Origin of the sequence: Actinoallomurus sp. NPDC050550, from assembly GCF_040655075.1 — a bacterium.
Lineage (GTDB): Bacteria > Actinomycetota > Actinomycetes > Streptosporangiales > Streptosporangiaceae > Actinoallomurus.
On record NZ_JBFAJC010000022.1, the window covers coordinates 57,170 to 114,599 of the forward strand.

At 71.0% G+C, this 57,430-nt stretch carries 51 protein-coding genes (2 of these 51 cut by a window edge); 34 read left to right on the plus strand and 17 right to left on the minus strand.

The features are described 5' to 3' along the window. The 3 genes in view from AB0I04_RS28100 to AB0I04_RS28110 are tightly spaced (at most 55 nt apart) and all read left to right on the plus strand, a layout consistent with a single transcriptional unit that may run on beyond the window. Positions 1–1,339 carry the 3' portion of an APC family permease gene (locus AB0I04_RS28100; protein ID WP_360890574.1) on the plus strand. The gene continues 650 nt to the left of window position 1, outside the view, so the window shows 1,339 of its 1,989 coding nt (coding positions 651–1,989); its start codon lies off the left edge, out of view; the stop codon is at positions 1,337–1,339. A 55-nt stretch (positions 1,340–1,394) separates the two neighbouring features. Next, positions 1,395–1,802, plus strand: a complete 408-nt coding sequence (locus AB0I04_RS28105; RefSeq protein WP_360890577.1) for an OB-fold nucleic acid binding domain-containing protein — start codon at positions 1,395–1,397, stop codon at positions 1,800–1,802. Next, positions 1,799–2,578, plus strand: coding sequence for a DUF3159 domain-containing protein (locus tag AB0I04_RS28110; protein WP_360890580.1), 780 nt, complete (start codon positions 1,799–1,801; stop codon positions 2,576–2,578). Before AB0I04_RS28105 ends, AB0I04_RS28110 begins: the two co-directional genes overlap by 4 nt. Before the next feature lie 289 nt (positions 2,579–2,867). Here AB0I04_RS28110 and AB0I04_RS28115 read toward each other — a convergent pair whose 3' ends face one another. Both AB0I04_RS28115 and AB0I04_RS28120 read right to left on the minus strand, forming a co-directional pair. After that, positions 2,868–3,527, minus strand: a complete 660-nt coding sequence (locus tag AB0I04_RS28115) for a TrkA family potassium uptake protein (protein ID WP_252778446.1) — start codon at positions 3,525–3,527, stop codon at positions 2,868–2,870. Continuing rightward, positions 3,527–4,195, minus strand: a complete 669-nt coding sequence (locus AB0I04_RS28120) for a TrkA family potassium uptake protein (RefSeq protein ID WP_360890583.1) — start codon at positions 4,193–4,195, stop codon at positions 3,527–3,529. Before AB0I04_RS28120 ends, AB0I04_RS28115 begins: the two co-directional genes overlap by 1 nt. Positions 4,196–4,366: 171 nt before the next feature. Between AB0I04_RS28120 and AB0I04_RS28125 the strand changes: the two genes are divergently transcribed. Both AB0I04_RS28125 and AB0I04_RS28130 read left to right on the plus strand, forming a co-directional pair. After that, on the plus strand, positions 4,367–6,406 hold the full coding sequence (locus AB0I04_RS28125) for an APC family permease (RefSeq protein ID WP_360890586.1): 2,040 nt from the start codon (positions 4,367–4,369) through the stop codon (positions 6,404–6,406). Continuing rightward, on the plus strand, positions 6,393–7,679 hold the full coding sequence (locus tag AB0I04_RS28130) for a class I SAM-dependent RNA methyltransferase (RefSeq protein ID WP_360890589.1): 1,287 nt from the start codon (positions 6,393–6,395) through the stop codon (positions 7,677–7,679). Before AB0I04_RS28125 ends, AB0I04_RS28130 begins: the two co-directional genes overlap by 14 nt. Positions 7,680–7,761: 82 nt before the next feature. On the opposite strand, the gene AB0I04_RS28135 is transcribed toward AB0I04_RS28130, so the two are convergent. Both AB0I04_RS28135 and AB0I04_RS28140 read right to left on the minus strand, forming a co-directional pair. After that, positions 7,762–7,875: a DUF397 domain-containing protein gene (locus tag AB0I04_RS28135; protein WP_360890592.1), complete on the minus strand. Its 114-nt coding sequence runs from the start codon at positions 7,873–7,875 to the stop codon at positions 7,762–7,764. Positions 7,876–7,901: 26 nt separating this feature from the next. Then, a complete protein-coding gene (locus AB0I04_RS28140) occupies positions 7,902–8,747 on the minus strand; it encodes a helix-turn-helix transcriptional regulator (RefSeq protein WP_360890595.1) in 846 nt (281 codons plus the stop codon). 209 nt (positions 8,748–8,956) lie between these two features. On the opposite strand from AB0I04_RS28140, the gene AB0I04_RS28145 reads away from it, so the two are divergent. The 7 genes from AB0I04_RS28145 to AB0I04_RS28175 all read left to right on the plus strand — a co-directional run bounded on the left by AB0I04_RS28145 (position 8,957) and on the right by AB0I04_RS28175 (position 11,727). Next, complete coding sequence (locus AB0I04_RS28145) at positions 8,957–9,448, plus strand: ATP-binding protein (RefSeq protein WP_360890598.1); 492 nt, start codon at positions 8,957–8,959, stop codon at positions 9,446–9,448. Further along, positions 9,445–9,609, plus strand: coding sequence for a hypothetical protein (locus AB0I04_RS28150; protein WP_360890601.1), 165 nt, complete (start codon positions 9,445–9,447; stop codon positions 9,607–9,609). Before AB0I04_RS28145 ends, AB0I04_RS28150 begins: the two co-directional genes overlap by 4 nt. A gap of 127 nt (positions 9,610–9,736) precedes the next feature. Continuing rightward, positions 9,737–9,892 carry a hypothetical protein gene (locus AB0I04_RS28155; RefSeq protein WP_360890604.1) on the plus strand — a complete coding sequence of 52 codons (156 nt, stop codon included), beginning with the start codon at positions 9,737–9,739 and terminating at the stop codon, positions 9,890–9,892. 1 nt (position 9,893) lies between these two features. Further along, positions 9,894–10,259, plus strand: a complete 366-nt coding sequence (locus AB0I04_RS28160; RefSeq protein ID WP_360890607.1) for a hypothetical protein — start codon at positions 9,894–9,896, stop codon at positions 10,257–10,259. A 194-nt stretch (positions 10,260–10,453) separates the two neighbouring features. Continuing rightward, the gene (locus AB0I04_RS28165) at positions 10,454–10,732 is read left to right on the plus strand and encodes a hypothetical protein (protein WP_360890610.1); all 279 of its coding nucleotides are present in this window, start codon (positions 10,454–10,456) and stop codon (positions 10,730–10,732) included. Continuing rightward, on the plus strand, positions 10,729–11,139 hold the full coding sequence (locus tag AB0I04_RS28170) for a PaaI family thioesterase (protein ID WP_360890613.1): 411 nt from the start codon (positions 10,729–10,731) through the stop codon (positions 11,137–11,139). Before AB0I04_RS28165 ends, AB0I04_RS28170 begins: the two co-directional genes overlap by 4 nt. Positions 11,140–11,355: 216 nt before the next feature. Then, a complete protein-coding gene (locus tag AB0I04_RS28175) occupies positions 11,356–11,727 on the plus strand; it encodes a hypothetical protein (protein WP_360890616.1) in 372 nt (123 codons plus the stop codon). A gap of 55 nt (positions 11,728–11,782) precedes the next feature. On the opposite strand, the gene AB0I04_RS28180 is transcribed toward AB0I04_RS28175, so the two are convergent. Next, entirely contained in the window at positions 11,783–12,001 is a 219-nt protein-coding gene (locus tag AB0I04_RS28180; protein ID WP_360890618.1) for a hypothetical protein, read from the minus strand. A gap of 194 nt (positions 12,002–12,195) precedes the next feature. Here AB0I04_RS28180 and AB0I04_RS28185 point away from each other — a divergent pair, with 194 nt between their 5' ends. The 6 genes from AB0I04_RS28185 to AB0I04_RS28210 all read left to right on the plus strand — a co-directional run bounded on the left by AB0I04_RS28185 (position 12,196) and on the right by AB0I04_RS28210 (position 22,358). Further along, positions 12,196–14,079, plus strand: coding sequence for a hypothetical protein (locus AB0I04_RS28185; protein WP_360890621.1), 1,884 nt, complete (start codon positions 12,196–12,198; stop codon positions 14,077–14,079). Positions 14,080–14,115: 36 nt separating this feature from the next. Continuing rightward, the gene (locus AB0I04_RS28190) at positions 14,116–15,045 is read left to right on the plus strand and encodes an LLM class F420-dependent oxidoreductase (RefSeq protein WP_360890840.1); all 930 of its coding nucleotides are present in this window, start codon (positions 14,116–14,118) and stop codon (positions 15,043–15,045) included. A 70-nt stretch (positions 15,046–15,115) separates the two neighbouring features. Further along, on the plus strand, positions 15,116–16,672 hold the full coding sequence (locus AB0I04_RS28195) for a serine/threonine-protein kinase (protein ID WP_360890624.1): 1,557 nt from the start codon (positions 15,116–15,118) through the stop codon (positions 16,670–16,672). Positions 16,673–16,777: 105 nt separating this feature from the next. Next, positions 16,778–18,211: a 3' terminal RNA ribose 2'-O-methyltransferase Hen1 gene (locus AB0I04_RS28200; RefSeq protein ID WP_360890627.1), complete on the plus strand. Its 1,434-nt coding sequence runs from the start codon at positions 16,778–16,780 to the stop codon at positions 18,209–18,211. Next, the gene (locus AB0I04_RS28205; protein ID WP_360890630.1) at positions 18,208–20,814 is read left to right on the plus strand and encodes a polynucleotide kinase-phosphatase; all 2,607 of its coding nucleotides are present in this window, start codon (positions 18,208–18,210) and stop codon (positions 20,812–20,814) included. The genes AB0I04_RS28200 and AB0I04_RS28205 overlap by 4 nt, the downstream gene beginning before the upstream one ends. 383 nt (positions 20,815–21,197) lie before the next feature. Next, positions 21,198–22,358, plus strand: coding sequence for a GDSL-type esterase/lipase family protein (locus AB0I04_RS28210; protein ID WP_360890633.1), 1,161 nt, complete (start codon positions 21,198–21,200; stop codon positions 22,356–22,358). Positions 22,359–22,410: 52 nt separating this feature from the next. Here the strand turns inward: AB0I04_RS28210 and gndA are convergent, their stop codons facing one another. Continuing rightward, the gene (gndA, locus tag AB0I04_RS28215; RefSeq protein ID WP_360890636.1) at positions 22,411–23,835 is read right to left on the minus strand and encodes an NADP-dependent phosphogluconate dehydrogenase; all 1,425 of its coding nucleotides are present in this window, start codon (positions 23,833–23,835) and stop codon (positions 22,411–22,413) included. 876 nt (positions 23,836–24,711) lie between these two features. On the opposite strand from gndA, the gene AB0I04_RS28220 reads away from it, so the two are divergent. The 5 genes from AB0I04_RS28220 to AB0I04_RS28240 all read left to right on the plus strand — a co-directional run bounded on the left by AB0I04_RS28220 (position 24,712) and on the right by AB0I04_RS28240 (position 31,408). Then, positions 24,712–25,803 carry a substrate-binding domain-containing protein gene (locus AB0I04_RS28220; protein WP_360890639.1) on the plus strand — a complete coding sequence of 364 codons (1,092 nt, stop codon included), beginning with the start codon at positions 24,712–24,714 and terminating at the stop codon, positions 25,801–25,803. A gap of 63 nt (positions 25,804–25,866) precedes the next feature. Then, complete coding sequence (locus tag AB0I04_RS28225; RefSeq protein WP_360890642.1) at positions 25,867–26,652, plus strand: ATP-binding cassette domain-containing protein; 786 nt, start codon at positions 25,867–25,869, stop codon at positions 26,650–26,652. Positions 26,653–26,661: 9 nt separating this feature from the next. Continuing rightward, a complete protein-coding gene (locus tag AB0I04_RS28230) occupies positions 26,662–27,981 on the plus strand; it encodes an ABC transporter permease (RefSeq protein WP_360890645.1) in 1,320 nt (439 codons plus the stop codon). A 16-nt stretch (positions 27,982–27,997) separates the two neighbouring features. Continuing rightward, entirely contained in the window at positions 27,998–29,203 is a 1,206-nt protein-coding gene (locus tag AB0I04_RS28235) for an ROK family transcriptional regulator (RefSeq protein ID WP_360890648.1), read from the plus strand. 210 nt (positions 29,204–29,413) lie between these two features. Then, positions 29,414–31,408, plus strand: a complete 1,995-nt coding sequence (locus tag AB0I04_RS28240; protein WP_360890651.1) for a LamG-like jellyroll fold domain-containing protein — start codon at positions 29,414–29,416, stop codon at positions 31,406–31,408. A gap of 130 nt (positions 31,409–31,538) precedes the next feature. Here the strand turns inward: AB0I04_RS28240 and AB0I04_RS28245 are convergent, their stop codons facing one another. Both AB0I04_RS28245 and AB0I04_RS28250 read right to left on the minus strand, forming a co-directional pair. Beyond that, positions 31,539–32,051 (minus strand): DUF1707 domain-containing protein, encoded by a 513-nt coding sequence (locus AB0I04_RS28245; protein WP_360890654.1) that lies wholly within the window; start codon positions 32,049–32,051, stop codon positions 31,539–31,541. 25 nt (positions 32,052–32,076) lie between these two features. Beyond that, entirely contained in the window at positions 32,077–32,676 is a 600-nt protein-coding gene (locus AB0I04_RS28250; RefSeq protein WP_360890657.1) for a PadR family transcriptional regulator, read from the minus strand. Between the two features lie 275 nt (positions 32,677–32,951). Here AB0I04_RS28250 and acnA point away from each other — a divergent pair, with 275 nt between their 5' ends. Further along, entirely contained in the window at positions 32,952–35,666 is a 2,715-nt protein-coding gene (acnA, locus tag AB0I04_RS28255; protein WP_360890660.1) for an aconitate hydratase AcnA, read from the plus strand. A gap of 82 nt (positions 35,667–35,748) precedes the next feature. Beyond that, the gene (gene mug / locus AB0I04_RS28260) at positions 35,749–36,282 is read left to right on the plus strand and encodes a G/U mismatch-specific DNA glycosylase (protein WP_360890843.1); all 534 of its coding nucleotides are present in this window, start codon (positions 35,749–35,751) and stop codon (positions 36,280–36,282) included. A gap of 289 nt (positions 36,283–36,571) precedes the next feature. On the opposite strand, the gene AB0I04_RS28265 is transcribed toward mug, so the two are convergent. Continuing rightward, positions 36,572–36,934: an SDR family NAD(P)-dependent oxidoreductase gene (locus AB0I04_RS28265; protein ID WP_360890663.1), complete on the minus strand. Its 363-nt coding sequence runs from the start codon at positions 36,932–36,934 to the stop codon at positions 36,572–36,574. Positions 36,935–37,020: 86 nt separating this feature from the next. On the opposite strand from AB0I04_RS28265, the gene AB0I04_RS28270 reads away from it, so the two are divergent. Beyond that, positions 37,021–37,407, plus strand: coding sequence for a MerR family transcriptional regulator (locus tag AB0I04_RS28270; RefSeq protein WP_360890667.1), 387 nt, complete (start codon positions 37,021–37,023; stop codon positions 37,405–37,407). 10 nt (positions 37,408–37,417) lie between these two features. On the opposite strand, the gene idi is transcribed toward AB0I04_RS28270, so the two are convergent. Next, positions 37,418–37,990, minus strand: a complete 573-nt coding sequence (idi, locus tag AB0I04_RS28275; protein ID WP_360890670.1) for an isopentenyl-diphosphate Delta-isomerase — start codon at positions 37,988–37,990, stop codon at positions 37,418–37,420. 121 nt (positions 37,991–38,111) lie between these two features. On the opposite strand from idi, the gene dxs reads away from it, so the two are divergent. The 4 genes from dxs to AB0I04_RS28295 all read left to right on the plus strand — a co-directional run bounded on the left by dxs (position 38,112) and on the right by AB0I04_RS28295 (position 44,022). Continuing rightward, entirely contained in the window at positions 38,112–40,013 is a 1,902-nt protein-coding gene (gene dxs / locus AB0I04_RS28280) for a 1-deoxy-D-xylulose-5-phosphate synthase (protein ID WP_360890674.1), read from the plus strand. A 66-nt stretch (positions 40,014–40,079) separates the two neighbouring features. Beyond that, the gene (locus tag AB0I04_RS28285) at positions 40,080–41,561 is read left to right on the plus strand and encodes an amino acid permease (RefSeq protein WP_360890677.1); all 1,482 of its coding nucleotides are present in this window, start codon (positions 40,080–40,082) and stop codon (positions 41,559–41,561) included. A gap of 51 nt (positions 41,562–41,612) precedes the next feature. Next, entirely contained in the window at positions 41,613–42,968 is a 1,356-nt protein-coding gene (locus tag AB0I04_RS28290; RefSeq protein ID WP_360890680.1) for an FAD-dependent oxidoreductase, read from the plus strand. A 238-nt stretch (positions 42,969–43,206) separates the two neighbouring features. Continuing rightward, complete coding sequence (locus tag AB0I04_RS28295; RefSeq protein WP_360890683.1) at positions 43,207–44,022, plus strand: glycoside hydrolase family 16 protein; 816 nt, start codon at positions 43,207–43,209, stop codon at positions 44,020–44,022. 53 nt (positions 44,023–44,075) lie between these two features. On the opposite strand, the gene AB0I04_RS28300 is transcribed toward AB0I04_RS28295, so the two are convergent. From AB0I04_RS28300 to efeU, 4 genes are all read right to left on the minus strand, one after another. After that, positions 44,076–46,166: a 3-hydroxyacyl-CoA dehydrogenase NAD-binding domain-containing protein gene (locus AB0I04_RS28300; RefSeq protein WP_360890686.1), complete on the minus strand. Its 2,091-nt coding sequence runs from the start codon at positions 46,164–46,166 to the stop codon at positions 44,076–44,078. Then, complete coding sequence (locus AB0I04_RS28305) at positions 46,163–47,365, minus strand: thiolase family protein (protein WP_360890689.1); 1,203 nt, start codon at positions 47,363–47,365, stop codon at positions 46,163–46,165. Before AB0I04_RS28305 ends, AB0I04_RS28300 begins: the two co-directional genes overlap by 4 nt. A 281-nt stretch (positions 47,366–47,646) precedes the next feature. Beyond that, positions 47,647–48,849, minus strand: a complete 1,203-nt coding sequence (locus AB0I04_RS28310) for an NAD(P)/FAD-dependent oxidoreductase (protein ID WP_360890692.1) — start codon at positions 48,847–48,849, stop codon at positions 47,647–47,649. A 154-nt stretch (positions 48,850–49,003) separates the two neighbouring features. Then, positions 49,004–49,861 (minus strand): iron uptake transporter permease EfeU, encoded by an 858-nt coding sequence (gene efeU, locus AB0I04_RS28315; RefSeq protein ID WP_360890695.1) that lies wholly within the window; start codon positions 49,859–49,861, stop codon positions 49,004–49,006. Positions 49,862–50,063: 202 nt separating this feature from the next. Here efeU and AB0I04_RS28320 point away from each other — a divergent pair, with 202 nt between their 5' ends. Further along, the gene (locus AB0I04_RS28320) at positions 50,064–50,885 is read left to right on the plus strand and encodes a polysaccharide deacetylase family protein (RefSeq protein ID WP_360890698.1); all 822 of its coding nucleotides are present in this window, start codon (positions 50,064–50,066) and stop codon (positions 50,883–50,885) included. Here AB0I04_RS28320 and AB0I04_RS28325 read toward each other — a convergent pair. After that, complete coding sequence (locus AB0I04_RS28325) at positions 50,834–51,442, minus strand: hypothetical protein (protein WP_360890701.1); 609 nt, start codon at positions 51,440–51,442, stop codon at positions 50,834–50,836. The two genes, AB0I04_RS28320 and AB0I04_RS28325, sit on opposite strands and share 52 nt — an antisense overlap. A gap of 322 nt (positions 51,443–51,764) precedes the next feature. On the opposite strand from AB0I04_RS28325, the gene AB0I04_RS28330 reads away from it, so the two are divergent. From AB0I04_RS28330 to AB0I04_RS28340, 3 genes are read left to right on the plus strand one after another with little or no spacing between them, the layout of a single operon-like run. Then, positions 51,765–54,032 (plus strand): protease pro-enzyme activation domain-containing protein, encoded by a 2,268-nt coding sequence (locus tag AB0I04_RS28330; RefSeq protein WP_360890704.1) that lies wholly within the window; start codon positions 51,765–51,767, stop codon positions 54,030–54,032. Then, positions 54,017–55,396: a sensor domain-containing protein gene (locus tag AB0I04_RS28335; protein WP_360890707.1), complete on the plus strand. Its 1,380-nt coding sequence runs from the start codon at positions 54,017–54,019 to the stop codon at positions 55,394–55,396. Before AB0I04_RS28330 ends, AB0I04_RS28335 begins: the two co-directional genes overlap by 16 nt. Before the next feature lie 40 nt (positions 55,397–55,436). Then, positions 55,437–56,081 (plus strand): response regulator transcription factor, encoded by a 645-nt coding sequence (locus tag AB0I04_RS28340; RefSeq protein WP_360890710.1) that lies wholly within the window; start codon positions 55,437–55,439, stop codon positions 56,079–56,081. A 107-nt stretch (positions 56,082–56,188) separates the two neighbouring features. Here AB0I04_RS28340 and AB0I04_RS28345 read toward each other — a convergent pair whose 3' ends face one another. Beyond that, a complete protein-coding gene (locus AB0I04_RS28345; protein WP_360890713.1) occupies positions 56,189–56,677 on the minus strand; it encodes a GNAT family N-acetyltransferase in 489 nt (162 codons plus the stop codon). Then, on the minus strand, positions 56,667–57,430 hold the 3' portion of the coding sequence (locus AB0I04_RS28350) for a ribonuclease D (RefSeq protein ID WP_360890846.1). Its footprint extends 460 nt past the window's final position; 764 of the gene's 1,224 nt are visible here — the last part of the coding sequence; its start codon lies off the right edge, out of view; it ends in the stop codon at positions 56,667–56,669. Before AB0I04_RS28350 ends, AB0I04_RS28345 begins: the two co-directional genes overlap by 11 nt.

Sequence of the window (57,430 nt, forward strand, 5' to 3'; positions counted from 1 at the left end):
GGTGGGGGCGGCGGCCGTCCTGCTCGCCCTGCGCGCCTTCGCCCAGGGATGTACGGCGCTGACCGGAGTCGAGGCCGTGAGCAACGGCGTGCCGAACTTCAAGCCGCCGAAGAGCCGGAACGCCGCCGCCACGCTGACGATCATGGGCCTGCTCGCCGTGACCATGTTCGGCGGCATCACGGTCCTCGCGCTCGCGACCCACGTGCACATCGCCGACAATCCGGCGCAACTGGTCGGCGCGCCGTCGGGCTACGAGCAGAAGACGGTCATCGCCCAGCTCAGCGCGGCGGTGTTCGGGCACGGTTCGGTCTTCTTCTTCCTGGTGCAGGCGTTCACCGCCGCGATCCTCGTGCTGGCGGCCAACACCGCGTTCAACGGCTTCCCGATCCTCGCCTCGATCCTCGGCGGCGACGGGTACCTGCCCCGGCAGTTCGCCCGGCGCGGCGACCGGCTCGTCTTCAGCAACGGCATTGTGATCCTGTCCCTGCTGGCGGGCGCGCTGATCTGGGCGTTCGACGCCAGCACCACCCGCCTCATCCAGCTCTACATCATCGGCGTCTTCGTCTCCTTCACCCTCAGCCAGTCCGGCATGGTCAAACACTGGGGCGACGTACTGCGCGGGCTCGCCGATTCGGCGGCCCGGCGTTCCGTCCACCGGGCTCGGGCGATCAACCTCGTGGGGGCGCTCCTCACCGGACTGGTCCTGGTGATCGTGCTGCTGACCAAGTTCATGCACGGCGCCTGGATCGTCGTGGTGACGATGCCCTTGGTGTTCCTGATGATGAAGGGGATCCACCGGCACTACCGGCGGGTCGCCGCCGAGCTCGAACCGGGCGACAAGGACATGCCGCTGCCCAGCCGCATCCACGCCGTCGTGCTCGTCTCCAGGGTGCACACCCCCACGCTGCGGGCGCTGGCCTTCGCCCGCGCGACCCGGCCGAACACGCTGACCGCGCTGAGCGTGGCGACGAGCCAGGAGGAGGCCGACCGGCTCGAGCGCTCCTGGGCCGAGCATGACATCCCCGTGCCGCTGACCATCCTCGACTCGCCGTACCGTGACATCACCGGGCCGGTGCTGGACTACGTGACCAGGATCCGCCTCAAGAGCCCGCGTGACGTCGTCTGCGTCTTCATCCCCGAGTACGTCGTGGGCCGCTGGTGGGAGCACCTCCTGCACAACCAGAGCGCCTTCCGGCTCAAGGCGCGTCTGCTGTTCCGGCCGGACGTGATGGTCACCAGCGTGCCGTGGCAGCTCGGATCGGCCGAGGCGGCCCTCGCGCGGCACCCCGATGAGACGGAATTCGCGGCCCGTAAGAGGGTTCGCCCCGGTGCAGCGTGATTTAACCCTTGCGTGGTGGTCTGTTCCGTAGGGCGATGGCATACGCTTGCGAATCATGGACGAAGTGCCGGCCGGTACGGCGCAGGAGAGCCCTCAGGGCCCTCGAGGTCTGCGCGGCTTTCTGCGCCGCCTGACATCGAGCAAGGCGGAGCTCGAGGCCGAGGAACTGCAGAAGACCACCGGCGAGGAGGGCGCCACCCCGATCAAGGAGTGCGCCGCGCGGCGACGCGCCTGCGTGGCGGGTACGCTACGTACCGTGACACTCCGACCGCGCGGCGGGGCCCCGTCCCTGGAGGCCGAGCTCTACGACGGATCCGACGTGATCAGCCTGGTCTGGCTCGGCAGGCGGCGCATCGCCGGGATCGAGCCCGGCCGCCTCGTACGCGCCGAGGGTCTGGTGAGCGTCCAGGACGGCCGGAAGGTGATGTTCAACCCGCGGTACGAACTGCGGGGAGGATCATGACCGAGCAGCGCCGCCCGGAGGCTACGGACGGCGAGGCCTCGGCGGCAGCCTCCGAGACCCGGCCGGACGAGGACGACGCCGCGACACGGCGGGGTGAGGACGACGCCGCGGGCCCGGCCGAGGCCGAGCGCGCCGCGTACGACACCGTCGAGGAGGCGGTGCGCAAGCAGCTGACCAAGGCGCTCGGCGGCCCGCGCGGCGTGGTCGAGGCGGCGATCCCGACGATCGGCTTCACCGTCTCCTGGATCGTCAGCCACAAGCTCCAGCTGTCCCTGGGCATCGGGGCCGGCCTCGCCGTCGTGCTGCTGGCCGTCCGGCTCGCGCAGCGCTCGACCGTCCAGTTCGTGCTCAACAGCATCTTCGGCATAGCGATCGCGGCGTTCTTCGCCCTCCGCTCGGGCAAGGCCGCGGACGCCTTCCTGCCCGGCATCCTCTACAACGCCGGCTACGCCGCGGCGATGCTCCTGTCCATCGTCGTGCGCTGGCCCGTCGTCGGGTTCCTCATCGGGTCGGTCACCGGCGATCCGACCGCCTGGCACCGTGACCGCGACACCGTCCGGCTCTGCTCCCGCCTCACCTGGCTGCTGCTGATCCCCTGCCTGGTGCGGGTCGCCGTGCAGTACCCCCTCTACCTCGCGGGGCACGTGGGCTGGCTCGGGGCGTCCAAGGTCGTGCTGGGCTGGCCGCTGCAGGTCGCGGCGCTGGCCGCCATGGTCTGGGTGCTCGCCCGGGGCCGTACGCCCATGGAGCCGGCCACGGGCGCGCCGAAGTCCTGACGCGGCGCGGCCGCCGGAGCCCGCCCGGCGGGCGGTCGGGCCGCCCCCAGGAAGCGTCCGGCGGCGTACGGCCTGCGGTGTGACCCAAGGAGCGTTCGGCGGCGCACGTGCCCGCGGTGCCCCCTCAGAGAGCGTCGGGCGGCGTACGGCCTGCGGTGTGACCCAAGGAGCGTTCGGCGGCGCACGTGCCCGCGGTGCCCCCTCAGAGAGCGTCCGGCGGCGTAACGCGCCGACGGTGCGCCGCAGGAGAGTGTCCGGCGGCGCGCGCGTCAGTGCGGCGACGGCGAGGTCAGTGCGCCGACAGCAGATCGCCGAGTTCGTCCTCGACGTCCTGGCTGGCGACGAACATCAGCTCGTCCCCGGCCTCCAGGGTGTCGTCCGGGCTCGGCACCAGCACCCGGCCCTCCCGCAGGATCGCCACCAGCGCCGTGTCGCGCGGCCAGGTCACCGAGCCGACCAGCTGACCGGCCAGCGGCGCGTCCTCGGGCAGGGTCAGCTCGACGAGGTTCGCCTCGCCCTGCCGGAAGGTCATCAGCCGGACCAGGTCACCGACGCTGACCGCCTCCTCGACCAGCGCGGACAGCAGACGCGGCGTGGAGACCGCGACGTCGACGCCCCAGGACTCGTTGAAGAGCCATTCGTTCTTGGGGTGGTTGATCCGCGCGACGACGCGGGGCACGCCGTACTCGGTCTTGGCCAGCAGCGACACGACGAGGTTGACCTTGTCGTCGCCGCTCGCCGCGACGACGACGTGGCAGCGCTCCAGCCCGGCGTCGTCGAGCGAGGCGATCTCGCAGGCGTCCGCGAGCAGCCACTCGGCGCGCGGCACCGCCTCGACCTTGATCGACCGGGGGTTCTTGTCGATGAGCAGGACCTCGTGGCCGTTCTCCAGGAGCTCCTGGGCGATGGAGCGGCCCACGGCACCCGCTCCGGCGATGGCGACCCGCATTACTCCACCCTCTGGTCGGGCCGCTGGGACACGGCGTCGTTGATCCGTTCGATGTCGCCGGAGGCCGCCATCACGTGGACGACGTCGCCGTCCTGGATGACGGTGTCACCGGTGGGCACCAGCGCCTCGCCCATGCGGGACAGGTACGCCACGCGGGTCTTCGCGGCCTCCTCCAGCGCCGAGACCTTGGCGCCGATCCACTTGGGATCCGTCTGCACCTCGGCGAGCACGACCTCGCCGGTCGGGTCGCGCCACAGCGACGACACGCCCTCGGGCAGCAGCCGCCGGATCATCTGGTCGGCGGTCCAGCGGACGGTCGCCACGGTCGGGATGCCGAGCCGCTGGTAGACCTCTGCCCGCCGGGGGTCGTAGATGCGCGCGACGACGTTCTCCACGCCGAAGGTCTCGCGGGCGACCCGGGCCGAGATGATGTTGGAGTTGTCGCCGCTGCTGACGGCGACGAAAGCGGAGGCCTGCTCGATCCCGGCCTCGACGAGCACGTCGCGGTCGAACCCGAACCCGGTGATCCGGCGCCCCTTGAAACCCCCGCGCAGGCGGCGGAAGGCCTCGGGGCTCTGATCGATGATGGCCACGGTATGGCCTTTGTCCTCCAGGATGTGGGCGAGGGTCGAGCCCACTCGCCCGCAGCCCATGATCACGATATGCACGGTCGTCCTTCCCAGCGCCGGTGCCGTCCGCTTGGCTCCCCTTGACCTGATGAAACCTACACAGGCCAGGGTGTCCAGAGCACTTCCTGACCCGTCTTAAGGGCGGCACTTGCATTCATCCCCCGGGCGAGGTGGATCTCACGGTTCCGGGAGCGACTAGCCTTACGTGTCGTGTCGAAGGCTCCCGACCTCGTCAAGAGGCTCCTGCTCGGCCGGGCGCTGCGCAGCGCCCAGGCCCACGAGCAGACACTCCCTAAGACGATCGCCCTCCCGGTGTTCGCCAGTGACGCGTTGTCGTCCGTGGCCTACGCGCCGCAGGAGATCCTGATCGCCCTCGGCCTCGCGGGGCTGGCGACGTACCACTTCACGCCCTGGGTGGCGGGGGCGGTCATCGTCATCCTGCTCACCGTCGTGGCCTCCTACCGGCAGAACGTCCGGGCCTACACCAGCGGCGGCGGCGACTTCGAGGTCGCCACCACCAACCTCGGCAGCAACTCCGGCATCGTGGTGGCCAGCGCGCTGCTGGTCGACTACGTGCTGACCGTCGCGGTCTCCGTCTCCTCCGGGATCGAGAACCTCGGTGCGCTGATCCACTTCATCCAGCCGCACCAGGTCCTCGCGGCCATCACGGTCGTCGCCATCTTGACGATCATGAACCTGCGGGGCATCCGGGAGTCCGGCGTCGCCTTCGCGATCCCGACGTACCTGTTCATGCTCGGCGTCTTCGGCATGCTGATCTGGGGCTTCACGCGGTTGGCGTTCGGCGCGCACCTGGAGGCCGAGACCGCCCATCTGACGGTCAAGGGGCCCGATCTCGGCGTCAGCGGCTTCGCGCTCGTCTTCCTGCTGCTGCGCGCGTTCTCCTCCGGCTGTGCCGCGCTGACCGGCGTCGAGGCGATCAGCAACGGCGTGCCCGCGTTCCGGCCGCCCAAGGGCAAGAACGCCGCGACCACGCTGCTGCTCCTCGGCACCGTCGCGGCCTCGATGTTCGGCGGCATCGTCGCGCTCGCCTACATCACCAAGGCCAAGTTCGCCGATCCCGGGGTGAACACCCACCTGATCAACGCCGCGGGCAAGGACGTCTCCGACCAGGACCCGGTGATCGCGCAGGTCGCCCACACGGTGTTCAGCAACTTCACGCCCGGGTTCGCCTACGTGACCGTGATGACCGCGCTCATCCTGGTCCTCGCGGCCAACACCGCGTTCAACGGCTTCCCGGTGCTCGGCTCGGTCCTCGCCCAGAACCGTTACCTGCCGCGTCAGCTGCACACCCGCGGCGACCGGCTCGCCTTCAGCAACGGCATCATCATCCTCGGCGCGATGGCGGGCCTGCTGATCTACGCGTACGACGCCTCGGTGACGTCGCTGATCCAGCTCTACATCGTCGGCGTGTTCGTGTCCTTCACGGTCAGCCAGACCGGCATGGTGCGTCACTGGAACCGCCTGCTGCGGACCGAGACCGACCCCGCCGCGCGCCGCCGGATGAAGACCTCCCGCGCCATCAACACCTTCGGCGGGTGCGTCACGGGCATCGTCCTCGTCGTGGTGCTCGTCACGAAGTTCCTGCTCGGCGCGTGGATCGCCTGTGTCGCGATGGGCGTCCTGTTCGTCATGATGCGGGGCATCCGGCGGCACTACGACCGGGTCGCCGCCGAGCTCGAGATCACCGGCGAGGACGTCGCCCTGCCCTCCCGCAACCACGCCATCGTCCTCGTGTCCAAGATCCACCGCCCGACGATGCGGGCGCTGGCGTACGCGCGGGCCACCCGCCCCTCGACCCTCGAGGCGATCACCGTCGCGGTCGACCCCGAGGAGTCGCAGAAGCTCCAGGAGGAGTGGGACCTGCGCGCGGTCCCCGTGCCGCTGAAGATCCTCGACTCGCCCTACCGCGAGATCACCCGGCCCATCCTGGAGTACGTCAAGAGCGTCCGCCGGCGCAGCCCGCGCGACGTCGTGACCGTATTCCTGCCGGAGTACGTCGTCGGCCGCTGGTGGGAGCACCTGCTGCACAACCAGAGTGCGCTGCGGCTCAAGACGCGTCTGCTGTTCCAGCCCGGCGTGATGGTCGTGAGCGTGCCCTGGCAGCTCGCCTCGTCCGACCGCCTCAAGGGCCGGAAGGAGCCGCCGGCTCCCGGTTCCGTGCGCCGCCCGTACGGTCCAGAGCAAGAAGTCGAATCGGAGGGGACCCGTGCCGCCGGTGGAATCGTCTGAGTTGATCGAACTCCAGATCGGAGCGGTCGCCAACGGCGGCTGGTGCGTGGCCCGGCACGAAGGGCGCGTCGTGTTCGTCCGGCACACCCTGCCGGGCGAGCGCGTCCTGGCCCGCGTGACCCAGGAGACCAAGAACTTCCTGCGCGCCGACGCCGTGGAGATCCTCGAGGCGTCTCCCGACCGGGTGCAGGCGCCCTGCCCGTTCGCCGGCCCCGGCCGCTGCGGGGGCTGCGACTGGCAGCACGCCTCCCTGCCCGCCCAGCGCCTCCTCAAGGCCGAGGTCGTCAAGGAGCAGCTCCGCCGGCTGGCCGGCGTCGAGCGCGACGTCGTCGTCGAGGAGGTGCCCGGCGCCCCCGACGGGCTCGGCTGGCGCACGCGCGTGCAGTTCGCGGTCCGAAGGGACGGCGTCGTCGGCCTGCGCAAGCACCGCTCGCACCAGATCGAGCCGATCGACGAGTGCCTGATCGCGCACCCGCAGGTCGAGGCGCTCGGCATCGAGCGCAAGCGCTGGCCCGGCGCGACCGGAGTCGAGGCCGTCGCCTCCGCCGGCACCGGCGACCGCCTCGCGGTCCTGTCCTCCAAGGGCCGGGTCCGCGTTCCCCGCATGGACGCGCCGGTACGCCTCGTCGGCGGCAGGCCGGACCGGCACGACCGGAGGGACCGGTCGAACAGGCCGGAGCGGCCGCCCTTCGTCCGGGAGGACGTCGCCGGACGGCTGTGGCAGGTCAGCGGCAGCGGATTCTGGCAGGTCCATCCCGGCGCCGCCGCGACCCTCGCCGAGGCGGTCGTCGACGCCCTGGAGCCCCGGAAGACCGACATCGCCGTCGACCTGTACTGCGGCGCGGGCCTGTTCGCGGGCGTGCTCGGAGAGGCCATCGGCCCGAGCGGCCTCGTGGTCGGGATCGAGTCGGACGCCCAGGCCGTGCGCGACGCCCGGTTCAACCTCCGCGACCTCCCGCACGTCTCCGTGGAGCGGGGCGACGTCGAGACCGTCCTGCAGGAGATCCGGTTCGGCAACGGCGAATCCACCCTGAACCGCGCCGACCTCGTCGTCCTCGACCCGCCGCGCACCGGCGCCGGCCGCGACGTCGTCAAGCGCGTCGCCGAACTCGCCGGCCGCCGGATCGCCTACGTCTCGTGCGACCCCGCCACGCTGGCCCGTGACCTGGCCTTCTTCTCCGAACACGGCTGGACGCTGTCCGGACTCCGAGCCTTCGACGCCTTCCCCATGACCCACCACGTGGAGTGCGTCGCGACCCTGGTCAGAGGCTGAGAAATTCCGCTGCCGCGCACTGCGGCTGAGGTACGGAAAGGGGCCGTCGGCGAGCGCCGGGGCCCCTTCTTCCTTCTCTGGACTACTCCTCGTCGGAGCGGACGGACAGCGTCGCAACTTCGACGCATGAGCCGTTCGCGCTGCTGCGAATGCTCTTCCTCCAGGCAGCATCGGACAGGTCTTGGGGCGTTGGCATCGGTACGGCTTCCTATTCGGTAGACCTCACCGATCGGTGAGTATGTCCAGCGTATTCGCTGGGCTCGCGGCAGCGCCGACCAGATTCAGGAACGCCGCGTGGTACCGCTTCACCTCGGCCGATTCCTCGATGAACATCTCCCCGGCGACCAGGTCGGTGAACACGGCGTCGAGATCGCCCGGCTCCGGGAACTGCAGAATGTTGAACGAGGAGGACATGCCCGGGTGAGCGCCAGCGTCGAACGGGATCACCTGGACGGTGACGTTCGACAGCTCGGCGACCCGGCGCAGGTGCTCCCGCTGGGCGCGCATCACCTCGGGCCCGCCGACCTGGCGGCGCAGCACCCCCTCATCGAGAACCGCGAAGACCTCCAGCGGCGGATCCTCATACAGGGCCTTCTGCCGTCGCATGCGGACGTCGATGCGCGTCTGAATCTGTTCCTCGGACAGGTTCGCCGCACTGGCACGCATGACCGCGTGGGCGTAGTCCTCGGTCTGGAGCAGGCCAGGGACGGTCAGCGGTTCGAAGACCAGCACGCTCGCGGCCTCCGCCTCCAGGCCGATGAACGTGGTTGTCGCCTCGGACAGCATCTTGTCGTACGGGTCCCACCACCCGCGCTTACGGCCGTCACGGGCGAGCTGCATGAGGTGGTCCCGGAGCCGATCGTCGGTGCCGTAGATCTCGCAGAGCAGGGCGATGTCGTTGACGTCGTAGCGCTTGCCCTCGTTGCGCTCCATGCGTGTGAGCTTGCTCGGCGCCCACTCCAGCCGGGCGGCGACCTCGGCGCTCTTCATGTCGGCTTGGTCGCGCAGGGTGCGTAGCTGCTGTGCGAGGCGTCGGCGGCGCAGTGTGGGGCTCTCCCTGGTCGGCATGGGTGTCTCCGCTGCTTCGAAGTGGCTAGGTGAGGCGATGGTAATGCGCTCCGTAATCGCTTTCATGGAAACCTGACATTCGTCACTATACTCGCGCGACCTAATTTAGGTATTGCGAGTTAGGTCTAACGAGCGCATGATAACCCCGTACCTAGTCACCAAGCCCGGCCTCACCAACCGGGTATCTCTACCTGCGGAGATGATCTCCCGTGTCGTCCGACCCGGCAGCCCTTGCCAACCGCACCCCATCTGCGGCGCCCCCAAGGCCGTCTTTCCTGGCGCTCCGCGACCGGCCCGATGCCATCCACCGCCTTCGCGTGTTCGTGGGTGCCGCCGTCTTCGGTCTGCCGTACACCGCCGACGAGATCGAGCTGATCGCCGTCGAGCTCGTCACAAACGCGATCCTCCACACCCGAAAGCTCACGCTCCCCGAGGAGGCGTGGCCGATCGGCGTCGAGATGACCGCCACGTCCCGGTACATGCATTTGGCCATCACCGATCCCGATCACCGGCCCATCGCCGGCATCGACAAGGGGGGCCAGCTCGCCGAGCACGGGCGTGGCCTTGGAATCATCGACCACCTCGCCGCCGCCCGCTGGGTCGTCTACGCCGAGCACGGCAAGACCATGCACGTCGTCGTGGCCGCATCCGGCGTCGTCTTAGCGTCCGAGGAACTGCGGCAGATCGGGGTGCCGACGTGACGGACCTGCAGCGGCAGATCGCCGCGTTCCAGCTGGTGCTGAGCAGTGTCAGCGTCGTCGGCAACCCGCCGCGCGTCCGAGACGAGGAGATGCGCCGCCTCGAAGCTCTCGACCAGGCTGCCGCCGAGCGCATCCGCGACGAGGTCGAGCAGGCCCGATAGACCCCGCGCGGCCGTCCTGCCAGACCGACCCGGCTGGCGGCCGTGCGGGCCAGACCTCCCGGAACTCCAAACCGTCGCGGTGCTTGACGGCCCGTCGCGTGAGCGTGACCCTCAGGAGGGAAAGCCAATGCGCAAGAAGATCATCGGTCGTAACGAACGGCCGAAGTGCGCCGGATGTAACGGGCAAGGCGGCTGGTGGGAACATAGCAACGGCCAGCCAGGCAAGGCCAAGCCGAAGAAGTGGATCAAGTGCAACGCCTGCAACGGCACCGGACATAAATGAGATGACCGACCCGATCACCTGCCCCGAGTGCGAAGGCCGAGGAGAGACCCTCCTCGGCCCGGTCAGGCTGCAGTGCCAGTTCTGCCAGGGCAGGGGGAAAGTCGGCGGCGACTACGAGCCGGCGGAGGGCGGCCACCAGCGCACCGATGGCTACCGGCTACCGGAAGAGGACGAAGAGTACGACCCAGGGGTGCACGGCCCATTGCCGGCCGCATGGGAGCATCCGGTCGTCAAGGGCATGCCGGGCTGCCCGCAGTGCTTCGGCACGGGGAAGGTCATCAACCTTGGCCGGAACATGGTCGGCGGCGACGTACACGGCAAGCTGGTCGAGCTGCCGTGCCCAGCATGCCTCCGCCGCAGCGCCTGATAGACGATGTCGGCCGCCACTACGGAGACGCAGGCTGGAGTGTGTCGCGACGCTGGTCAGAGGCTGATCCGGCCGGCGGCCCGAGATGCCACGACCCCAGCGCGGATGTCCGGGGCCGTGGCCACAGCCGGACACCCAGAACTCACCGTCCGGCGACCCCGCGCAGCACCGACCCGGCAGAGGGAGGTGTGACAATGTGGACCATGGAGCGCATCCGGCTGGACGACGGTGTGGTCGTCCACAAATGCCTGATCTGCCAGGGCGAAGACGGCTCGTGGTGGGCGCTCCACGACAGATCGATCATGTGCTCCGACGACCGTGACGAGCTACTTCTCCAGGTGGCCGCCGCGACCGGATGGTCGCCGAATCTCGATGACCTGCGGGGTCGTCTGGACCGGGCTGTCGCGCGCGCCTTGCGTGAGCGTGCGGAGGATGAGGTGCTGAACGTCCGCCGGGAGATGATGGCGCCATGACGCTGAGCGCCGCTGACGGCAACGCGATCCTCAAGGACAATTTCGCCCCGTGGGTGCAGGACCTCGGCCTGGTCGTCGAGGAGATCGGCGACCGGCAGGCGGTGCTGCGCCTGCCCTGGTCGCCGCGGCTGGCGCGGGAGGGCGGCTCGCTGTCGGGCCAGGCGCTGATGGCCGCGGCCGACACGGCGACCGTGATCGCGGTGTCGGCGGCGCGCGGGGAGTGCGTACCCATGACCACGGTGCAGCAGTCCAGCACCTTCCAGCGCCCGGTGGTGGACACGGACGTGCTCGTCACGGCGCGGATCACCAAGATCGGTCGCACGATGGCCTTCGCGGACATCGAGATGACCGCGGACGGAGCCGTCGCCGCCCGCGCGAGCACCGTCTACGCCCTCCTCGGCCGATGACCTCTCGGCGCGTCGACCGCCGAGGATCATGAAATTCCGCGACCCGTTTCGCCGCTTATTGCCGAGTTATAGCTGTTCGGAAGTGCGGCGAGGTCAGAGAAAGGCCAGTGCGAGCGCCCCGGTTGGAGGAAGCTGGCAGAGGGAGACCTGGCCGGTCACCGCCCGTCTCAGACCGGTGGCGGCCGGGGGACCGGGTGGTGCCGAAGGGGGGATCCGGTGAACGACGAGACCGTCGGCGACGGGGCGTTCCAGGGCATCGTGATGCCCTGTCAGATGTGCCTCGGCAGCGGCGAGCTGGTCACCCTGCAGAAGGACCCCGCCCTGCTTCGGAGAGGCGACTGCCCGCAGTGCGACGGGACCGGGCACATCCGCATCCGCTGCACCCGCGACGAGGTCGACGAGGTCATCAGCAGCCTGCCGCCCAGCCGCCTGCTGGTCGCCGTCCGGCAGGCCCTCACCGGCGTCGGACTGTGCCCCGTGTGCTTCGGGTGCGGGGTCCTCGCGTCGGTCGAGTGGGACGAGGACCAGGTCCCCGTGCGCTACCTCGAGGCCGCCTGCCCGGCCTGCGAGGACCGCATGGGGCTGTGAGCCCGGACGCGACGCCGGGCTCTCCGTCCGCCGCGCTGGGCGGGCCGTCGGCGTCTCAGGAAGCGGCGGGCGGGTTCTGCGCGGTCGTCGCCGGGGGCGCCAGATCCGGGCGGTGAGTGTGCGGGGCGAAGTAGCCGGCGACGGCGGACAGGAGCGTGGTCGCCGCCGCGACGACCTCCGGGGGGACGTCGACGTGGGAGAGGTGCAGGATCCAGACGACGATCGTCACGAGGGCGCCAGCGATCGCGGCCGCGGTCACCTTCTTCTCAAACACGGTCGGCTCCTTCACGTGGGGGCTGATCGAAAAGTATCTCCGTGTGTCCCGGCCGTTCAGGATCTCTGCGTGATCGCCCAGGTTTTTACCATCACGCTTTGTGACGACACGCCGACACGCTGCTAGGAGCCCTCCCGGGGGTCGGTTACAACGGGTCGTTGTCAAATCATCCGAGCACGTCACGGGGGACAACGATGATCGACTTCTCTGGCCGCGCCACGCGTGCCGGAACCCGGGGCATCGCGGCGGCGGCGGTCGTTTCGTGCTTTACGGTCATGCCGCAGCTCGCGTCCCACGAAACCGCGAACGCAGATGGGCCGGGGGGCTCGGCGTCGCGTACGCACGACCACCGGCCGGCGGGCCGGGAGCACGACGCCCGGCAGGGCGGGCGGGAGGACGTCCGGCCCGGCGCGCGGGAGCACGACGTGCGCACCGGCGGAAAAGAGAACGACGGCCGGACCGGCGCGGGGAACCAGGCCGACCACCAGGCGGCGCCGGAACGGGATCACGGCACCTCGGGCCGGGAACAGCAACACCGGCCGGCGGGCGCGGAGCGCGACCGCAGGGGGCGGCGCCTCCCGCCGCGCACGCGGATCATCTTCGACACGCAGGCTCCGCAGGGACCCGTCGTGCCCGGCCGGACCTACAGCTGGCCGTACTCCGTCACCAACACCGGATCCGAGCCGGCGAAGAACGTCACGTTCACCACGAGGCCGAACCGCCACCTCAAGGTGCTCGCCACGCCCGAGAAGTGCCACTGGCGAGGCGGCCGGGACCTGATCTGCGACATCGGAGTCGTCCCCGGCGGGGGGACGAAGCGCGGCACGCTGACCGCGACGGTCGACCCGAACGCGCCGAATGGGCGGCCGCTGTCCAGCCCGGCCAAGATCTCGTGGCAGGGGCGTCCCGGGTCCACGGCGCGAGAGGCGGCGTTTCCGCCCGTGAAGGCGTCGCGGCCCACCGATCTGGCGGTCACCGACAGCGCTCTTCCCGAGGTCGTACGGCCTGGGAGCGAGGTGCCGTACGAGATCTCGGTGACCAATGAAGGCCCGGTGACCGCCGAGGCCGTCGTGGTCCGGAGCTCCGTGGGGGGCGACCTGCTCGGTTCGCCCTGCGGTTCCCCGCTCGGTCCCGTGCAGACGCTCGCGGGGAAGATCGCGCCGCTGAAGCCCGCCGTCCCGGCGTGCGGGATCACGCAGGACAAGCCGCAGCGGACCGCGGAGGAGACGCCTGCGGACTCGCCGTGCGCGGCCCGGGCGACGCAGGCCGCACCTCCCTGTGCCGCGCCGAACTCCGCGGCCGGGCATGCCTGCGGCGCGTGCGCGGGCGCACAGGCTCCGCCGGCCGGGCAGGCCTGTCACGCGTGCGGGGGCGTGCAGCCTCCGGCGGCGGGGCAGGCCTGTGGTGCGTGCGCGGGTGCGCGGCCTCCGGCGACAGGGCAGGCCTGTGGCGCCTGCGCGGCGCAGCACGAGACCACCGCGCCGGCATGCGGCGCCGCCGGCCAGGGTGCGCCGTGCGGTTCGTCGCCGGCACGGGTCGCGGTCGCGCCCGGCAAGGCCGACGCGGTCGGGGCCGAGAACGGGATCCACGGCGGCGCTCCGGAGTCGCCGGTCGGCCCCGGGACCAAGGTCGACTCACCGACCCGTTCTGAAGGCAACGCGGAGGCCCCGGGCGGCGACACGCCCATCGTCATCGGCAAGGACCGGCACCACTGCGTCACACAGGGCGCCGGCTTCATCTGCCCGCTCGGTTCGATCCCGCCGGGGAAGACCCGCACGCTCCGGCTGGCCGTCCGCGGCCGGCCGCACGCCCACCCCGGCAGGTTCCGCTGCGTCAGCACGGTGGGCTCCGGAACGCCCGACGAGAACCCGGGGAACAACAGCGTGGCGTGCCACACGCGCAACGCCAGGCCGATCCCCGCACGACCCGTGAGCGGCCGGCCCGTGGGCAGCCACAGGCTGCCCCACACCGGCTTCCCCTACGGAACGGTCGCGCTGGGCGGTCTCGGACTGGCCGGCGCGGGGCTGCTCCTCCTCCGGATCGGTCGCCGGCGGAGCGAAGAAGGTCAGATCCGGTAGTGCGCGGGGCGGCGGCGGAGTAGCAGGATGGAAGACATGCTTTTGCGGATCTTCACAGAGCCCCAGCAGGGGGCGAGCTACGACACCCTGCTCCGCGTCGCCAAGGCCACGGAGGAGTACGGCTTCGACGCGTTCTTCCGCTCGGACCACTACGTGAAGATGGGGGACGTCAGCGGTCTTCCGGGCCCGTCGGACGCCTGGATCACCCTGGCCGGGCTGGCCCGGGAGACCCGGCGGATCCGTCTCGGCACGCTCGTGACCGCCGCGACCTTCCGGCTGCCCGGTCCACTGGCCATCTCCGTCGCGAACGTCGACCAGATGAGCGGAGGACGCGTCGAGCTGGGTTTGGGCACGGGGTGGTTCGAGGAGGAGCACACCGCGTACGGCATCCCGTTCCCCAGCCTGGCCGAGCGGTTCGACCGGCTGGAGGAGCAGCTGCGGATCGTGACGGGGCTGTGGGAGACCCCCACCGGCAAGACCTTCTCGTTCGAGGGGAATCACTACCGGCTGGCCGAGTCTCCCGCGCTGCCGAAGCCGGCGCAGCAGCCCCACCCACCGGTGATCATCGGCGGGGCCGGCGCCAAGCGCACGCCGCGGCTGGCCGCGCACTACGCCGACGAGTACAACGTGCCGTTCCACCCGCTGGAGGAGACCCGCTCCGCGTACGAGCGCGTGCGCGCGGCGTGTGAGCACGGCGGCCGGTCCTGCCAGTCGATGACCTTCTCGGCCGCACAGGTCGTGTGCTGCGGCCGGGACGAGGCGGAGCTCGCGCGGCGGGCCGAAGCGATCGGCCGGAAGGTCGACGAGCTGCGGGAGAACGGCCTGGCGGGCACGCCCGCCGAGCTGGTCGACAAGATCGGGAAGTTCGGGGAGATCGGCGCCGAGCGGATGTACCTCCAGGTGCTGGACCTCGACGACCTGGATCACCTCGAGCTCATCGCGAACGAGGTCCTCCCACAGGTCTGATGCCGTCGCGCCTCGGCCGTCCAGTCCGCGGACGCCGGACGGCCGAGGCGATCCTGGTAAAAAATCCGATATGCCGTCGTTGCAGCCGCTAACGCCTCATGACCCGCCCGCCGTGGGCGGGTTCCGTCTGCTCGGCCGCCTGGGCGAGGGCGGTCAGGGAGTGGTCTACCTCGGTGAGCCGTCGCCGGGTGAGCGGGTGGCGGTCAAACTCCTGCGATTCGGCGGCGACGCACGCGCTCGCCGCTACCTCGCCAAGGAGGTGGACGCCGCGCGGAAGGTCGATCCCTTCTGCACCGCGCGCATCCTCGCGGCCGACGTCGAGGGCGACCTGCCGTACATCGTCAGCGAGTTCATCGACGGTCCACCGCTGCGGCAGGTCGTTGGGGAGAAGGGGCCGCTGCGCGGGTCGGTGCTGGACCGGCTGGCGATCGGCACGGCGACCGCTCTCGTCGCCATCCATCAGGCCGGGGTGGTCCACCGGGATTTCAAACCCGCCAACGTCCTGTTGGGGCCCGACGGGCCCCGGGTGATCGACTTCGGGGTCGCGCACGTCGTCGACGCGACGCTCAGTGGCCGCATCACCGGCACACCGGCCTTCATGGCCCCCGAGCAGCTGCGCAATGAGCCGCCGGGCCCTCCGGCGGACATGTTCGCCTGGGGCGCGACGATCGTGTACGCCGCGACGGGCCGGGCCCCGTTCGGCGAAGGCCATATCGGTGCCGTCGTCAATCGCATCCAGAACACCCCTCCGGACCTCGGCGGTCTCGACGGTCCCCTGCGTGAGCTCGTGGCGGACTGCCTGGAGAAGGATCTGGCCCGCCGGCCGTCGGCCCGGCAGGCGCTGCTTCGGCTGCTGGGGCATGAGGAAGCGATGCCGACCGACGCCGATGCCCTCCGGCACGGAGCCGGCGTTGCGGCTCCGCTGGAGCCGGACGGCCGCTGGGGCATGCAGGAGGTGCCGGGTGCAATCCGCACCAGACAGGACGTCACGCCTCGGCGGCGGTGGGTCCGGGCGGCTGCCGCTGTCGCCGTCGGTCTGATGATCGCCTCCGCCGCGATCGTGGCCATCCTCGATCGGTACACGAAGAGCAGCGATGCGAAGAGCCGCTCCGCCCCGCCGACATCTCCGGTGAACATCACTTGGTTCGGTAACCTCGGACTCGTGCTTCGACCCGGCTGGGTCGCCAGCGTGACCGAGTCGGGCACCCATGTGCTGACCCAGCCCCAGTCCTGCCGCCAACCCCGAGCGATATTCTCCGAGAGCGACTGCGCAGGTTTCTGGATCATGGGCCCGGACGAGATCAGCATCGGTGCGCACGGCCAGGGCAGCTACCAACCGGGCTACATGTACTACACCAGCGGCGGGGTCTTGCCGTGCCCCGGCCTCCCCCACACCATGCTCGTCGTGCCGCAAAAGGCGGCGGCGACCGAGGCACGCCCGGTCGGCTCGTACATCGCGACCTACAGCGCCCACGCCTTCACCTGCCGCGAGGATTCGGGTGGCCATCGGGACATCGCATTCCCCACTCAACGCGAGTGGTACCTCCCGGAGCGGCAGGTCCTGATCATCGACAAAGACTCGATACCGGAGCTGTCCGGCGTGTTGCAGGGCGCGAGATGGCGATGACGCGGCCACGTGCCGTCGCGGCGGTGATGCGTCGCCCAGACCCACATCTCGGTGCCCGGGAAAACCGGTGGGGGATATGCCGCGACATCCGGAACACTGTGCCGTGTGCTGCTGACGATCACGACGACCGCGCAACCGGCCACCGACCTCGGGTACCTGCTGGTCAAGCACCCCGAGCGGGTGCAGGCGTTCGAGCAGTCCTTCGGCACGGCGCACGTGTTCTACCCCGACGCGTCGCCGGACACGTGCACGGCGGCGCTGCTTCTGGACGTCGACCCGATCAAGCTGGCCAAGGCCCGCAAGACGCCGGACCTTTCGCTCGGTCAGTACGTCAACGACCGGCCATACGCCGCGTCCTCCCTCCTGGCCTCGGCGATGGCGAACGTCTTCCGGACCGCGATGCGCGGCGCGAGCCGGGACCGCGCGGAGCTGGCGGCCACGCCGATCCCCCTGACGATCACCCTGCCGGCGCTGCCGTGCCGCGGCGGCCCGGACGCCGCCCGCCGGCTGTTCGAGCCGCTCGGCTGGCGGGTGGAGGCCCGGCCGGTCCCGCTCGACGCGGAGTTCCCGCAGTGGGGTGACTCGCGCTACGTGACGCTGACGCTCGAGGGCGAGCTGCGGCTCTGCGACGCGCTCAACCAGGTGTACGTCCTGCTGCCCGTCCTCGACGACGCGAAGCACTACTGGATCGCCTCCGACGAGGTCGACAAGCTGATCCGGGCGGGAGAGGGCTGGCTGGCGGCCCACCCGGAGCGCGGCCGCATCACCCGCCGCTACCTGGCGAACCGGCGAAACCTCGTCCGTACGGCCCTGGCCCGGCTCGCCGACGCCGACGACGCGCCGGACGACGCGCTCGACCGCGACCCGATCGACGAGGAGCCGCCCCCGGCCGATCCGACGGCCGCCGAGCCCGGCGATGCCGAGCCCGAGCGCGCGGCGGCCGTTCCGCCGGTGCCGCTCGCCGAGCGCCGGATCCAGGCGGTGCTCGACGTCCTGCGGGCCGAGGGGGCGCACACGGTCATCGACCTCGGCTGCGGCTCCGGAAAGCTGCTGTCCCGCCTGCTGCAGGACCCGTACTTCCACTTCGTGACCGGAACGGACGTCTCACCACGGGCGATCATGATGGCGCAGCGACGGCTCGCCCGCCTGCCGCGTCAGCAGGAGGAGCGCCTCAACCTGTTCACGGGCGCGCTGACGTACGCCGACGACCGATTCCACGGCCACGACGCGGGCGTGCTGATGGAGGTCATCGAGCACGTGGACGTGCCGCGGCTGCCCGCCGTCGAACGCGTCGTGTTCGGCGACGCGCGGCTCCGCGTCGTGGTCGTCACGACCCCGAACGCCGAGTACAACGTGCGCTACGAGGGGCTCACCGGCTTCCGGCACCCGGACCACCGGTTCGAGTGGACCCGGGCGGAGTTCCGGGAGTGGGCGGAGAAGGTCGCCCGGACGTACGGCTACCAGGTCCGGTACGTCCCGGTCGGCGACGAGGATGGTGAGGTCGGCCCGCCGACCCAGATGGGGGTGTTCATCCGATGACGGAGCTCAAGATCCCGGAGATGGCGCTCGTCGTGCTGGTCGGCGTGTCGGGCTCCGGCAAGTCGTACTTCGCGCGCCGCCACTTCGCCCCGACGCAGGTCGTCTCGTCCGACTACTGCCGGGCGGTCGTCTCCGACGACGAGAACGACCAGTCGGCCACCGCCGACGCCTTCGACCTGCTGCACCACATCGTGCGGACCCGCCTGCGGCGCGGCCTGCTCACGGTCGTCGACGCGACGAACGTCCAGCCGCGCTCCCGCGAGCAGCTCGTGCGGATCGCCAAGGAGCACGACGTGCTCGCCGTCGCGATCGTGCTGGACGTCCCCGAGCCCGTCGCGATCGAGCGCAACGCCGCCCGGGCCGACCGTGACCTGCCCGACCACGTCGTTCCCCGGCAGCGCCGGGAGCTGCGGCGTGGCATGCGCTCGCTGGACCGGGAGTTCAAGCGCGCGTACGTGCTGAGCGGCGAGGAGATCGACCAGGCGGTCGTCACGCACGAGAAGCCGTGGTCGGACCGGCGGCACCTGACCGGGCCGTTCGACCTGATCGGTGACGTGCACGGCTGCCGGGCCGAGCTGGAGGACCTCCTCACCGCGCTCGGCTACGCCGTCGAGCGCGACCCGCTCGGCCGCCCCGTGGGCGCCGCGCACCCCGAGGGCCGTACCGCCGTGTTCCTCGGCGACCTCGTCGACCGGGGGCCGGACACCCCCGGCGTGCTCCGCCTGGCGATGGGCATGGTCGCCGCCGGGACCGCGCTGTGCGTCCCCGGCAACCACGAGAACAAGCTCGTACGCGCCCTCAAGGGCCGGCGGGTCACGGTCGGCCACGGCCTCGCGGAGTCGCTCGACCAGCTCGCGAACGAGCCGGAGGAGTTCCGCGCGGAGGCGCTGGCGTTCATGGACGGCCTGGTCAGCCACCTCGTCCTCGACGGAGGGCGCCTCGTCGTCGCGCACGCGGGGCTGAAGGAGGCCTACCACGGGCGGGCATCGGGCCGCGTACGGTCGTTCGCCCTGTACGGGGAGACGACGGGGGAGACCGACGAGTACGGGCTGCCGGTGCGCTACCCGTGGGCGAACGACTACCGGGGCGCGGCCATGGTCGTGTACGGGCACACGCCCGTGCCCGAGCCGGAGTGGATCAACAACACGCTCTGCGTCGACACCGGCTGCGTCTTCGGCGGCCGGCTGACCGCGCTGCGCTACCCGGCGAAGGAGCTCGTCGCGGTCCCGGCCCGTCAGGTCTGGTACGAGCCGGTCCGCCCGCTCGTGGACGAGGCCACGCCCCCCGGGGCGCACCGGGAGTCCGGCGTGCTGCGGGTCACCGACGTCCAGGAGGCGGTCGAGACCCGGCTGATGGGACGCGTCAACGTCCGGGACGACAACGTCTGGCCGGCGTTGGAGGTCATGAGCCGGTTCGGGGTCGACCCCCGCTGGCTGGTGTACCTGCCGCCGACGATGGCGCCCACGCCCACCTCCGCGCTCGACGGCTTCCTCGAGCACCCGGCCGAGGCGTTCGAGGCCTACCGGAGGCAGGGCGTCGCGCGGGTGGTGTGCGAGGAGAAGCACATGGGCTCGCGGGCCGTCGTGGTCGTCGCCCGCGACGCCGCGACCGCCGCCGGCCGCTTCGGTGTCGACGACGGCACCACGGGAGCGGTCTACACGCGGACCGGCCGGCCCTTCTTCCCGGATCCGGCGACGACGGAGGAGTTCCTGGAGCGGGTCCGGACGGCCGCCGGGGGCCTGTTCGAGGAGCTCGAGACCGGGTGGCTCGTGCTCGACTGCGAGCTCATGCCGTGGTCGGCCAAGGCCGTCGAACTGCTGCGCACGCAGTACGCCGCGACCGGGGCCGCCGCCCGGGCCGCCCTGCCGATGGCCGCGGACGTCCTGGACCGGGCCGTCGCGCGCGGCCTGGACGTGGGGGCGCTGCGCGACCGCGTCGCGCGCCGCTCCGTGAACGCGGAGCTGTTCCGGGACGCGTACGCGCGCTACTGCTGGCCCACGGAGGGGCTGAAGGGGCTGCGCCTGGCGCCGTTCCAAGTGCTGGCCGCGGAGGGCCGCTCCCACGCCGAACGCGACCACCTCTGGCACCTGACGATCGCCGACCGGCTGGCCGCCGCCGACGGGGAACTGTTCGCGGCGACGCGGTCGTACGTCCTCGACCTGTCCGGTGACGAGTCCGCCGCGATCGCCTGGTGGACGGAGCTGACCGCGGCCGGCGGCGAGGGCATGGTCGTCAAGCCGCTGTCGCCGGACGGGGACGGCGAACCAGGGCCGACCAGCCGGGGCGTGGGCAGCGGCTCGGCACCGACCGGCTCGGCACCGGCCGTCCCGGACGGGCAGCGCCGGCTCGTACAGCCCGGCCTGAAGTGCCGCGGGCCGGAGTACCTGCGGATCATCTACGGGCCGGACTACACCGAGCCGGAGCACCTGGACCGGCTGCGGCAGCGGTCACTGGGCCGCAAGCGGTCGCTAGCCATGCGGGAGTACGCCCTCGGCCTGGAGGCCCTCGACCGCCTGGCCGCCGGCGAGCCCCTGTGGCGGGTGCACCAGGCGGTGTTCGGCGTGCTCGCCCTGGAGTCCGAGCCCGTGGACCCGCGCCTGTGACCAGGCCCCGATGAGCGCCGTGCCGCTCGCGGACCGGCGGGATCCGGTCTGCGGGCGGCGAGGAGATCGGCGCTCGCACGGTCCGGCGGGGGTGATCCGGCGCCGGGGAGTGGCGTGCCGCCCGCGGAGCGGCCGGGATTCTGGTTCGAAGGTCAGCGCTCGGCCGGACGGTCCGGCAGCGATGATCCGGCACCGGAGAGTGACGTGCCGTCCGTCGAGCGACCGGGACCCGGTCCGTGGACGACCCAGCGCTCGGGCGGCCCGGCAGGGGTGATCCGGCGGCACGCCGTGCGGCGGGCCCGTCGGCGATCTTCCGCAGGGCGCGCCGAGGTCGTACGTTCGACGGGACCGCTTCCCGCGGCCCGGAGACGAAAGGTGGATCCATGGCACCTGCCGACGTCCCTTTGCTCGACGGCCCCGTTGACATCCGAGGCGCGCTCGACCTGGAACGCACCAAGGCCGGGCTGCGGCCCTGGCGGCTGCCGAGCTGGACGAGGCCGCAGTTCCCGACCCCGTTCTGCGAGATGGTGGTGGCCCAGCCGTCCGGCGTGCGCATGGTCTTCGGCACCGAGGCGACGGCACTGGAACTCGACGTGCTCATCACCAAGACGATGGACGTGGCCGCCGGCGAGGTGCGGCCCGGCGGCGTGTTCGAGCTCGTCGTCGACGGCACGCCGGCCCAGCGGGTCGCCACCCCGGACGGCAACGTCCTGGTGCTCGACCCGGCCGGGGTGAAGCCGCCCGAGATCCAGCCGGGAGAGCCCGCCACCGTACGGTTCGGACCGCTGCCGCCCGGGCGCAAGCAGGTGGAGATCTGGCTGCCCCAGAGCGCCCAGGTCGAGCTGATCGCGATACGCGCCGACGGGCCGGTGGGCCCGCCGGAGCCGGACCCCCGGCCGCGCTGGGTGCACCACGGGAGCTCGATCAGCCACTGCGGGGAGGCCGACAGCCCGCTGGGCACCTGGCCCGTCGTGGCCGCGCGCGCCGCGGACGTGAACGTCCTGAACCTCGGGTTCAGCGGGAACGCGATGCTCGACCCGTTCACCGCCCGGACGATCCGTGACCTGCCCGCCGACTGGATCAGCCTCAAGCTCGGCATCAACGTCGTCAACGCCGACGCGATGCGGCTGCGGGCCTTCGAACCGGCGGTCCACGGTTTCCTCGACACCGTACGGGAGGGTCACCCGGACACCCCGCTGCTGGTGATCTCGCCGATCCTGTGCCCGATGGTCGAGGACCGGCCGGGCCCGACTCTCCCCGTCATGGAGGACGGCGTCCTGCGCTTCGACACGGCGGGCGACCCGGCGCAGCTGGCCGGGGGCGCGCTGAGCCTCTCGGTGATCCGGGACGCCCTGCACCGGATCGTCGCCCAGCGCTCGGCCACGGACCCGAACCTGCACTACCTGGACGGCCGGGAGCTGTTCGGTGAGTCGGACCTCGCCGACCTGCCGGACGCGCTGCATCCCAACGCCGCCGGGTACCGCCGGATGGGGGAGCGCTTCGCCAAGCTGGCCTTCGTCGACAACGGCCCGTTCGCCCGCTGACGCGCGACCGCCGCCGGCGTCCGTACGGAACGCCGGCGGCCGGTCGATCCGCTCAGTCGGCGGACACCTCGCGGCCGTCCTCCGACCAGAGGGTGTGGAAGACGCCGTCCCGGTCGGTGCGCCGGTAGGTGTGCGCGCCGAAGTAGTCGCGCAGACCCTGGATCAGCGAGGCCGGGCCGCTCTCGCGGCGGAAGCCGTCGTAGTAGGCCAGCGCCGAGGAGAACGCGGGCGTGGGCACGCCGAGTTCCACCGCCGTGCGCACGACCCGGCGCCAGGCGTCTTGGGCGCCCGCGACGGCGTCCCGGAAGTAGTCGTCGAGCAGAAGGTTCGACAGCTCCGGGTCGCGGTCGTACGCGTCCTTGATCCGGTTCAGGAACTGCGCCCGGATGATGCAGCCGCCCCGCCAGATCGTCGCGAGCGTGCCCGGCTCGACGTCCCAGCCGTACTCGTTCGAGGCGGCGCGGATCTGCTCGAAGCCCTGGGCGTAGGCGACGACCTTCGAGGCGTACAGCGCGTCGCGCACCGCGTCGACGAAGTCCGAGTCGACCTGCCCGCCGGCCGGGCCCGGCAGGATCTTCGACGCCTTGGTCCGCTCGTCCTTGCGCGCGGACAGCGCCCGCGCGAACACCGCCTCGGTGATCGCGGTGACGGGAACGCCGAGCTCCAGTGCCGACTGGGCGGTCCAGCGGCCGGTGCCCTTCTGCTCTGCCTGGTCGAGGATGACGTCCACGAGCGGCTTGCCGGTCGCCGCGTCGGTCTGCGCGAGCACCTTCGCGGTGATCTCGATGAGGAACGACTCCAGGTCGCCTTCGTTCCACTGGTCGAAGACCTGCGCGATCTCCGGGGCGCTCAGCCCGGCGGCGTGCGTGAGCAGGTCGTACGCCTCGGCGATCAGCTGCATGTCGGCGTACTCGATGCCGTTGTGCGCCATCTTGACGTAGTGGCCGGCGCCGTCCGGGCCGATGTAGGCGCAGCACGGCGTGCCGTCCACCTGCGCCGCGATCGCGGTGAGGATCTGCTCGACCGGCTCGTACGCCTCGCGCGGGCCGCCCGGCATGATGCTGGGCCCGAGCAGGGCGCCCTCCTCACCGCCGGAGATCCCGGCACCGACGAAGTGGAGGTCGTGCTCGGCGAGCTCGGCGACGCGCCGCCGGGTGTCCGCGTAGTGCGAGTTGCCGCCGTCGATGATGATGTCACCGGCGTCGAGCAGCGGGATGAGGTCCTTGATCACGGCGTCGACGGGCGCGCCCGCCTTGACCATGATGATGATCCGGCGGGGCCGGTCGAGTGCGGCGACGAACTCCTCGAGGGAGTAGGCGGGCGTGAAGTCGCCCTCGCCTCCGTGGTGTTCGATGAGCTGCTTGGTGCGGCTCTCGGTCCGATTGTGCACGGCCACCGGGAACCCGTGGCGCGCGATGTTGCGTGCGAGGTTCTGGCCCATGACGGCGAGCCCGGTGACACCGATCTGGCTACCCATGAAGACGACACTAGCCAGCGCGGCCGTCCCGGGGTCCCGCAGGGCTCGGCCGCGCGTCGGCGGTGGGTGCGGCCACCGGTGATCGGGCGGGACGTCTCCCGCATCTCGATGTGCGGTCGTTTTCCGGGCGATGCTTTGATTCGGCGTTCGCTTATTCGGATGAATCGGCCGCCCGCATTGCCAGGTGTGATCCGCCTTCGCGTGGAGAGGCCGGCTGATTCGGAACGTTTTCAATGGTCGTTCCCGATTGCCGCGGCCATGGTTCGCCGCGTTTTCTCTGCAATCCTTTTCCCGGCGTAGTGTCGGCTCGACCTTCTTGACCGATAAAGCCCTTGGTAGTGGCCGTGGAGGCGCCGCTCCCCTTGGCTGCGTCCGCCTGTCGATTCCGGACGTGACAATTTTTGTTTCGGTCATTTTCGGCGCTGCGGGCACCGTCCGCGATCATGAAACACCTTTCGGTATCCGAGTGGCGGCCGGGTGGTCGCTCCATGAACGGCTCGTGACGGCCCCGGGCGAGCACATTCGTGCCGCGTTCGGTAGGGGCTGGATGCTCAATTTCGACCGCATGATCAGGGACTATGGGCCCATCGCCCCGCCGGGTCGCCGCCGCCCCTCCGGTGATCGCGCGCCGAGGCGATGACCGCCGCGCGAGAGTCAAGATCATCTTTTCGGGAGCTGTCGGGGCTTGTGGGAGCTCGAGGTGATCAAGATGCCTATGTGTAGCTTTGTGACTTCTTAGCGTTATGTGACGACTAGATTTCGATGTCGTAACCGTCAGATTTCTCCGGCTTCCTTCCTCTATACGAACTGCTGAGCGCGGAATACGTTGTGCGGCCAAACAAACGTTCCTGGGGACCCACCGAAGAAGGTGTCGACGTGATCTTGAAGCGCACGGCATGTATCGCTGCGATCGCGGCCATGGCGACCGCCGGCCTCGCTGCCTGCGGTAGCAACAGCGACAACGGCAAGAAGTCCGGCGGCACGAGCAAGTCGAAGGTCGGCAAGATCGGCGTGATCCTGCCGGACACGAAGTCCTCCGTCCGCTGGGAGAGCTTCGACAAGCCGCTGCTGGACCAGGCGTTCACGCAGGCCGGCATTCCTCACATCATTCAGAACGCCCAGGGCGACAAGCAGCAGATGCAGTCCATCGCGGACCAGATGCTGACGCAGGGCGTGACGATGCTCGCGATCGTCAACCTCGACTCCAACTCCGGCGCGGCGATCGAGAGCAAGGCCAAGCAGCAGGGCGTCCAGACGATCGACTACGACCGTCTCACGCTCGGCGGCTCCGCCGACTACTACGTGTCCTTCGACGGCGTCGAGGTCGGCCGGGTCCAGGGCCAGGGCCTGCAGAAGTGCCTCGGCAACAAGAAGGCGAACATCGCCTACCTCAACGGCTCGCCGACCGACAACAACGCCACCCTCTTCAAGCAGGGCGCGCACGAGGTCCTCGACAAGGTGACCGACTACAAGAAGGTCGCCGAGCAGGACGTGCCGGACTGGGACAACCAGCAGGCCGTCACCATCTTCGAGCAGATGTACACCCAGCAGAACGGCAAGATCGACGGCGTGCTCGCCGCCAACGACGGCCTCGGCAACGCCGCGGTGTCCGTCCTGAAGAAGAACAACGTCGCGGGCAAGGTGCCCGTGACGGGTCAGGACGCCACTCCGCAGGGCCTGCAGAACGTCCTCGACGGCACGCAGTGCATGACCGTCTACAAGCCGATCAAGCAGGAGGCCGACGGCCTCATCCAGGTCGTCACCGCCCTGTCCAAGGGACAGAAGCCGCAGACCAACGGCACCTCCAACGACCCGCAGGGCAAGCGGCAGGTGCCGTCGATCCTGCTCAAGCCGATCGGCATCTTCAAGGACAACGTGAAGCAGGTCGTCGACGACGGCTTCGTCAAGAAGGACGAGCTGTGCAAGGGCGCCTACGCCGCGAAGTGCAAGGCGGCCGGAATCCAGTGAGTGCGGAGGGGCGCCCGGGTCTCGCCCGGGCGCCCCTTTCCGCCTCCCGAGGGAGTGCGAGCGTTGTCTGAGAACGGAAACCCCACCCTCGAACTGGTGGGGATCAACAAGAGCTTCGGAGCCGTACACGTGCTCCACGACGTCGACTTCGCGGTCTATCCGGGACAGGTGACCGCGCTCGTCGGCGACAACGGTGCCGGCAAGTCGACCCTGATCAAGTGCATCGCCGGCATCCACCCGACCGACTCCGGCCGGTTCATGTTCGACGGCCGGCCGGTGAACATCCACGGTCCCAAGGACGCCGCCGGGCTCGGAATCGAGATCGTCTACCAGGACCTCGCGCTGGCCGACAACCTGGACATCGCGCAGAACATGTTCCTCGGCCGCGAGCGCACGAGGGGCGTCGTCCTGGACGAGGCGTCCATGGAACAGGCGGCCCGCGAGACGCTGGCCAAGCTGTCGGTGCGCACCGTCAAGTCGGTCCGCCAGCAGGTCGCGAGCCTGTCCGGCGGTCAGCGGCAGACCGTGGCGATCGCCAAGGCCGTGCTGTGGGAGTCCAAGGTCGTGATCCTGGACGAGCCGACCGCGGCGCTCGGCGTCGCGCAGACCCGGCAGGTCCTCGACCTCGTCCGCCGGCTCGCCGAGACCGGGCACGGGGTCGTGCTGATCTCGCACAACATGAACGACGTCTTCGAGGTGGCGGACCGGATCACCGCCCTCTACCTCGGCCGCGTCGCCGCCGATGTCAAACGGTCCGACGTCACGCACAGCCAGGTGGTCGAGCTCATCACCACCGGGCGATCCGGCGATCTGGGCCTGGCGCCCTCGACCGCCGCAGAGAGCATCTGAGGTTCCACGATGTCCACCGATACACCCGAGCCGAACATCGTCGAGCCGGCGCCGGGCTCCGCGCGGACCGCGGTGCCCACGCTCGCCGACACCGACTTCTCCGTAGACACCCGCGAACAGACGGTCGCGAGCGCGGTCAACGGCTACCTCGTCAAGCTGCGCACCGGCGACCTCGGGGCCCTGCCCGCCATCCTCGGGCTGGCCGTCCTGATCATCTTCTTCTACGTCCTGCGCCCGGAGACCTTCCTCAGCGCCCGGAACATCGCGAACCTCCTCGTCCAGGCCATGCCGGTGACGATCCTCGCGATGGGCCTGATCTTCGTGCTGCTGCTGGGCGAGATCGACCTGTCGGCCGGTGTCGCCAGCGGCGCGTGCGCGGCGGTCATGGCCAAGCTGCTGATCGACGGCGGCCAGAACTGGGCCGTCGCCGTGCTCGCCGCGGCGGTCACCGGCGTCGCCATCGGCGCCTTCATCGGCGCGCTCGTCGCCGTGGTCCGCATCCCGTCCTTCGTCGTGACGCTGGCGCTGTTCCTGGGCCTCCAGGGCATCGCGCTGAAGCTGATCGGCCAGGGTGGAACGGTCCCCGTCCACGACAAGGTCATCTACGCGGTGGCCAACAAGTACATGCCGGTGTGGCTGGGCTGGACCGTCGCGGCGGTGTGCGTCGTCGGGTACGCCGCGATCCAGCTGCTGCGGCATCAGCGGCAGGCAGCCAAGGGACTGTCCCGGCGCCCGTTCGCCCTGGTCGCCGTCCAGGTGGTGCTGGTCGCGATCGCGCTGCTCGGCGGCGCGTACGTGCTCAACCTGAACCGGGCGGCCAACCCGAACGGCGCCCTGTTCTTCGGCGGCGTCCCGTGGGGCGTGCCGCTCGTGGCCGTCCTGCTGATCGTCTGCACGTTCGTCCTCGCCCGTACGCGCTACGGACGGCACGTGTACGCGGTCGGCGGCAACGCCGAGGCGGCGCGACGCGCGGGTATCAATGTCAACGCGATCCGGCTGTCGGTGTTCGTCATCGGCTCGGTGCTGGCGGCGATCAGCGGCATCGTCGCGGCGTCCCGCCTGAACTCCGTCACTCCGGACGCCGGTGCGGGCAACACCCTGCTGTACGCGGTGGGCGCCGCGGTCATCGGCGGCACGAGCCTGTTCGGCGGAAGGGGCAAGGCGCAGGACGCGGTCCTCGGCGGCCTCGTCATCGCGACCATCATCAACGGCCTCGGCCTGCTCGGCGCCGATGCCTACCTCAACTACATCGTCACGGGCGGGTTCCTGCTCCTCGCCGCGAGCATCGACGCTCTGGCCAGGCGGCGGCGCTCCGCGACCGGCCGCTGAGCTCCGGAGCGGTCTCGTGACACGTCGGCGCATCCGCGGATCGACGCAGGACGACGTACGCCGTCACAACCTGGGCACGATCCTCACCGAGGTGCACCGGCACGGCCTCCGGTCCAGGGCCGAGCTCACCGCCGAGATGGGGCTCAATCGCAGCACGATCGGCGACCTGGTCGCCGAGCTGGTCGAGGCCGGTCTCGTCCTCGAGCGTTCCGCGAGCGCTCGAGGACGGGCCGGCCGGCCCTCGCTGGAGGTCGTGCCCTGTCCCGACGCGGCGTACGTCCTCGCCGTCGACCTGGGTGTGAAGCACCTGGTGGTGGCGCGGGTCGGGCTCGGCGGCGACGTGCTCGACCGGGTCGAGGCCGACTCCGGCCGGGACTGGAGCGAACTCGACGCGACGGTCGACGCGATCGTCGAGGCCTGCCGTCGCCTGCGCGTCGGAGCGCCGGACGGCGCTCGCTGCGTCGGCGTCGGCCTGTCCGTGCCCGGCGTCGTACGCCTGGAGGACGGGCTGCTGAGGTTCGCGCCGAACCTCGGCTGGATCGACCTGCCCCTCGGGGCGCGGCTGGGCGAGCGGCTGGACCTGCCGGCGTTCCTGGCCAACGACGCCGACCTGGGCGCGCTCGCCGAGCACTGGCGCGGCACCGCGGTCGGATACGACCACGTCGTCGTGATCTCCGGCGAGATCGGCATCGGCGGCGGAATCCTCGTCGGCGGGCGGCCTCTGCGTGGCCGCGGAGGGTACGCGGGCGAGATCGGGCACCTGCGCGTCAACCCTGACGGCCGCCCCTGCCGGTGCGGGTCCGTCGGCTGCCTGGAGACCGAGGCCGGCGTCGAGGCGCTGCTGAGCGCCGCCGGCCGGCCGGTCGACGGCGGTCTGCGGGCCTACCGGGAGGTGCTCGCCCAGGTCACCGCCGGTGAGCCGACGGCCGCCGAGGCCGCCGCCCAGGTCGCCAGGTGGCTCGGAGCCGGCGTCGGCATGCTCGTGAACACCTTCAACCCGGACATCGTCGTCCTCAGCGGTCCGATCGGCGAACTGTTCGCCGTCACCGAGGACGTCGTGCGGAAGACCGTCGCCCGATCGTCCCTGGTCGCCCCGCACGAGCAGGTACGGCTGGCGGTCTCCGGCCTCGGCACGGACGCCCAGGTCATCGGTGCCGCCGAACTCGCCTTCGGGCCTCTCCTGGAGGACCCGATCGGCGTCCTCACCCGCCTGGCCGCCTGAGAACGGGCACAGGAGTCGGCCGCCGCGCTCGTAGTGGTCGACGGCGAGTCCCCGCACGAAGAGGTACGGCTGCCGATCTTGACGTGATCACATCGCCCGGCTTCCATGGTCACGGCATGGCCGGACGCGGTTCGAAATATCGAACGATTGGCCGGCGCGTCCGCCATGCCGCTGTTCCCCGAATCTCGGGGGCCGAGTGATAGGAGTCCGATGGGACGCTGGAAACGATCGGTACGGCGAGGGCCGCTGGCGGCGCTCGCCCTCGCGGCGACACTGGTCACCGGCCTGGCCGTGCCCGCCACCGCGCAGACCGACCCACAGAAGATCACCGTCGACCCGGAGGCGCCGGGCCGTGTGTACGAGGGCGTCGGCGCCATCAGCGGTGGCGGCGGCACCTCACGTTTGATCGTCGACTATCCCGAACGCCAGCGCCGCCAGATCCTCGACTACCTGTTCAAGCCCGGGTACGGGGCCTCGCTCGACATCCTCAAGGTCGAGATCGGCAGCGACACCGACTCCAGCAACGGAGCGGAGCCGAGCCACGCGCGCGTTCCCGGCGAGGTGAACTGCGACCGCGGCTACGAGTGGTGGCTGATGAGCGAGGCGAAGAAGCGCAACCCCGCCATCAAGCTGTACGGCCTCGAGTGGGGCGCGCCCGGATGGTTCCACGGCGGTTTCTGGTCGCAGGACAACATCGCCTACCTGACCGACTGGCTCGGGTGTGCCCGGCGGCACCACCTGAGCATCGACTACCTCGGCGGCTGGAACGAGAAGGGCTGGGACAAGCAGTGGTACGTCGACCTGCGGGCCGCGCTGAACCGCACGGGATACGGTCACGTCAAGCTGGTCGCCGCCGATAACGCGGGCTGGCAGGTCGCCACCGACCTGAAGAACGACGCGGCCTTCAACGCGGCCGTCGACGTCGTCGGCATCCACTACCCGTGCAGCGCGGTGCACTGCTCCAGCTCCGCCGACGCCATCGGCCTCGGCAAGCCGATCTTCGCCAGCGAGTCCGGGTGGAACGACTACCTGACCGGCGCGCCCCGGCTCGCGGCCGAGATCAACCACGAGTACGTCGACGGGCGCATGACGGCGTTCATCAACTGGCCCGCCGCGTACGGCTGGTACCCGACCGTTCAGTACGCGGGCAGCGGTTTTCTGCGCGCCAACGAACCCTGGTCGGGCCACTACGAGCTCGGCCCGACGCTGTGGACGGTCGCCCAGACCTCGCAGTTCGCGCGTCCCGGCTGGCGCTACCTCGACTCCGCGAGCGGCTACCTCGACGGCGGCGGCACGTACGTGACGCTGCGCTCGCCCGCCGCGCGGCCCGACGTCACCACGGTCGTCGAGACCATCGCCGCGACCGGACCGCAGACGATCACCGTGAGCCCGGCGAGCGGGCTCTCCCGGGGACGGCTGCACGTGTGGTCCACCGAGTTGTCCTCGGCCGATCCCGCGACGTGGTTCGCCCGCGGCGACGACCTGCGGGCGGACGCCGACGGCTCGTACCGGATCACCCTCGAGCCCGGCCGCGTCTACACGCTGACGACCCTCGGCGGAGGCGGCAAGGGAGCCGCCGTCTCTCCGGCCGCGGCCGGCCTGTCGCTGCCCTTCACCGAGTCGTTCGACGGGTACCGGCGCGCCGCCACCCCCCGCTACTTCACCGACATGGAGGGGGCGTTCGAGGTGGCGAAGTGCGCCCAGGGGTCGCACCGCGGAAAGTGCCTGCGCCAGGTCATCACCACCCAGCCCAACAAATGGACCAAGGTGCCCGCGCCGCTGACCCTGGTCGGTGACGCCGCCTGGACCGACTACGAGACGGGGACGGACGTCCTGCTCGAGCAGGCCGGCTCCGCGGAGCTGCTCGGCCGGGTCGTCGGCCAGCTCGACCCGCGGAAGAAGCCCAACCTCGTCCTGTGGAAGGGCTACCACCTGAAGGTCGCCGACACGGGCACGTGGTCGCTGTACGTCGTCCAGAACGACGGGACCACGCGGACCCTGGCCGCCGGTACGGTCGACGCCCTCGGCACCGGGCGATGGCACCACCTGGCGCTGCGCTTCGAAGGCACGGCCGTGAGCGCGTTCGTCGACGGCCGGCAGGTCGCCGCCGTCACCGACGCGACGTTCGACCACGGCCAGTCGGGCCTGGCGCTCGACTCGTACGTGCCCGCGCAGTTCGACCGCTTCGCCGTCACGGCCCGCTGACGGCACGGGCGGCAGGGCCCGCGAGGGTCCTGCCGCCCGTTCTGTTCCGCAGGGTCCCTAGGGGGTCCTGCCGTCCGTTCTCTTCCGCAGGGTCCCGGGAGGGGCCCTGCCGCCCGTTTTCCGCGGTGACTCACCTCGTGAGGCGATGCCACCGGCGGGCGTGCCGGATCCCGACGAACGCCGTCGTGAACCAGACGAAGGCGAACAGCGGGAAGACGAACCAGCCGTGCGTCGCGGTCGCGATCACGACCAGCGCGATGAGGAACACGCCGGCCGGCGGGCCGAACCGCGGATGCCGCCCCCGATGAGCCATCCGCCCGGTGCGCCGGGCCCAGGGCGGGCCACCCCAGTGGGGTCCGGCCCAAGGGGGCCCGGCCCAGGGCGGTCCGCCCCGCCATGGCCCGTCCGGGCCGGGCAGACCCGGCCCGGACGGGTGCGCGAGCGCGTCCCGGCTCCCGGGCAGGTCCCGAGTGACCTCCCGCAGGTCGCCGACGGTCTTGGCGGACAGCGCGGTCGAGAGTCGCTCGTCGAGCTCCTCCCGGGTCAGCCGGCCCTGCGCGAAGTGCTCGTGCAGGGCCGACGCGACCTCGTCGCGCTCCGCGTCCCCGACCCGCAGGTCGTCGCGTGCCATCAGCTCACTCACCCTCCTCTGTCGCTCCGAAGCCGGGTCACTCGTCCTCGGCGAGGAGGTGGTAGAGGCGGCGCCGGGTCTCGGCCAGGATCTCCTTGGCCTCGGCGACCTGGGCCTCCGAGCCGGTACGGACGACCTGCATCATGGCCCCGCCGACTCCGCCGGCGGTCTTGAACAGATCCCGTACGTCGTCGCGGACGTCGGAGGTCATCGCCTCCCACGGCGCGTTCACCTCGTCGGTGTGCTGCTCGACGTACGTGCGGCCGGCCTCGGTGAGGCGGAAGGGCTTGCGGCCGTCCTCCTCGGTGCCCTCGATCAGGCCTTCGTCGGTGAGCTGCTGCAGCGCCGGGTAGACCGCGCCGGGGCTCGGCCGCCACTCGCCGCCGCTGCGCTCCTCGATCGCCTGGATGAGCTGGTAGCCGTTGCGCGGCTCCTCGGCCAGCAGGGCCAGGATCGCGGCGCGGACGTCGCCGCGCCGGGCCTTCGACCGGCCTTCCGCCCAGGGCGGCGGACCGCCGAACGGGCCGAATCCGGGGGGACCCCAGCCCCACGGGCCACCACGCCTGCCACGGCCGCGGCCACCACGTCGGCCGCCGGCCCATGCCTGCCACGGAGCGTCGGATGTCGCGTTGTGCATGTTCGGTTCTCCCTTCTGAGAGCCATCTCAGATCGTTCGCGATACTCAAACGATATATCGGAGACGCTCGTTGTCAAGCGTCAGGTGGATACCTTGACGTCGAGATAAACGTGGTACCTTGATGTCGAGAGAAATTGCGGAGAAGTTAGGCGAGCCTCAGTGCGCAAGGAAGCGGGCGGCTGGGGGAGGATTCCTGACGTATCCACCAACAGAACCCCCGCGCACGCCATGCGAGCGGTAGCCGCGCTCGGGGAGCGCGTAGAGGAGGAGACGACTTGAACAGCTTCGGCAGCCGACAGACCCTGCGCGTCGGCGAGGCGTCCTACGAGATCTTCCGGCTGGATGCCGTCGAGGGTTCGGCGCGCCTCCCGTACAGCCTGAAGGTCCTGCTGGAGAACCTTCTGCGCACCGAGGACGGTGCCAACGTCACCGGCGACCACATCCGCGCGCTGGCCGCCTGGGACCCCAAGGCCCAGCCGAACCAGGAGATCCAGTTCACCCCGGCCCGCGTGATCATGCAGGACTTCACCGGCGTTCCCTGTGTGGTGGACCTCGCGACGATGCGGGAGGCCGTCCGTGACCTCGGCGGCGACCCGGCGAAGATCAACCCGCTGAACCCGGCCGAGATGGTCATCGACCACTCCGTCCAGGTCGACGTCTTCGGCCGCGAGGACGCCTTCGAGCGCAACGTCGAGTTCGAGTACGGCCGCAACAAGGAGCGCTACCAGTTCCTCAAGTGGGGCCAGAACGGCTTCGACAACTTCAAGGTCGTGCCCCCGGGCACCGGCATCGTGCACCAGGTCAACATCGAGCACCTGGCCCGCGTCGTCTTCGACACCGAGGGCGTCGCCTACCCCGACACCTGCGTCGGCACCGACTCCCACACCACGATGCAGAACGGCCTGGGCGTCCTCGGCTGGGGCGTCGGCGGCATCGAGGCCGAGGCGGCCATGCTCGGCCAGCCGATCTCGATGCTCATCCCGCGCGTCGTCGGGTTCAGGCTGACCGGCGAGCTCCCGGCGGGCACCACGGCCACCGACCTGGTGCTCACCATCACCGAGATGCTGCGCAAGCACGGCGTGGTCGGCAAGTTCGTCGAGTTCTACGGTGAGGGCGTCGCCGCGGTGCCGCTGGCCAACCGCGCCACCATCGGCAACATGAGCCCCGAGTTCGGCTCCACCTGCGCGATCTTCCCGATCGACGACGAGACCGTGAACTACCTGCGGCTCACCGGCCGCCCGGCCGAGCAGGTCGCCCTGGTCGAGGCGTACGCCAAGGAGCAGGGCCTCTGGCACGACCCGTCCCGCGAGGCGGAGTACTCCGAGTACCTCGAGCTGGACCTGTCCACCGTCGTCCCGTCGATCGCCGGCCCGAAGCGCCCGCAGGACCGCATCGCGCTGACGGAGGCCAAGTCCACGTGGCGGCACGACGTGCGCAACTACGTCACCGAGACCGACGGCGTCGACGAGGCGGTGGACGAGAGCTTCCCGGCCTCGGACTCCCCGGCCAGCAACTTCCGTGCGAACGGCAGCCGCCCGCACAACCCGACCAAGGTCACCATGGCGGACGGCGCCGAGTTCGAGATCGACCACGGCGCGGTCGTGATCGCCGCGATCACCTCCTGCACCAACACCTCGAACCCGTCGGTCATGATCGGCGCCGCGCTGCTCGCCAAGAAGGCCGTCGAGAAGGGCCTCTCCCGCAAGCCGTGGGTGAAGACCTCGCTCGCCCCGGGTTCCAAGGTCGTCATGGACTACTACGACCGCGCGGGCCTCACCCCGTACCTCGAGAAGCTCGGCTTCAACCTCGTCGGCTACGGCTGCACGACCTGCATCGGCAACTCCGGCCCGCTGCCGGAGGAGATCAGCCAGGCGGTCAATGACAACGACCTGGCCGTCACCTCGGTGCTGTCCGGCAACCGTAACTTCGAGGGCCGGATCAACCCCGACGTCAAGATGAACTACCTGGCCTCGCCGCCGCTCGTCGTCGCGTACGCCCTCGCCGGCTCCATGGACGTCGACATCGTGAACGGCCCGATCGGCACGGGCTCCGACGGGCAGCCGGTGTACCTCAAGGACATCTGGCCGTCCCCGCAGGAGGTCGAGGAGGTCGTCGAGTCCGCCATCGCGCAGGAGATGTTCAGCCGCGACTACGCCGACGTGTTCGCCGGCGAGCAGCGCTGGCAGGCCCTCCCCGTGCCGACCGGCAACACCTTCGAGTGGGACGCCGACTCCACGTACGTCCGCAAGGCCCCGTACTTCGACGGCATGACGGACAAGCCGGAGCCGGTGGAGGACATCCACGGCGCCAAGGTCCTCGCGCTGCTCGGCGACTCGGTCACCACCGACCACATCTCGCCGGCCGGCGCGATCAAGGCGGACAGCCCGGCGGGGAAGTACCTCACCGAGCACGGCGTCGAGCGACGGGACTTCAACTCCTACGGCTCCCGGCGCGGCAACCACGAGGTGATGATCCGCGGCACGTTCGCCAACATCCGGCTGCGCAACCTCCTCGCCCCGGGCACCGAGGGCGGCGTCACCGTCAAGGACGGTGAGCAGCTGTCCATCTACGACGCCGCGCAGGCGTACGCCGCGGAGGGCACGCCGCTGATCGTGCTGGGCGGCAAGGAGTACGGCTCCGGCTCCTCGCGCGACTGGGCGGCCAAGGGCACCCGCCTCCTCGGCGTCCGCGCCGTCATCGCCGAGTCGTTCGAGCGCATCCACCGCTCGAACCTCATCGGCATGGGCGTCCTGCCGCTGCAGTTCAAGGATGGCCAGTCGGCCGCCTCACTCGGCCTGACCGGCCAGGAGACCTTCGACATCGTCGGCGTCGAGGCCCTGAACGGCGGCGACACCCCGCGCGAGGTCACAGTGCGGGCGGGCGACAAGGAGTTCCAGGCCATCGTCCGCATCGACACGCCGGGCGAGGCGGACTACTACCGCCACGGCGGCATCATGCAGTACGTCCTCCGCTCCCTCCTGAAGAAGTAGCCCCGAACGAACGGGCCGCCTCCCGGCAGGGAGGCGGCCCGTCTCATATCTCCAGAGTCTTCGGCGATATCGTCCGATCGTGATGAGGCGACCGACCGCTGCCGATCTGGAGGCCGCGCGCGACGGGACCATCTCCGACGTCGTGCCGCCATCGGGCGGGGTGCTGTTCTGCGGGATCAACCCGGGGCTCTATTCGGCCGCGACCGGATGGCACTTCGCGCGTCCCGGCAACCGGTTCTGGCCCGCGCTGCACCGCTCCGGCTTCACCGACCGGCTGCTGCATCCCAGCGAGCAGCACCTGCTGCCGTCGTACGGCGCCGGGATCACCAATATGGCGGCCCGTGCCACGGCGCAGGCGGCCGAGCTGACCGCCGAGGAGCTGCGGGAGGGTGGTGCGCTGCTGGAGAAGTTCGTGGCCGAGCACCGGCCCCGGGTCGTCGCGGTGCTCGGCGTGACCGCGTTCCGTACGGCGTTCGGGCGTCCGAAGGTGAAGATCGGTCCGCAAGAGGAGCGGCTGGCCGGGGCGGCGCTGTGGATCCTGCCGAACCCGTCCGGCCTCAACGCCCACTACACGCTGCCGGCCCTGGCGGAGGAGTTCCGCCGGTTGAAGAGGTGACACCGAGGGGAAGCGCTCACGGCGTGCCGTCGTGGAGGATCTCGCGGTCCCACTACTTCTTTCTTTAGTCGCCCTTCGTGATTTAGTGGTAGCTTTCTGTCAGCACGCCCCGTGCCCAGGCGACGCGGGGCACCCTCCTCGGTCCTATAGCCGTGCACACTGGACCGATAGCGTCCGGAGGGACGTGCCACGCGGGTCGACGGCTTGTCCAACGGCACCAGGGCACGAAGGCGATTGGCGCATACCCGGCCTCCAGCCGGGCGCCATCCTGAGGATTCCTCAGGATCGCTTAGCCAATCAGAGACGCTGACGTACTCGCGTTTGAGTGCGCCGACGACGTTGACCGCCCAGGCGTCCAGGTCCCACGCGGGGACAGTTCGCCGGGGCGGTCGGCGCGGATGATCGCGGCGTTGTAGACGACCACCTCCGGGGGACCGAGCTCGGCGGCGGCCTTGTCGAGTGCGGCGCGTAGCGCCGTCTCGTCGGTCGCGTCGGCCGTGAGGGAGACGGTCCGTACGCCCAAGGCGGCGACCGCCTCCAAGGTCACGCCGGTCCGGGCGATCAACGCGACCGGTAGCCCTTCACGCGCGAAGCGACGCGCCACCGCGCGGCCGATGCCCGGACCCGCACCGACGACCACTGCACCCGGCATCACTGCCTCCTTTTGGGGGATCACTGGATAATCGGGACGGTAAGCCGTCACATCGATGTGAAGGTCAAGCCGGGAATGGGGCACGGGTGCGAATCGGCGTTCTGGCGCAGCGGACGGGGGTGAGCCGGCGGCTGCTGCGGTACTACGAGGAGCAGGGACTGCTCCGGCCGGTACGGCTCGCCAACGGTTATCGCGAATACGGCGAGGCGGACGTCGAGGCCGTACGCCACATCCGGATCCTGCTCGCCGCGGGGCTGCCCACGACGGTCATCGCCCGGGTGCTGCACTGCGTACACGAGGAGGGCGAGCGTCTCGTACCGTCGGCGTGCCCGGGAATGATCAGCAACCTGCGGCGCGAACGCGGTCGCATCGCTGAGTCGATCACACGGCTCGAGGCGTCGCAGCGGGCGATCGACGCCATGCTCACCGCGGCACTACACCCTGAGCGCGGTCATGCGACGCGATCGGGCTGAGCCTCGTCGGCTACCAGGCGATGGCGGGCGGCAGGAGCGAGGTCGGTGCGGCGGGCCAGTCGGCCGGCTTGCCCAGCGGCACGAGCGCGGCCATCTGCTCGCGGTACCACGGCGAGGCCGACGGGTCGTCCACGAGCTCCACGCAGGCCTCCCAGTCACGCCAGCCCGCCGCCTCGGTCTCGTCCGGGTGGGGGCGGACGTCGCCGACGGCGACGGCGCGGACCACCGGGCAGAGCTCGTTCTCCACGACGCCGTCGGCGGCGGTCGCGCGGTAGCGGAACTCCGGGAGGATGAGCGTCATGCTCTCGATCTCCAGACCGAGCTCCAGGCGCACCCGGCGGCGGACGGCGTCGCGGAGGCCTTCGCCGGGGCCGGGATGGCCACAGCAGCTGTTCGTCCACACCGACGGGAACGTTCGCTTGGCGTGTGCTCGTTGGGTGATCAGGATGCGCCCCGCCGCGTCCGCGAGATAACACGAGAACGCCAGATGCAACGGCGTGGCCTCGTGGTGACTCGACGCCTTCGGGGCCGTGCCGATGGCATGGCCGTCGGCGCCCAGCAGCACGATTCGTTCGTCATCCATCACTGTCTTTATATCCGATCGCTACGCTGCGCCACGTGAACTCGGCCGTGGGGCTCTGCGTCCTCATTGTCGAGCGACCACTAAAATCAGCATCCGCAGAAAAAACGAGGAGATGACCCGAGTGACCCTTCTTGAGTCGATTCGAGGGCCCGAGGACCTCAAGCGCCTGGCTCCGGAGCAGCTTCCGCAGCTCGCCGGCGAGATACGAGATCTCCTCGTCACCGCGGTGTCGACGTCGAAGAACGGCGGTCACCTCGGCCCGAACCTCGGCGTGGTCGAGCTCACCATCGCGCTGCACCGGGTCTTCGACTCGCCGCACGACCGCGTCCTCTTCGACACGGGGCACCAGGCGTACGTGCACAAACTGCTGACGGGCCGGCAGGACTTCGGTTCGCTGCGGCAGGCGGGCGGCCTGTCCGGCTACCCGTCCCAGGCGGAGTCCGAGCACGATGTGATCGAGAACTCCCACGCCTCCACCGCGCTGTCGTACGCCGACGGGCTGGCAAAGGCGTACCAGCTGCGCGGGGAGGGCGACCGGTATGTCGTGGCGTTCATCGGCGACGGCGCGCTCACCGGCGGCATGGCCTGGGAGGCGCTGAACAACATCGCGGCGGGCAGGGACCGCAGGGTCGTCATCGTCGTGAACGACAACGGCCGGTCGTACTCCCCGACGATCGGCGGACTGGCCAGCCACCTCGCGGACCTGCGGATGACGCGGGGGTACGAGCACGCCCTCGATCTGATCAAGCGCACGGTGCCGCGCACGCCGGTCGTGGGGCCGATGGCGTACGAGGCGCTGCACGGCATCAAGAAGGGCATCAAGGACATCCTGCAGCCGCAGGCGATGTTCGAGGACCTGGGCCTGAAGTACCTCGGGCCGATCGACGGCCACGACGAGGAGGCCGTGGAGCACGCGCTTCGCAAGGCGAAGGACTTCGGCGAGCCGGTGATCGTGCACTGCATGACGCGGAAGGGCTTCGGCTACGCGCCCGCCGAGAACGACGAGGAGGAGGCGTTCCACGCCCCCGGCCTCTTCGACGCGGCCACCGGGCGGAAGCTGGCCAAGAGCTCGCGGACCTGGACCAAGGCGTTCAGCGAGGAGCTGGTGACGCTGGGCGCCGAGCGCCCGGACGTGGTGGCCATCACCGCCGCGATGCTGCACCCGACCGGGCTGGCGGCGTTCGCCGAGGCGTACCCGGACCGCACGTACGACGTCGGGATCGCCGAGCAGCACGCGGTGACGTCGGCCGCGGGCCTGGCCTTCGGCGGCATGCACCCGGTCGTCGCCGTGTACGCCACGTTCCTCAACCGGGCGTTCGACCAGCTGCTCATGGACGTCGCCCTGCACAAGCTGCCGGTCACGGTCGTCCTCGACCGGGCCGGGGTCACGGGCGACGACGGGCCGAGCCACAACGGCATGTGGGACATGTCGATCCTGCAGGTCGTCCCCGGGCTGCGGGTCGCCGCCCCCCGGGACGAGACCCGGCTGACGGAGTTGCTGCGCGAGGCCGTGGACGTCAATGACGGCCCGACGGTCGTCCGGTTCCCGAAGGGGCCGGTCGCCGAGGACGTCGCGCCCGTCGATCGGGTCGGCGGGATGGACGTCCTCGTACGGTCGGGCGAGAAGCAGGACGTGCTCATCGTCGCGGCGGGCCCGATGGCGGGCGTCGCGGTCGAGGCGGCCCGGCTGATCGACGCGCACGGCATCGGCGTCACGGTCGTGGACCCGCGCTGGGTGAAGCCGCTGGACCCCGAGCTGCCGGGCCTGGCGGCCGGGCACCGGCTCGTCGCGGTCGTCGAGGACAACAGCCGGGTCGGCGGCGTGGGCGACGCGGTGGCGCGGGCGCTGCGCGACGCCGACGTCGACGTGCCGGTCCGGACGTTCGGCATCCCGGACCGCTTCTTGGACCACGCCAAGCGCACGCAGATCATGACCGACATCGGGCTGACGCCGCAGGGCCTGGCCCGGGACATCACGGCGGCCACCGCGCGCGACGAGGTACTCGAAGCCACCGAGTCCTGAAATCTAACAGTCCGTTAGTTTTGCCATCACCGGGTAGAGGAGGCCATACGTCGTAGAGGGAGTCAGATGAGTGTTTTCCGCACTAAATCGGTAGAGCGGTCCATTCAGGACACGGATGAGCCTGGACACCGACTACGGCGGGACCTGAGCGCACTCGATCTGACGATCTTCGGCGTCGGGGTCATCATCGGCACGGGCATCTTCGTGCTCACCGGCGAGGTCGCCAAGGAGAAGTCCGGACCCGCGGTCGCGCTGTCCTTCGTGGCCGCGGGCATCGCCTGCGCGCTCGCCGCGCTGTGCTACGCGGAGTTCGCCTCCACCGTGCCGGTGGCCGGCTCCGCGTACACCTTCTCCTTCGCCACGCTCGGCGAACTGCCCGCGTGGATCATCGGCTGGGACCTCGTGCTGGAGCTGGCGCTCGCGGCGGCGACCGTCTCGGTGGGCTGGTCCGGCTATGCCAAGAGCCTGCTCGGCGACCTCGGCTGGGACCTGCCCTCCTCCGTGGCCGGAGAACATGCCACCTTCAACATCCCGGCGGCCCTGATCGTCGTGATCGTCACGGGCGTGCTCGTCCTCGGGATCAAGGTCTCCTCGCGGGTCAACGCGGTCATCGTGACGATCAAGATCGCGATCGTCCTGTTCGTGATCTTCGCGGGGCTGTTCTTCATCAAGGGCTCGAACTACCACCCCTTCGTCCCGAGGTCGGTCCCGACGCCTTCGGTGCACGGCAGCCAGGAGCCGCTGGTCCAGGTGCTGTTCGGCTACACGCCATCCACGTACGGGTGGGCCGGGATCTTCGCGGGCGCCGCGATCGTCTTCTTCGCCTTCATCGGCTTCGACATCGTCGCGACCGCGGCCGAGGAGACCAAGAAGCCGCAGCGCGACCTGCCCGTCGGGATCATCGCCTCGCTCGCCATCTGCACCACTCTGTACGTCGCGGTCTCACTCGTCGTCGTCGGCATGGAGAACTACCGGCAGCTGAGCGTCGAGGCCCCGCTCGCCGAAGCGTTCAAGGCGGTCGGGCACTCCGGGTTCGCGACGATCATCGACATCGGGGCGATCGCCGGCCTGACCACGGTCGTGCTCATCCTCGTGCTCGGCCAGAGCCGGGTGTTCTTCGCGATGAGCCGTGACGGGCTGCTGCCGCAGTGGCTGGCCGAGGTCCACCCGCGGTTCGGCACGCCGGCCCGGATGACCGTCATCATCGGCGTCATCGTCGCGGTCATCGCCGGTCTGATCCCGCTGTCGGCCCTGGCCGACCTGGTCAACATCGGCACGCTGTTCGCGTTCGTGGTCGTCTCGATCGGCGTGATGATCCTGCGCCGGACCCGGCCCGACCTGCCCCGGTCGTTCCGCGTCCCGTGGTCGCCCGTGGTACCGATCCTGTCCGTCCTGGCCTGCGTGTACCTCATGCTGAACCTGCCGGTCGAGACGTGGATCAGGTTCGTGGTCTGGATGCTCATCGGCTTCGTCATCTACTTCGGGTACGGCCACCGCCACAGTCGCGCGGGTGAACCGCTGGTTAAACCGTCGGTCGAATCCCGGTGATGTGGCCCCGTCGGTCCTGACACCGGGCGTCTCTGGGCGCACAATGGCGACGTGGCGGACACACATCCGCTCCGCGTGGCGGTCATCGGGTCCGGGCCGGCGGGCATCTACGCCGCCGAGGCCCTGGTGAAGCAGGCGGACGGGAACGTACAGGTCGATGTCTTCGACCGGCTGCCGACGCCGTACGGCCTAGTACGGTACGGCGTCGCCCCGGACCACACGTCGATCAAATCCATCGCGGGCTACCTGCAGCGGGTGCTGGAGCAGCCGGGAGTGCGGTTCCTCGGCGGCGTGGAGCTCGGCGGCGACATCACGCGCGACGACCTGCTCGCCTGCTACGACGCGGTGATCTACGCGACCGGCGCCATGGTCGACCGGCACCTCGGCGTGCCGGGGGAGGACCTGCCCGGCAGCGTCGCCGCCACCGACTTCGTCAACTGGTACTGCGGCCATCCCGACGCGTTCGACCTCGACGTCGACCTGTCCGCCGACGAGGTCGCGGTGATCGGGGTCGGCAACGTCGCCGTCGACGTCGCGCGGATCCTCGCCAAGACCGCCGGCGAACTCCGCGCCACCGACGTGCCGGAGCCGGTGCTCGACCTGCTCGGCGGCAGCGCCGTCCGCCACATCCACATGATCGGCAGGCGGGGGCCCGCGCAGGCCAAGTTCACCACCAAGGAGCTGCGCGAGCTCGGCCGGCTGCCGCACACCGAGGTGCACATCCGCGCCGAGGACATGGAGCTCGACCCGGCGAGCGCCGCGCTGGCCGAGTCCGACCGGCATGTGCGCGCCAACGTCGCGGTCATGCGCGAATGGGCGGGACAACCGGTCGAGGGCCGCCCGCGCCGGCTCGACCTGCGGTTCTGGCTGCGGCCCGTGGAGATCCTCGGCACCGAGCGGGTCGAGGGCCTGCGCCTCGAGCACACGACGCTGAACGACGAGGGCCGGGTCGTCGGCACCGGCGCGTACGTGACCCTGCCGGTCGGGATGGTGCTGCGCTCGGTCGGGTACCAGAGCGTGCCCCTGCCCGGCGTGCCGTTCGACCCACGGGCGTACGTCGTGCCGAACGACACCGGGCGGGTGCTCGGCGAGGACGGCCGGCCACGACCGGGGGAGTACGTCGCCGGCTGGCTCAAGCGAGGCCCGACCGGGGTCATCGGCACGAACAAGGCCGACGCCGCCGAGACCGTCCGCGCGCTGCTCGCCGACCTGAACGGCCGGGCCCACGAGCACCCGTCCATCGAGGCGCTGCTGGAGGCGCGGAACGTCCGCGCGGTGACGTACGACGACTGGCTCGGCATCGACGCCGAGGAGATCGCGCTCGCCCAGGCGCTCTCCCGCGGCGAACGTGTCAAGCTCGCCGGCTGGGACGCCCTCCGCCGCGCCTGCCGACCGCGAACCTCCTGACTCCGTCCCGCCTGCCGTCCGCGTACGCCTGACTCCGCCGCGTACCGGGACTTCGAGCGCATCGGGACTTCAGGCTCTCCCCGTACGGGACCGGAGTCTCATCTTGGCGCGCGAGGCGTTCGACGCTGAATGAAACCCCCGACATGTGTCTGAGACGTCCGTATGCTCTTCGACGGCTTCGGGGGGAGTGGCCGTACGGCCCTCGCCGTGTCCTGTCCCCCCTCGAAGGAGTCGTCCCATGCGTCACTCTCGTCGTCTCGCCGTCGCCGCGGCCGGGACCGCCGTCGCCGTCGGTGCGGTCGTCACCGGCATCGCCGTCTCGGATGGTTCGTCGTCGAAGGCCTCCAAGGTCGGCTACTCGGACAACGCCGCACGACAGGCCGCGCCCGTGACCGGGCAGGCGACGGACGGCACCGCCGCCGCCCGGTACAACTGGGGCAAGCCGCTCCGGGTGGAGAACTTCAGCGGCAAGGCCGTCAACAAGAAGGACTGGGAGCTGTACGAGGACCCGGGCAAGGACAAGCCGGGCGGCGAGAAGACCAAGCGGCGCCCGTCGCAGGCCAAGGTCAAGAACGGCATCCTGACGATCACGGGCCTGGCCAACGGCTGGTCCGAGGGCATGGCCTGGCACAAGGGCATCCGTAAGTACGGCCGCTGGGAGACCCGCGTCCGCGCGGGCAAGGGCTGCGGCTGCTACCACCCCGTACTGCTGCTCTGGGGTGAGAGCAAGCCCGCCGAGGTCGACTACATGGAGGACATCCAGGACCCGAACCGTACGCACCCCAACTTCTTCCTGCACTACGGGAACGACCAGCAGCTGCAGCAGCAAGTCAAGGTCGACCTGACCAAGTGGCACACCTTCGCCGTGGAGGTAACGTCCACGCAGGTCAACGGCTACGTCGACGGAAAGCGGTGGTTCCACACCACCAAGAGCGCCGCGATCCCGCGCGGCACGCTCGCGCCGACGATCCAGCTGGACTGGTTCCCCGGCGACAGCCGCACCCACACCGGCGGCACCATGCAGGTCGACTGGATCAAGCTGTACAAGGCCTGATCAAGCGAAGAGCGCCCCGGCACGAGGTGCCGGGGCGCTCTTCGTAGCCGACGTCAGGAGTGGAAGCGGGCTCCGTTGACCTTCTCGGCGATGCCGGTGCGGTCGAGGTACGGCGTGATGCCGCCCAGGTGGAACGGCCAGCCCGCGCCGAGGATCAGGCACAGGTCGATGTCCTCCGGCGCCGCGACGACGCCTTCGTCCAGCATGATCTTGATCTCCTCGGCGAGCGCGTCGAGCGCCCGGGCGAGGACCTGCTCCTCGGTGGACGGCGAGGAGCCGCCCTCGAACAGGGCGACGGCCTCGGGGTCGAGCGTGAAGTCGGGGCGGTAGACCCCGGGCTTGCCCGCCGCGACCAGCTTGGCCAGGCCCTCCGAGAGCGGGAACCGGTCCGGGAACGCCGCGTGCAGCGTCTCGCCGACGTGCAGGGCGATGGCCGGGCCGACCAGGCCCATGAGCACGAACGGCGACATCGGCAGGCCGAGCGGGTTGGTGGAGCGCTCGACGACCTCGATCGGCGTGCCCTCCTCCACCGTCGTGAGGATCGCCGCCTGGAGCCGCAGCAGGATGCGGTTGACCACGAACGCGGGCGCGTCCTTGACCAGCACGCAGGACTTCTTCAGCGCCTTGCCGGTCGCGAACGCCGTGGCGAGGGCGGCGTCGTCGGTCCGCTCGCCCCGGACGATCTCCAGCAACGGCAGCACGGCGACCGGGTTGAAGAAGTGGAACCCGACGACCCGCTCCGGGTGCTTCAGCTTGGCCGCCATCTCGGTCACCGACAGCGACGAGGTGTTGGTGGCCAGCACGCACTCCGGCGAGACGACCGCCTCGACCTCGGCGAAGACCTTCTGCTTGACGCCCATCTCCTCGAAGACGGCCTCGATCACGAAGTCGGCGTCGGCGAAGGCGTCCTTGGTCAGCGAGCCGGTGACCAGGCCCTTGAGCCGTGACGCCTCGTCGGCCGAGACGCGGCCCTTGCCGAGCAGCTTGTCGATCTCGGCGTGGACGTAGCCGACGCCCTTGTCGAGGCGCTCCTGGTCCAGGTCGGTGAGCACGACGGGGACGTTCAGCCGCCGGGCGAACAGCAGGGCCAACTGCGAGGCCATCAGCCCGGCGCCGACCACGCCGACCTTGGTCACCGGCCGTGCGAGGGCCTTGTCGGGCGCGCCGGCGGGCCGCTTGGCGCGCTTCTGCACCAGGTCGAAGGAGTACAGGCCGGCCTTGAGCTCGGAGCTCATGATCAGGTCGGCGAGGGCGTCGTCCTCGACGGCGAAGCCCTCGTCGCGGGTGCGGTCCTTGGCCGCCGCGACCAGGTCCAGCGCCCGCAGCGGCGCGGGGGCCGCACCGTGCAGCTTGCCCTCGGCGAACCACCGCGCCTGCGCGACGGCGTCGTCCCAGGCCTTGCCGGTGTCGACCTCGGCGCGCTCGACCGTCACCTCGCCGGTCAGCACCCGGGCGGCCCAGCGCAGCGACTCCTCCAGGAAGTCCGCCGGCTCGAACATCGCGTCCGCGACGCCCAGCTCGAACGCCTGCGGCCCGCGGAGCATCTTGTTCTGGTTGAGGGGGTTCTCGATGATGACCTTGAGGGCCTTCTCCGCGCCGATCAGCCGGGGCAGCAGGTACGTCCCGCCCCAGCCGGGAACCAGGCCGAGGAAGCACTCGGGCAGCGCGAGCGCGGGCACGCCGGAGGAGATCGTCCGGTACGTGCAGTGCAGCGCCACCTCGACGCCGCCGCCCATCGCCGCGCCGTTCACGAACGCGAAGGACGGCACGTTCAGCTCGCCGAGCCGCCGGAACACGTCGTGTCCCAGCCGCGCGACCAGCTTGGCCTGCTCGCGGTCGGCCAGCGCCGACACGCCCTTGAGGTCCGCGCCGACCGCGAAGATGAACGGCTTGCCGGTGACGCCGACGGCCGCGACGTCGTCACGCGCCGCCACCTGGTCGAGGGCGTCGTTCAGCTCCAGCAGGCCGCGCGGCCCGAAGGTGTTCGGCTTGGTGTGGTCGAACCCGTTGTCGAGCGTGATCAGCGCCATGGTGCCCGCGCCGTACGGCAGGTCGACGTCGCGTACGCGCGCGTGCGTCACGACCTCGTCGTGGTCGACATTCCCGGCGTCCAGCTGGGAACGCCACGTCTGCACCGTGCTCACTTGCCCCCCTCGAAGTTCGGGTTCTCCCACAGGACCGTGCCGCCCATGCCCATTCCCACGCACATGGTCGTGAGACCGAAGCGGACGTCCGGCCGCTCGGCGAACTGGCGGGCCAGCTGCATCATCAGCCGGACGCCAGAGGACGCCAGGGGGTGGCCCAGCGCGATGGCGCCGCCCCAGGGGTTCACGCGCGGATCGTCGTCGGCGATCTTGAAGTGGTCGAGGAAGGCGATCACCTGCACCGCGAACGCCTCGTTGATCTCGATCAGGCCGATGTCGTCCATCGTGATCGCGTTGCGGGCCAGGAGCTTCTCGGTGGCCGGCACCGGGCCGACGCCCATGACCTCCGGCTCGACGCCTGCGAAGGCGTAGTCGACCAGCCGCATCCGGACCGGCAGGCCCAGCTCGGCGGCGACGTCCTCGGCGGCGACGATGCAGCCGGTGGCGCCGTCGTTGAGCCCGGCGGCGTTGCCCGCGGTGACGTGGCCGTGCGGCCGGAACGGCGTCTTCAGGCCGGCCAGCCCCTCCAGCGTCGTGCCCGGGCGCGGCGGCTCGTCCGCGGTCGCCAGGCCATAGCCTTTCTCCTGCGAGCGGATCGCCATCGGCACCAGGTCCGGCTGGATCTTCCCGGCGTCGTACGCGGCGGCCACCTTCTGCTGGCTGCGCAGCGCGTACGCGTCGGCGCGCTCGCGGGTGATGTGCGGGAACCGGTCGTGGAGGTTCTCCGCCGTCGACCCCATCACCAGGGCGGAGGGGTCGACGAGCTTCTCGGCCAGGAATCGCGGGTTCGGGTCGACGCCCTCGCCCATCGGGTGCCGGCCCATGTGCTCGACGCCGCCGGCGATGGCGACGTCGTACGCGCCGAAGGCGATGCCGCCCGCCACGGTCGTCACGGCGGTCATCGCGCCGGCGCACATACGGTCGATGGCGTACCCGGGGACGCTCTTCGGCAGCCCGGCGAGAACAGCGGCCGAGCGGCCGATCGTGAGGCCCTGGTCGCCGGTCTGGGTGGTCGCGGCGATGGCGACCTCGTCGACCCGGTCGGCAGGCAGGGAGGGGTTGCGCCTCCGCAGCTCACGGATCACCCGGACGATGAGATCATCAGCGCGGGTCTCGGCGTACAGCCCCTTGGGGCCCGCCTTGCCGAACGGCGTGCGAACGCCGTCGACGAAGACCACGTCACGTGCGGTACGGGGCACGGTCGGTTCTCCTTCTGACAGAGCCTGCGGAGCACTCCTGGGTACTCCTACCCCTAGGTTACTCGCCGGTAACGACCGACGGGTAACCCGGGGTCGCCGCCGGTCGCTCGCCGCCCGCCCGTCGCCCGTCGCCCGCCGCCCGCCGTGCGCCGGTCGCCCGCCGTGCGCCGCCGGTCGCGCGCCTGCGGTCGCCCGGCACGCGGCCGGGCTCGGGCCGGGTCCGTCCGTGTCCGTGGCCGGGCTCGGAGCCCGGTCCGTCCGTGGCCGTGCGCACCGGGCGGTCAGAACGTGACGGGCGCGTCCCAGTCGATGTGGTGCTCGAACAGCCACGCCATCTTCGCCATCGACTTGGGACCTGCGGCGTTCCGCAGGATGAGCGGGAGGGCCAGGTCTCGCAGGACGCGGCCGGTCAGGCCCTGCTTCTTGGTGTTGTTCATCCCCGAGCCCCAGGCCACCACCCGCTCCACGCGCTCGCGGCGAAGCGTCTCGTACGCGGTCAGCGCGCGCGGGACGTCCGGGGCGTCGCGCAGGCAGCGGGCGAGCGTGACGGCGTCCTCGGCGGCCTGGGAGGCGCCCTGTCCGGAGGAGGGGGAGACTGCGTGGGCCGCGTCACCGATGACGACCATCCGGTCGGTGTGCCAGGTCGGCACGTTCGGCAGGTCGTACTGGTTGGTCAGCGGGAAGTCGCCGGACATCGCCCGTACGATGCGCGCCCCCGGCGTCCGGTCCGTCGACAGCATGCCGACGAGCTCCTCGCGGAGGCGGTCGGTCGTCAGCGCGCGGATCTCCTCACGCGACCGTTCCCTGGTCCGAGGCGGGTTGGCGAACCACCAGATCTCACCGTCGGGGCTCACGGTGTACCCGAAGAAGCAGTTCTTCCCCCAGATCATGACGTAGTCGCCCGGCTCGGCGTCGATCCCCGTGTCGCGGGTGAAGCCGCCGGTGTTGCCGAGCCCGGTGTAGCGCGGGCCCGGGTTGGCCGGGTCGATGAGGGAGCGGGCCGCCGAGTGCACGCCGTCGGCGCCGACCAGCAGATCTCCCTCTGCCGTGCTCCCGTCGGCGAACCGCGCCACCACGCGCCCACCGGCCGTCGTCGCGCCCACCAGGCGCTTGCCGTGCTCGATCGGGACTCCGCGCCGCTCCGCCTCCTGGTACAGGCCGCCGTACAGGTCCGCCCGCCGGATGGTGTGGGTGGCCGTGCCGTCGGTGAGCGTCGGCCCGAGGGGCATGGCCCCGAGTTGCTTGCCGGTGCCGCTGAGGAAGCGCATGTGGCCGGAGGGGAAGCCGGCCGAGGTGACGACCTTGTCGGCGTCGACCGCCCGCAGCGCGTCCAGCCCGTTCACCGCCACGGTCAGGTAGACGCCGTGGGAGAGGCCGGAGCTGTGCTCGTACGCCTCGTAGATCACCGGGTCCAGCCCCGCCTTCTTCGCGGCGATGCCCGCCACCGCGCCGGCCACGCCGCCGCCCACGATCAGTACTCGCATCACGACACCTCTGTTCGCTCGGAGATAGTTTTTCTCTGGATAAGAGCATCTTGATACTAGAGTATCTTGTCGGTCAAGAGATATTCTCATCCGGAAACGCGAAAGCCCCCGGCCGGGACGGCCGGGGGCTTGAGGTCGGACTAGGCGTATGGAGTCAGCCTTGGGCGGGCGCCGGTTGCCGCTGCGGCTTGGGAGCGGCCGGCTTGGCCGGGCGGAGGAAGAGGATCATGACCGGTACGAGGTAGAGCACCCACATCACGGCCTGGACCACGGTCACCTGAGGCGTGAGGTTGAAGACGCCCTGCAGGGCGGTCTGCAGCCACTGGCCGACGGTGCCCATGCCCTGGAACCAGGTGTGCGGCTGGAACGCGTACGACGTGAGCCCCGGCAGGATCCCGGCCTCCTGGAGGTCGTGGAAGCCGTAGCCGAAGACGCCGGCGGCCACCACGATGAGCGCCGCGCCGGTGATGGTGAAGAAGCGCTTGAGGTTGAGCTTGAGTCCGCCGCGGTACAGCAGGTAGCCCAGCAGGGCGGCGGTGAGCAGGCCGAGCACGGCGCCGATGATCGGCTCGGTGGTGTTGTTGGCGGCGTTGATGTTGGTCCACAGGAACAGGGCCGTCTCCAGGCCCTCCCGTCCGACCGCCAGGAGCGCCACGGCGAACAGCGCGCCGGTGCCGAGGGACAGCGCGCCCTCGAGCTTGCCCTCGAGCTCGGCCTTCATGAACCGCGCGGCCCGGCGCATCCAGAAGACCATCCACGTCACGAGGCCGACCGCGACGATCGAGAGGGTGCCGCCGAAGGCCTCCTGCGTCTTGAACTGCATCTCGCCCGAGGCGAAGCTCAGCAGCACGCAGAACGCGACGCTGATCCCGATCGCGGTGCCGACGCCGGCCCAGACCGGAGCGAGAGCCCGTCGGTTGCCCGACTTCACCAGGTACGCGATGAGGATGCTGACGACCAGCGACGCTTCGAGCCCTTCGCGCAGGCCGATGAGGAAGTTGCCGAGCAGCAAGGGGACGCGCTCCTTCGAACTGGGGAGTCTTAGGCAAACCTAACCTAACCGAGTGTGCGGGAGGGGGTCGCTGAACGCAAGCCCGGATTGTCACTCAAAGCCCGATTACCGTGTCTAATGCGTCACGTCCCTGTAGTGGTTCCTCTGTTGCGATCCGGTCACGTGTGTCCAGCGGTACCAGTTAGGGCATAGCGTTTGACACGTGGAGTTTCGGGATGTCGTGACGCGCCGTCGCATGATCACTCTCGGTGCAGCCAGCGCCGCTCTCCTGCTCGCCGGAGACAGAGTCAAGGGGATCCCCGCCGCGAACCGGCATTCTGTCGCCCGGGGTCGCGCCGTCATCCCGCCCGCGGATACCTCCCCGACGCCCACCCCCACCCCCAAGCCTCCGTCTCCGACGCAGTTGCCGCCGCTGCCGCGCCGCAAGGAGGCCATCCACACGCTGCACGACGTCCTCCCGACCGCACCGCCCAACGCGATCTCGCTGACCATCGATGACGGCCCGCACCCGGAGTGGACGCCGAAGATGCTCGACCTGCTGGCCGAGCACGACGTGAAGGCGACGTTCTCGCTCATCGGCATCCAGGTGAAGCAGTTCCCGCAGCTGGCGCAGCGGATCGCCGCGGCGGGCCACCAGATCTGCAATCACACGATGAACCACCCGCTGGACATCGCCTCGCTGTCGTCCCGGAAGGTCGACAAGGAGATCACCGAGGCGCACGAGCGCATCTGCGACGCCACCGGGGTCGTGCCGAAGTTCTTCCGCTCGCCCGGCGGGGCGTGGTCGCGCGCGGTGTTCGGCTCGGCGGCCCGGCACGGGATGCTGCCGATCGACTGGGACATCGACCCGCGCGACTGGGCCCGACCGGGCACCCGCCGCATCAAGCGGAGCCTGCTGGAGGCCAAGGGCGGAGACATCCTCCTGTGTCACGACGGCGGAGGCGACCGCTCCGAGACGATCAAAGCCCTGGGTCAGGTCATCCCGAAGCTGAAGGCCCGCGGACTGTCCTTCGTCCTGCTCTGACCGCCCGCTCCGACCGTGCCGTACGGCCTGACCGCGCCGTAGGTCCGGCCGTGCTGTAGGTCCGGCCGTGCCGTACGGCGGCAGCCAAGGTAAGCCAAAAGGGGGGGCAGCGCCCTGGTCAGGGTCGTCGGTTGGGGGTCGGGTTGGTGCTGCCAGTGGGTGAGGGCGTCGGCTGAGACGCGGGCGTAGCGGGCGAGGCCGGCGACGTCGGTGTGCCCGGAGAACGCGAGCAGGGTGGAGGTGTTCGCGCCGTCCTCAGCGGCATGCGTCAAGGCGCTGTGGCGGAGCTGACGCAGCGTCCAGGGCCCGCTGGGGTAGGTCGCGGTCGCCGCGGTGAACAACTCGGCGGCGCGCCGGTAGGACAGCCGCGCTCGCCCGGTGCCGGGGTCTAGATCGGCGGCGGCGAGCTGGACGCGTACCTTGCGGCCGGTGAGGCAGAGCGGCCCCTTCGTCCGGCCGCCGATCAGGCTGGGCAGGAGACGGGCGATGCCGCTGATCAGCCGGCCCGCTTGCGCTCTCGACAGGTTTGAGCTGGGCGGAGGCCGATCGCCTGCCATCGGTTCGCCTGCCCGGGTACCGGGCGGCCGGCTCAGGGGCGGGTGGCGACGATGTTGTGGCGCGGCCGCCGCGGCCGCGGGAGGCCGCTGCGCCGGCACGGTTCGAGGAACTTGCGGTCGACGCCGAGCGCCCGTTCATTGCCGCGGCCGAACTGGACGGCCCGCGGCGGGTACTGCGTACGTGTGCACCGCCCGGCCGGCGCACGGGTTGGGGGAAATCCCCCAGGCGAAGACGGAGGTCAGCCGCATTCCGGGCGGAGGGCTGCGCGGATAGCTTCGAGACCACGGTTCGAGACACCCTTCCCCCATCGAGGTGAGATCAATGCGCGTTCCGCCGGTCGGCCGCCGTCCGCGGGGCGGTGGCATCCTGGGCGTCGCGGCGGTCGGCGTCGCGATTGCGTGCGCCGGAGTGCCGTCCCCCGCCGCCGCGTTCGTGGCCGGGCACGGCCCCGCCGGCGGACGGTACGGGCTGCCGGGCTACGTGCCGCTGTGGACGCTGCCGCCGAAGGTCGGGGGCACCGACTCCGCGGATCTGGGGCCGGCGCCGGCCGGTGCGCCGATCGCCGCTCGGGTGTACCTGGCCGGGCGCGACCCGCGTGGGCTCGCGGCCTACGCGGCGGCGGTCGCCGACCCACACGGCGCGCTGTTCCATCGCTACCTGACGCCCGCCGAGGTGCGGCGGCGGTTCGATCCGGCGCGCGGCCAGGTCGCGGCGGTGCGGTCCTGGCTGGCCGCCGCCGGACTGGGCGTCACCGCGGCGAACCCGCATTACCTGTCGGTGCGCGGGAGTGCGGCCGAGGCCGCGCGCGCGTTCGGTGCCGCCTGGCACGGCTACCGGGTCGGTGCGCTCACCGAGCAGGCGCCCCCGCCGGGGGCGCGGCTCAGCGTCCCGGCGTGGGTCGCCGGGGCCGTGCTGACCATGGCGCCGACCGAGATCGGCCTGCCCGGCTCCGACGGCAAACCCGCGGCGGGCGGCACGCCCGCCGCGCCCGCCGTGCCGGGCCGCGCCGAGACCGCTTCGGCTTCACGGGGCCGCGCCGAGACCGCTTCGGCTTCACGGGGCCGCGCCGAGACCGCTTCGGCTTCACCGGGCCGCGCCGAGACCGCTTCGGCTTCACCGGGCCGCGCAGGCACCACCACACCGGCCTCGCGCGCGGCCGGATCGGCACCGGCCGGGTCCGTTGCGGCCGCGACGTTGCCCTGCTCGGAGTATTACGGGCAACGGCGGGCGACGAATCTGCCGCCCGCCTATGGCCGGACGGCGCCCTACGCGGGGTGCGGCTACACCTCGCAGCAACTCCGCGGCGCCTATGGGGTTCCGGCCGGCCTGACCGGCAAGGGCGTGCGAGTCGCCGTGGTCGGCCCCGGGCGCAACGCCGCGACTGCGGGCGATGTGGCTAGATTCGCGAGCGACCACGGCGTGCCGCTGCGGCCCGGCCAGTTCACCGAGATCATCCCGCCCGGGCTGGACGCCTCGTGCGGCGGCCGGGAGTTCCCGTTCGCCGAGGACTACATGGCCATCGAGGCCGTGCACGGGATGGCGCCCGACGCGGACATCGTCTACCTCGGCGCGAAATGCGACGACGACGATCAGGCCCTGTCGATGCTCGACGAGCTTGGCACCGTCACCGACCGGCACCTCGCCGGGATCGTCAGCGGGCGGACGATCAGGCACTACGATCCCGACCCCTCGCCCGGGCTGATCGCCGCTTACGAGCAGATCTTCCAGCGGGGCGCGGCCGAGGGGATCGGCTTCTACAACGGCACCGCGGACCACGGTGACGGATCGAACTGCCAGATCACCGGGGAATGCCATCCCATCCCCTCCAAGCCCGCGATCAGCTACCCCGCCGGCGACCCGTGGGTGACGGCGGTGGGCGGCACCAGCCTGGCGATCGGGGCGCGCGGCCAGTACCTGTGGGAGACCGGCTGGGGTGACCACATCACCGGGCTGACCCCGGATGGGAAGAACTGGGCGCAGCCGCCGGGCGCGTTCGCCTTCGGCGGGGGCGGCGGCCCCAGCGACGTGCTCGGGCAGCCGTCCTACCAGCGTGAGACGGTGCCCGAGGCGCTCAGCCGGGCACACGGATCCGGCGTGCCGATGCGCGTCGTGCCCGATGTCGCGGCCGACGCCGGCGGCGGCACCGGCGTCCGCGCCGGCCTCACGGTGCCCCCGGGCCAGGGGCTGCCGCCCGGCTACCGGGAGATCGCCGTCGGCGGGACCAGCGTCGCGACGCCGGAGTTCGCGGGCATGCAGGCCGACGCCCAACAGGCCGCGGGCGAGCCGATCGGGTTCGCCAACCCGGTCATCTACGCGCGCTACGGCACCTCGGCCTACCACGACGTCACCGACCACCCGCTCGGCCAGGGCGTTCCCATGTTCGCCGCGGGACCGGTCGCCAACCAGACCCCAGGGCTCCCCACCGAGCCCTACCTCGACACCTTCGGCCTCGACCAGAGCCTGGCCGCAACCCCGGGCTACGACGATGTCACCGGCGTTGGCACGCTCACCACCGGCTACTTCGACTCCTTCCGGCCATGTCACCAGCGCAGCATCGGGAGCGGGCGGGCCCGGTGCCGCATTCCGTAGCCGAGCAGGCCGCGGGTAAGGCCCTGGGCCGGCCGGGTGCCCTACGCGCCGTCCTCACCGCCCCCTTCACTCGCCGCGCCTGGGCCGAAGCCGCGTACTGCCTCCTCGGCTTTCCGGTCGCGCTGGTCGGATTCGTTCTCGTGCTGGCCCTCCTTGCCCTCGGCGTCGGGCTCACCGCCTCGCTGGTCGGTGCCGTCATGGGACTGGCCCTGATCGTCCTCGCCCTCGGCCTCTCCCGCGCCCTCGCGGCACTCCACCGGGTCCTGGCCGCAGGCCTGTTGGGGGAGCGGGTCACCGCGCCGGCGCAGCCCCGCTCCTCCGGCGGGTTCTTCGCCCGGCTGGACGCTCGGCTGCGGGACGAGGCGGGCTGGCGGGCGGCCGCGTACCTGCTGGTGAAGCTGCCGGTCGCGGTCTTCGAACTGTACGCGGCGGCCTGGTGGCTGATCGGAGGGTTCGATCTCATCACGCCGTTGCGCTGGGCGGTCGTCTATCAGCAGGTGGGCACCGCCGGCGGCGCGGTCATGCGGACGATCTCGCCGTTCCCGGGCGGTGCCGGGGCCCCGCACGCCGGCAGTTTCGCCGGCACCTTCCTCACCGCCGGCATCGGTGCGCTGACGCTGCTCGCCGCCCCCTGGTTCACCCGCGGGGTGGTCGCGGTGGACCGCTGGCTGCTGCGCGCGCTGCTCGGGCCGGGCGAACTCGCCCAGCGGGTACGCAACTTGGAGGAGACCCGGGCGCTGGCCGTGGACGACTCGGCGGCGCTGCTGCGCCGGCTGGAGCGGGATCTCCACGACGGGGCGCAGGTCCGACTGGTCGCGTTGGCGATGAGCCTGGACATGGCCAAGGAGCGGCTCGGCCCCGCTGGCGGACCGGTGATCGACCCCGAGAGGGCGCGAGAGCTGGTCGAGATCGCCCACCGCAACGCCGGCGAGGTCCTCTCCGAACTCCGCGACCTCTCCCGCGGCATCCACCCCCCGGTGCTGGACGAGGGCCTGCCGGACGCGCTGGCCACCCTCGCCGCGCGCAGCTCCGTACCGGTCGAGCTCTCGGCGGACCTGCCGAAGGACGAGTCTCAGCGCCCGACGCCGGCCATCGAGACCATCGCCTATTTCTGCGCGGCCGAGCTGCTGACCAATGTGATCAAGCACAGCGGTGCCAGGCACGCGGCACTGCGCGCCGAGCAGCGGGATGAGCGGCTGCGGCTGTGGGTGACCGACGACGGCCGCGGCGGCGCCGCGCTCGGCACGGGCACGGGTCTGCCGGGCCTCGCGCAGCGAGTCCGCACGGTCGACGGCAGCATTCGGATCAGCAGCCCTGTGGGCGGCCCGACCGCAGTGGAGATCGAACTCCCCCTGCACGCGTGAAACCCCGTCGGGAGCCGGAGGCCGTGAGAGCATGCGGGCCATGCGCATCGTGATCGCCGAGGATGCCGCCGTACTGCGGGAGCTGCTCGCCCAGATGCTTACCGAGCGCGGGAACGAGGTCTGCGCCGCCGTCGCGGACGCCGACGCGCTGCGCGCCGCCGTCGCCGAGCACCGGCCCGACGTCACCGTCGTCGATATCCGGATGCCGCCCACCTACAGCGACGAAGGCCTGCGGGCCGCGATCGACATCCGCCGGGAGCACCCCGGCACCGGCGTGCTGCTCTTCTCCCAGTACATCGAGACCAGGTTCGCGACCCGGCTGCTGGCCGCGGGCTCCGCGGGCGTCGGCTATCTGCTCAAGGACCGGGTCGCCAACACCGCCGAGTTCACCGAGGCGCTGGCCCGGGTCGCCGCCGGCGGCACCGCCCTCGACCCCGAGGTGGTCACCCAGCTGGCGGGCGGCGGCCGGCGGACCGCGGAAATCGAGTCGCTCACCGCGCGCGAGCGCGAGGTGCTGGCGCTGATGGCGGAGGGCAGGTCCAACGCGGCCATCGCGCAGACCCTGGTGGTGTCCGCGGGCACGGTGGAGAAGCATGTGGCGGCGGTGTTCGGCAAGCTCGGCCTGCCCTCCTCGGAGGATGCCAACCGGCGGGTACTGGCGGTACTGCGCTATCTGGAAGCGTGAAGGGGCCGGCGAGCGGCGAGCGTCATCTTCTCAGGTCTCACGGGCGTGTCTGTTTTCGGCTCACCTCGGCTGCCCCCTGCGGCGGGCCGCCGTACGGCGGCCCGCCGTCATCCCAGGGTGCGGGTGTACCAGACGTACGGCGGCGTGAGGTCGTCGACGGTGAACCCCAGCCGCTCCAGGAGCCGCCGGGACGGGACGTTGCCCTCATGCACCTCGGCGGTCACGTGGCGGCAGGCGACGGATCCTTCGAGCCATCCCAGGAGGCCGCGGATCGCCTCGGTGCCGTACCCCCGCGACCGCCAGGGACCACCGAGGCCATAGGCGATCTCGACCGTCCCGTCGAGGCCAGGCCCGTGTTTGAGCCCGCACTCTCCGATCACCGCGCCCTCGTGGTGGATCAGCCAGGTGAGCGCGCCGGGGTCGGCGGCCGCCCGGTGGGCGACCATCGCGGTCGCGTCCGTCGGCCACCCGCCGGCCGCCACGATCCCCGAGGAGTCGCCCCGGGCGAGCGCACGCGCGGGCCCGCGCTCCAGCCGCCGCAGCACGAGCCGCCGGGTGACGATCGGATCGGCACCCGGCGGGTGGTCAGACCTCACGCTTGGCGGCCAGCCGGAGCAGCGCCTTGGCGAGGGGCGTCGCCGTCAGCTCCACCTGCCAGGAACGGGCCCCGAGCGCGGTGAGCACGACGCCGATCGACTCGGCCGTCACCTCCTCCGGCGGATCCCAGGCGAGCCGCCGGACGGTGTCGGGCTGGAGGAGGTTCTCCGTGGGCAGGGTGTGCTCGTCGGCCAGCGCGGCCACCACGGCCCGCAGCGCGCTCAGGCGCTCGGCGGCCGCCGGGTCGCGCTCCGCCCAGCGGTGGGCGGGCGGCGGCCCGTCTCCGGGGATGCTGTGCTCGGGCAGTGAGGCATCCGGGAGGGTCCGCCCTCGCTGCACGGCCCGGAACCAGGCCGGAGCGTGCCGCCGGGTGTTGCGCCCGCGGAACGAGGCCAGCGCCGCCAGATCGTCCGGGGTCCGCGGGAGCTCGAGCGCCGCCTCGACGATCGCGGAGTCGGGCAGCACCCGGCCGGGGGACAGGTCGCGCTCGCGGGCGATCCGGTCACGGGTCGTCCACAGCTCACGGACGACGGCGAGACTGCGGCGGCTGCGCAGGCGGTGGATGCCGGACGTGCGCCGCCAGGGGTCCTGCCGGGGCTCCTTCGGGGGAGTGGCCAGGATCGCGGCGAACTCCTCCTCGGCCCACCCCAGCTTGTCCGCCTCACCCAGCTGCCGCTGCAGTGCGTCGCGCAGCTCCACCAGGAGCTCGACGTCGAGGGCGGCGTAGCGGAGCCAGTCGGCGGGCAGCGGGC

What these genes read in the sequence shown, in the direction of transcription:
- AB0I04_RS28295 (WP_360890683.1), top strand. Translation starts at nt 43,207, where the DNA reads ATGCGTCACTCTCGTCGTCTCGCCGTCGCCGCGGCCGGGACCGCCGTC.
- AB0I04_RS28285 (WP_360890677.1), top strand. Translation starts at nt 40,080, where the DNA reads ATGAGTGTTTTCCGCACTAAATCGGTAGAGCGGTCCATTCAGGACACG.
- AB0I04_RS28160 (WP_360890607.1), top strand. Translation starts at nt 9,894, where the DNA reads ATGACCGACCCGATCACCTGCCCCGAGTGCGAAGGCCGAGGAGAGACC.
- AB0I04_RS28140 (WP_360890595.1), bottom strand. Translation starts at nt 8,747, where the DNA reads ATGCCGACCAGGGAGAGCCCCACACTGCGCCGCCGACGCCTCGCACAG.
- AB0I04_RS28265 (WP_360890663.1), bottom strand. Translation starts at nt 36,934, where the DNA reads ATGCCGGGTGCAGTGGTCGTCGGTGCGGGTCCGGGCATCGGCCGCGCG.
- AB0I04_RS28115 (WP_252778446.1), bottom strand. Translation starts at nt 3,527, where the DNA reads ATGCGGGTCGCCATCGCCGGAGCGGGTGCCGTGGGCCGCTCCATCGCC.
- AB0I04_RS28110 (WP_360890580.1), top strand. Translation starts at nt 1,799, where the DNA reads ATGACCGAGCAGCGCCGCCCGGAGGCTACGGACGGCGAGGCCTCGGCG.
- AB0I04_RS28330 (WP_360890704.1), top strand. Translation starts at nt 51,765, where the DNA reads ATGCGCGTTCCGCCGGTCGGCCGCCGTCCGCGGGGCGGTGGCATCCTG.
- AB0I04_RS28170 (WP_360890613.1), top strand. Translation starts at nt 10,729, where the DNA reads ATGACGCTGAGCGCCGCTGACGGCAACGCGATCCTCAAGGACAATTTC.
- mug (WP_360890843.1), top strand. Translation starts at nt 35,749, where the DNA reads ATGAGGCGACCGACCGCTGCCGATCTGGAGGCCGCGCGCGACGGGACC.
- AB0I04_RS28195 (WP_360890624.1), top strand. Translation starts at nt 15,116, where the DNA reads ATGCCGTCGTTGCAGCCGCTAACGCCTCATGACCCGCCCGCCGTGGGC.
- AB0I04_RS28325 (WP_360890701.1), bottom strand. Translation starts at nt 51,442, where the DNA reads ATGGCAGGCGATCGGCCTCCGCCCAGCTCAAACCTGTCGAGAGCGCAA.
- AB0I04_RS28105 (WP_360890577.1), top strand. Translation starts at nt 1,395, where the DNA reads ATGGACGAAGTGCCGGCCGGTACGGCGCAGGAGAGCCCTCAGGGCCCT.
- AB0I04_RS28240 (WP_360890651.1), top strand. Translation starts at nt 29,414, where the DNA reads ATGGGACGCTGGAAACGATCGGTACGGCGAGGGCCGCTGGCGGCGCTC.
- AB0I04_RS28340 (WP_360890710.1), top strand. Translation starts at nt 55,437, where the DNA reads ATGCGCATCGTGATCGCCGAGGATGCCGCCGTACTGCGGGAGCTGCTC.
- AB0I04_RS28310 (WP_360890692.1), bottom strand. Translation starts at nt 48,849, where the DNA reads ATGCGAGTACTGATCGTGGGCGGCGGCGTGGCCGGCGCGGTGGCGGGC.
- AB0I04_RS28230 (WP_360890645.1), top strand. Translation starts at nt 26,662, where the DNA reads ATGTCCACCGATACACCCGAGCCGAACATCGTCGAGCCGGCGCCGGGC.
- AB0I04_RS28205 (WP_360890630.1), top strand. Translation starts at nt 18,208, where the DNA reads ATGACGGAGCTCAAGATCCCGGAGATGGCGCTCGTCGTGCTGGTCGGC.
- AB0I04_RS28185 (WP_360890621.1), top strand. Translation starts at nt 12,196, where the DNA reads ATGATCGACTTCTCTGGCCGCGCCACGCGTGCCGGAACCCGGGGCATC.
- AB0I04_RS28165 (WP_360890610.1), top strand. Translation starts at nt 10,454, where the DNA reads ATGTGGACCATGGAGCGCATCCGGCTGGACGACGGTGTGGTCGTCCAC.
- AB0I04_RS28210 (WP_360890633.1), top strand. Translation starts at nt 21,198, where the DNA reads ATGGCACCTGCCGACGTCCCTTTGCTCGACGGCCCCGTTGACATCCGA.
- gndA (WP_360890636.1), bottom strand. Translation starts at nt 23,835, where the DNA reads ATGGGTAGCCAGATCGGTGTCACCGGGCTCGCCGTCATGGGCCAGAAC.
- AB0I04_RS28250 (WP_360890657.1), bottom strand. Translation starts at nt 32,676, where the DNA reads ATGCACAACGCGACATCCGACGCTCCGTGGCAGGCATGGGCCGGCGGC.
- AB0I04_RS28190 (WP_360890840.1), top strand. Translation starts at nt 14,116, where the DNA reads ATGCTTTTGCGGATCTTCACAGAGCCCCAGCAGGGGGCGAGCTACGAC.
- AB0I04_RS28135 (WP_360890592.1), bottom strand. Translation starts at nt 7,875, where the DNA reads ATGCCAACGCCCCAAGACCTGTCCGATGCTGCCTGGAGGAAGAGCATT.
- AB0I04_RS28155 (WP_360890604.1), top strand. Translation starts at nt 9,737, where the DNA reads ATGCGCAAGAAGATCATCGGTCGTAACGAACGGCCGAAGTGCGCCGGA.
- idi (WP_360890670.1), bottom strand. Translation starts at nt 37,990, where the DNA reads ATGGATGACGAACGAATCGTGCTGCTGGGCGCCGACGGCCATGCCATC.